We start from the raw sequence: 56959 nt of genomic DNA, 5'->3' as shown, positions 1-56959 counted from the left end.
TAAAGGTGCCGATAGTTTTAATTATAGCGTTATTCAAATTAATTCGTGATGGTACTACATTTAAAAAGTCTTTGCTTTCACACTCAAAACACTATTCTTTATGCTGTTTTTTTAGCATTTCCATCCCGTACATAAATCTCTTAATAGAATCCTCGTTCTTCAATAATTCACTTAAGTACAGTAATAAATCAAACTCTTCAGGATCTGCATCATAATAGATCATTCCTGGATCAATAAAAGGCTCATAAACTATATGACAGATATCTCGTCCTGCTATTGTGACACTAAAACATCTTTCAAATTTGGAAATATACCTATTTACACAAATTAAATTGCCTATCAATGTTTCAAATGAAAGTCCATTATAGAAAAAATATAGTTTGTTATTTTCAACATATATACCAACTACCTGTCCATCTTCACTAAATCCTCCAACACCTTGTCTAACCAACTGTACCTTGTTCTTTTCGACTATTGAATATCCGCTAGTTTCTAACATGATATATGTTCCTACCTCGGGGTAATTATTCATTATTATCATAAATTTCCCCTCCTAATTCTTTAATTCTAATAGTATATGTATTACATCATCTTTTTACATTGATTATTAAACTAATGTGAATTTGTATTAATCTACTATAAGTTTTAATATGCTCAATCCAGTACTAGTACAATCCATTGTACTCAAACTTTCTTCCCTTCATGGATATCCAAATATTTCTTTTCGAAATTAGATTTAGGTATGAGGTTAAATTGTATATTGTCATTCATACGAATTTGTCTCTGAAAGATCCTCATAATTAAAGTCAACTTTAAATTTACCATCTATCATCAACAGGTATCCTATATTGATAAACTCCAACAAATTCTAATTCATTATTTTTAAATTTAACCTTTCTTTCCTTAGCACTGCTTTCCATATTGTAAATTAAAATGGCTGCGTTAAATTTCTTTTCACGGTTTGTATTATTAAATTGTTGAATAAATTGATCAACGTAAGAAAAACCTTTCAATAAATCCTTTATATTATTTTTTGATTGACTAACCCATTCCTTTTCAACTAAATCGCGATCATAATAAATCAAATTAAAGTCCTTTTCGAAATTAGAAGATATACTATCTCCATTTTCTGTATATTCAGTATTTTTATAATTCAAAAATTCATCCTTACTCTCAAAATTCCCAACCCATATGGATACTTTCTCTTTCATAATTCTACTACCTTTCAATTCACATATTCTATTATAGATAAATTACCAAACCATTTATTAAACTCTCTGTTCCCATTAGTAGCAATGAAATTCTCCTAAACCCCTTCAGAATCAAAATCACACGAATCGTCTTTTACAAAATAATTTTTACCTATAGTTAAAAATTTAGTTCTCTAATTGTACATATTTCTTAAAATCCTAATTTGTTTACTCATAAATTATTTGATTAATCCCAGCAACACTTCACTATTTTGATACAGAATTATTATTTATTTCAAACGACTATAAGAACACTATTTCTACCATAACCTTTTAATCAATACTAGATATTTTTAATATATCCCCTAATTCTCCTAACTGGTTTATTTTTTCTAAAGCTAATTCAACAGGGATACCTTCCATTAATACAAATGGTAATTGTTTTGACCCTTTTAATAAATCGAACAATCCCTTTTTTATGATAAATACCTCTTGTATTTTCTTTAAATCCATAGCCCCTCTTATTGGTGGATTAATTAATATAAGATTACAAAACTTTCCCTTACACACTTCCCGCTCTTCATTCATAAATTCAACATCTATCGCACCGTCATTTACCCACTGTACCAAATTCTCACTTACTACAGCAGCATAGTTCAGATCCATTACTTCCTACAGCAACATAACCCTTTGCATACTCACGGACTTCATATGTTTTATTTCTTTCATGTATTACATCAACTCCAAACAGAACAACTCCATTATCATTTACAAATCCATTTGTATGCTTTAGTAATTGCTTATAAGTATTTGGGAATGCTAATCCCATTTCCTCTTCAACTTTTTCAATCTCAGTTTCATCAACTGGAGAATATAATTTATATGTCAACAATTTTTGAACATCTATCATTTGAATCCTCCTAGTTATTTTGTATTAATATTACTAGCTCCGATATTGGTAACTTCACTATGAGAGTTTTAATCGACAAAAATCTTTAATAATGCTACGTTTAACCTTCAGCTTCTTCATAGCGGATATAACTTTCCTTTAATATATCTAAATATTCCTCTGGATTTATCAACCTTAAATATCCGTTTAACATACTTCCAAATCCATATTGTTTCCATAAATCTATTATTTGTTCAGGAACTTTACCTGGATACTTTTCAACAATCTCTTGTGACGGCTTTTCGAAACATATAAAATCACTTATCTTTTCCATAGTATCCCCTTATCACAATTTCTCTAAGATTGAATTTACTTTTTCTAAATATAAATCTGCTTCGTCCTCTCTTATCTCAAGAAGAATCCCTTTAATTATTTGCTTTGTTGAACTATTTATATTTTCTAAAACATTCATATACGATACTACTAAACCTTTTGAATGTAAAAGTGTCCGATGAATTCTTTCCGCCCAGAATTCTGCATGAGGTAACATTTTAGGAATACTAATAGCTAATTTGCATAACCCTTCCTCTACCCCGGAATGTTCAGCAATATAAAAAATCGTTTCAATAAGGTAGTCACCCGCTGATGGCTCAGCAATATCATCCTCAAAAATTATACAAAGATCAGGAATTATATCATTTGTCCCTTTATTCGCTAATTCATTGAGAATACTCTCAAAAACTTCAATATCATCCCCTTCATTCTCTAGAAAACGCATTTTATATAAAATGGATATTCGCTCATTAAAATTCATTGACTTCTCCTCCTTTTTACAACATCGTTATTATAATTTATCACATATTTTCACATCATTATGTTCATAATACGTTCAATTAATCTATTATAATAAATTATTACTTTCTAATAACTGATACCAATCATCCTCTTTACTTCCTACGGTTTCACTAATTCCTCCAAATTGAACAAACTTATTACCTAATTCACAATATCTTTTTCCTACATAATAATGTTGTAAGAAATTATTAAAATCACCATATGACTCAATAATAAAATTTTGATTAATTAAATCTCCATACAAACAAGAAACTTCTCCATTAATCTTATTAATAAACAATGGATATCTTTCAATTTTCCCTATACAAATCCACTTATCAGCACCACCTGGCATGTCCTCCGTATAAAATTGAATACTTTCGCGTTTTAGATGACCATATATAGTAATTACTCCACCGTTCAACATTTCATATTTTTTTATAATAAAATTATAATCTTTCAAGGGACCTTCTTCTAATTTTTCATCAATCTTTTTTTCTACCTCTATAATTTCACCAATAAGCAAACAAAATGGATCATTACCTAAAATCCCCTTAATTAATTCTATTTTTTCTAATACTGATTTCTCCATTTTCTACTCCCACTCATTATCCATTTAACTATGATGTAACTATTACTGTACCCCTTTTAAAGGTTATTATTTTTCACTTCCTCAAACCACTCATCAGCAATATGACTAGCTGTTTTAACATCATCATTCGTATATACTAAATCATACTTATATTGAGCTTTAAACTTGCCACTATGAGCATCATATATCAATTTCATCTCAGTTGGCATGTCGCGCTCATATTCTTTGCATAATGCTTTTACTTTTTCGATATCTTCACATATTATACGCAATACCATAAACTGACGTTCTCTAGACACATCATATCTTTCGTCTCTATCCCCTAATGCATCATTTACTTTATGACATTTCACATGTATATTATTAATCAAATAAAAGAATCTACCTGAAATAATACCTTCTTCACATGAAGCATAAACATATACTTTATCCGCTCTATCTTCAACATATTCCATACATATAGATATCATATCCGATTGCAATTCACTAAACTTTTCCTCAAACTCTTTCATATTACTTTTTCACTCCTTAAATTAAAAGTTAAATGGCAACGTCTTGATACCCCACTTCAGTTACTTTTTCATTTAATAAACGTAGCCCAAGTCCATTCTCTGCATCCCATGTACAATCGAAAGTTATCCCAATATCTCGCTCTTCATTAATATCACCATATGGAACTACAATTCCAACTAAAGTTATCATCTTAAGTAATTGATTAATTGTTCCGATATGCGGATAATTTTCATTAAATTCAATATCATACCCTAGTTGTTGACGCTCTTGCTTGTAATAGTCTAAAATTGCTTGTAAAAAAACTTGCTGCAGTCGTTCCCAATTTTGCAATAATGAATTATAAGCAATATATTGTTCTTCATCAAAATTTCCGTTTTCTTCACCTTTAATCATCAATGCTATTTCAGCTTCTTTTCCACAAAATTCAATGGTAATGTCCTTAACCCATCCATATGTATATTCAATCTCACCAAAAACCACATCATTTATGATCATGTTTAACTCTCCCTGTTTACTCTCTTGGATTAATATCGATTTCTCTAATCGTATGAAAGTTACCCTCTAATATTAACTGTTTTTTCCAGTTGTTTCTATACTCAGTATCGTACTACTAATTGCTAGTTTTTCAATTAATTTTTTCGCCTTACCGTATGGAAATCTCTCTACTAATATATAAGGAGGATTTTTTGAACCCTTTAGCAAATCAATTGCGGAAATCTCAAGCCCTAATACGTTCTTTATTCTTATTAAATCTTTCAAACCTTCACTAGGAGTTTTCACTAACACTATATTACAAATATCAGACGACTTATTTATTGTTTTCTGTTCTATTTCACTTACGCAACCACTATTTATCCATTTTTTAAAATCAGCGGTAATTACAGTAGCATGGCTTGGATTCATATCCCCAGAACCAATTACTAACACCTCTTTTTCCTCTGCATGTTGAGCCATTAAAAATACATTACCCCCACCGTCATCACCAATTGAAACATACCCCCTCGCATACTCATCTACTTCCCATACCTCGTTCCTTTCTGCAATATGCTCCGTACTATAAATAACTAGCCCACCACCGATTGAAAAGCCATTTGTAAATCTCAATAAATCCTTATATACATTAGGTAATGTAACATTCATGCGATTTTCTACTGCTTGAATTTCAATATCACTCGCTGCTGATTTTTCTATCAAATCTGGAATATTAAATAGATTAATCATTTAATATTTCCTCCTAAACTATCAAGATATTTATACGTATCGATAACTTCCTTTCATCTCTCTATAATCCTGTCACTATAGATTTCATTAAATTCATAAAGTATATCGGTATGTAAGCCTTCATTTTTCATTTGGTAAGTAGACAATCATTTCCCCTTTCAGGTACTCACCTTTCCATCCACAAGGCCATCCTCCCATTTTATACACCTCAAATACCTTTTCATAAAAATTATCCACTTTTCCATTTACTAAACGATTTAGTCCACACATCTCAAGGTCTCTTTCTACTTCTTCAAGAATATTTATATGATCAATTGAAATAAATTCCTGATAATAGTTATAGTTATTCGAAAAAACTTCATATAACATATCTTTTTTTGATTCCATATTAGGGTTATAAGTTCCTTCTAATAATTTTGCACTTTCATCCGATTTAATATCATCCCAAACGATTTGGGTAACATCCAAATCTTGAGACCAAGCCAATTCCTGTGCTTTATCAAAATCATGGATAATTTCAATGTCATGTAATAATTCATGTAACTTTATATCATTCCTATCAAATAAGCTTCTTTTTTGTATATACTCGATAACTTCCTCAACTAATTTTGTATTTTCACCGTACTTCATCCCTGTAGCCACCTTTCGCGTCGTCCTTCAGTCCCATTCTCCATGCTGTATTCACTTAGGGATATTCATTTGAATTTCATTGATTTTTTGTAAGTATCTTTGCTCATGCAGAAGCTGCCTCGAAACCCCAATGCACTCGCTTTAAAACAAAAAACAGGTTAATCATAGTGATTATCTAACTATAATTAACTTTTCCTGCGTACATTATTGCATGAAATAGTTTATACAGTCGCTTTGAAATAAAGTTTAAACAAAAACAACTCTCAATCCTAAGTTTTACGATAAATAAAAAGAATCCATTTTGAAAAAGATTGATCAAAATGGATTCTTCTTCAGCAGATTTTTGTTTCGGCTTTATAAAAAGATTCGAGCATTTTCTGCCTGTATTGCTCCATCATCGTGCCTGATTGTTCTCTCAAAAGTGAAGAGTTGCTATTAAACCTTCTTAATATATTCATACACTTCTTTAGGTTTTATATTAAGCAGGTGGGCAATTTCCGTTATTTTCTTTCCTTCTTCCTTCATCTTTTTTACTTTTATCTCCAATGTTTGCTCGTATTCTTCTGCAATATCAAATAATGGACTTAATAAAGAGTGCCATATTTCAAAATCAGCAAATTTATTTCTTTCCAAAAACTCATTTAACAATATTTCCAATTCTTTAGTTTGTATCATTCTTTTACCTTCTAACACTTGTTTCTCAGTAAGAAAATCACCTATATCTTTCATAAAATTAATAAATGAGTCCATTGAATCTGCAAGAAAATCGCCACCACTCCAACTGTCCATTCCATGCATGATTGAAGATATAGGATATCCTTCCTCATTTAAATCAATAATAATTGGATCTCCACACATAGTTTCATATGCAATAACAACCCAATTTGCATCCCAAGTATCTTCCTCATCGGTTACAAGGGGGTTTCCATCGGTGTCAATGCTGTATCCTACTTGAAATTCATCTAATTGCTCAAAAGAAAATACATCAAAATTTACATATTCTCTAATTTTTTTATGTTCTAAGTTAATAAGTTCTAAATTTCTCTTAATCTCTACTTTTTGATGATAAGAATTAAATTGTATCATTGTCATTTTTACTACATCCCTATTCATACTTTATATGTATTCTTTTGTATCTAGTTGTTTACTAACAAACTAAGACAAGAATATTAATAATTGATATTGTTATTTTTTCTTTGCCTCATATAAAGATTCTGTATTGTGAAAATGTTTTTTTAAACACTCTCACAATTTTATTATCATATAAATATATCTTTGCTGTATTCCCTATAGCTATTAGAAAACAAATTACAATGAACTATAACGCCAAAGTCTCTACATGTTTTCAAATGTCTAATAAGATATTCACACCAACATTATTTACTAATAACTCGGTTAGAGATGGTGCAATTTTCACTGCCTCCTCAACATCCAAATCTGCGAATCTGTTATAGTATATTCCAAAACCATCTTTACCTTGTAGATAAATTAATGCACCCCCACCTTCATCATCACCAATTGCGAGTGAATGAAGAAGGTAATTCTGCACTTTATAAGCTTCATTCATTTCTATGCAATCCAAAGCTCCCCATATCCTAATATACATTTGGTCGTTAACATTAATTTCAACATTTGAAGCTAGTTGAATCATTTCTATATATTCTGTAGGTACATCTATTACCGAAAAATGCTGAAGCGCTTTAATTTCTTCTTCTTTCGAAGGAGGTTCTTTATTATCAACTGTATACATATCACTGATGTTATGTAGTATGTTCATTAATAATCGCTCCTTTCATGCTTAGTATATAATTCTCTGAATATGTATTTACAGGGCTACTATGTCGATGGTGTGAATAAGTTATTTATAAGATCTGTGAAACTCTTTGCCATCAGTATAATATACTCTTCTCTTAATTCATTATCTTCTTCAAAATAATCTAAATCACAGAAATACACATAACCTACATCTTCTCCCATGATTGACAAACATATTAGACTATCAGCTGGATCAATTCCTATCGGAACTAAATGATTTGGAACTACCTTTCCTCTATTATATAAAGAGTACATCTTTTCAAGATTATTTTCTGTTTCCTCAAAAAGCGGAAAAAATAGCATAATTGATGAAGTAATGTTAGCCCCCTTACTATTACAAATAGTAAATCTTCTACGATCCGTCTTTCCACCGTTGTTTAGTAACAAAAAGTCTTTATAATCCTCTGGAAGTACAATATTATATTTCATTTCAAACTCTTTAATATTTTGTTTATTTATAGATTCAAAGACATATTCAAATTTAATATCCATATGTTTCCTCCTTTAATATTTTATCTTCCTAATTTAGAAACCCCCGATATCATTTTAAAGTCCTTCAATTTAGTTAATTGAAGATTATTTCATTAACTCTTTAAAAACTTTAAATACTCTCCATCTTCTGTACTAAAACATCTACCTCTAGATTTCTTATTAGCTATCTCTAAATACTCTCTAGCTTTAGAGAAATCCCCTACCTCATAAGCCACCTTACCAGCCCAGAGTTCTCGTTCGCCTGTATCGCCTCTTTCAGGATCTGCGACAAATATTTTATCAACCCATTTTTTCATCCGTTCAACATCATTTAATAAAATTGAGATATCTAAAATACCCCATATTATTAAAAAACTTTCATCATAAATTACTTTATCACTTGGAAGTTCTCCCCATGCTTGCTCCAATAAAAAAACAGATTCTTCTAAATTATACTTATCAAACTCCTCATTACTCTTATCCATTAACTTTTGTATATAGGTACCTTTTTCACCTGTTACATAAGCCATTACTATCTACCTCCTAGATTTCCAATGTAAAAAAGCATCTTTTGTCGTTTAACAAGAAATGCTTTTCTTTACTTTAAAAAATATTTTAATACATTTAGTCAGGTGTAATGAGTATGCCTGGCCATTACATTAAATTTCTAATCTTCATAAATTATCGACCCCATATACTTAAGGTTCCTACCATCCAGTTTTGCTTCTTCAACAAGTTCTTCATATTCAAAATCATATAACCTAATGACAATATTGTATTGTTCTTCTAAATTTTCACCATAAAATTCTTCAAGTTCACTTATCATTGATTCAGAATACGAAGCATTCTTTAGTAATTCAGATAAAGAAGATGTGACATGCTCATTATATGTACATTCTAATAAGTCTTGGTGATACTCAGTGAAATCTATTTGAAAATCATTCATAAAACGCGAAGGAATCCTGTTCCCCTCATTATCATATTTTATTTCTACATACTTTCTTAACACAACTTTGCTACTACAATTTCCAAACCAAAGAGAAACAGCTCCTGGACTTTCCATATTAATCCTCCTTTCCAAATTTTTCAATCCCTACTGGTAATCAACCGGTCCCACTCTTTAACCTATAATGCACTCAGCTTCTTAAATTCCTTTTAAATGTTTCATTTCTTTACCAGTTAAATTATCAACAAATCTTATTTTTCCATTTTCAGAAACTAATTGTAAATCACTACCTATTGGTAACTCGTATATTCCCAGAATGGCCGGTTCAATATTTGCTACAGTATTAAAATCACACACTACTAAATTTTCAGGATTATTAATGTAATCATCATCAATTTCCGAAAAAAATCTCCAACCATTATCTACTACATCTATTGATTTCTCTCTCAATATCCATTTTAATTTTCCTGTTTCATTAATTATATTTTTGGAAATAATACAGGCCCCAGCTTTTTTAATAAATTCAATAGGTGCTTTTTGATTCATATTTTCCCCTCTCTTCAATATCCTGTATTATTATCCAATCAATCCCGTCTTCCAAATCATCTTCAATTTCTTCTAACAGCATAACCCCTTCTTGTTCAATACCAGCATCATATCCATAAACTTCAAAATATCTTTTCTTATATTTTGTATACCAATAATATTTACTGTACAATATGGTAGGTTTACCTTCTTTTTCTGCAAAATCTATTACATTATTAGAAAACAGATTATAATAATTTAGAAACCTCTTTAGTGTTGTATCACTAATATCATTTCTAACAACTAATTTATCTTTTTCTATTTCAATCATTTTTTCCAATTCTATTTCACTCATTACTCTCATAATACTACCCCTTTCTATTCTAGATAATATTTCACTTCTATTATCATGGAGTATGTACTTTTTAACAGCCTATTCTTGTTCTTTCCACTTTAAAAATAAATTCTTTTTCATTTACTTGCCTTATGTGAACTCTTTAATTTCTAACCTTAATTTTCTATACCTTTCAATACAAGTTCACCCTCAAATTATAGATTTTCTACTAACATTAAAAGGGTCCATATTACTTTCCTCTAACAACTCTTCAAATTTTTCCGTACCGTATTTCACAAAATATTCATATTCCGACTGGGAAATATAGAATCCTAACAGAATTTTGCCACCTTGCTCTCCACTTCCAGCACGTACATCACCATATTCTTCTGGAAAAGCAAATGGTGATGTAAAGTAAACTGCACTTTTATTGTATTTTTGAACAAATGAGTCATCAATACTTTCAATACCACTAATTGCTGTTCCACGTTCTCTGTATTCCTTTACTTTCCTCCATTGATTCTACAGAAAGAATAACGTATTTTTTATTTTGAGGGTATTACTTTTTGCTATCAAACTAACTTTTTTATTAAGGCTTTGTTAAAGAACAATGTTGATAGTATGCTATATTAATAACATAAGTTTTCATTAAAATACTTCATACACTCTTTAACATTCTCATGTACACCCATATTTTGATTAATAAATATTACAAATAGTTCTATTCTCTCCTCTATAATGCACTCGATAGCCTGTGGCACATATTTTTGATTTTCCATTTGATAGGCAAGACTACATAATACACACACTATATTCGTTAATAAAGCCCACATATACGATTCTTCCTCGGTTATACCTTTCAAACAACCAAATTCTACTATATCGTATCCATCCTGTGAATCAACAGTTTCGTATATATCATCAGCAGTAATTTCATTATTTGTTATCCATTCTTTACATATACCAATTACCCGTTGTCCTTCTTTATAAAAATCTTTATTCTTTACAATATCCTCATAGGTATTTAAAAGACTTTCTGCATTAATTAATAACGTATCATATTGCTCTACTAAATTCATATTGTTATTCCTCCTCTCTCTATGTATGATGTATTTAATAATAAGATTTCAGGTAGGTTTTAAATATCAACATTTACCCTTAACAGAGCCTTTATTAAAGATTGAATCCATAAAAAAGGAAACCCTCACTAACTTTCTCTGCTCCTTCTGTTGTAATCCCTTCACTCTCTATTAACACTTTTTTCTCCCATGCGCCTTCATGCTCCCAATTGATTACAATTGGATTTTCTTCATGATTTTTATAGTCAAAACAGATCAAATTTCCTGAAGGATCAATTGCAAAAGGAATAACCTGATTAGGAATCGTTCCTTTATAATTTTCATAAACCTTTAATATATTCTCTATGCGTTTTTCATCATAAGAAAGTAACGAGCCAAATCCCCTCTCTACTTCATTTACATCAAAAGCTTCTGGTTCCGCACTTGTACCATTATTTTCAAGTACACATTCAATATAATCTTGTGGAAAATGAACACCCATTTTTCGGGCTACCCCTAGCACATAATGCCGACTAACAAGTTTTTCTTGGTTATCCCATTCTATATGACTCATCTAAGTGGTTCATACCAATTGCACTTTATCTGGAATTTGGTGTTATTTCTATTCTACAAATGAATGTTACAACCTTCATGAGTTATTAATTCAATTTAAATATATCTATTAATTTTGATTTTTTAAAGGTTATTATTTTTCACTTCCTCAAACCACTCATCAGCAAAATCATCAGCCGTTTTCACTTCATCATTTGTATGGATTAAATCATACTCATATTCAGCTTTAAACTTCCCACTCTGGGCATCGTATATTAATTTCAGCTCAGTTGGCATAACTTTTCCGTATTCTTTGCATAATATTTCAATTTCTTCGATATCTTCACTTATAATTTGTAGAACCTGAAACATTCGTTCTGGAGATACATCATATCTTTCTTCTCCATTTTCCAATGCATCATTAACCTTGTGAAACTCTACATATTCATTATTAATTAAATAAAAGACACTACTAGAAATCATATCTTCTTCACATGAAGCGTAAACATATACTTTATCGGCTCTATTTTCAACATATTCCATACATATGGATACCATATCAGCTTGCAATTCATTAAATCTATCTTCGAATTCTTTCATACTACATTACACTCCTTTTATAAATTTTTAACTTTGCATTATCTTGCTTACCATCTATAGTGTAAGTAACTATAAATTTGTATAGACTCATATCATTCCCAAAGTATATTACATCAACCTTAACTGTTATTTCTTTTGGTAGTTGATGCCTTTGATTCAATAATCGTTAACTTTGGCGGCGGCCCTTTCGATAGGAACGCTGCATCTATACCGTTTCTCCCCACTTGAAACAGATCGGAAACATCTTTACCTAAATCACTGTCTCTAGCTACGATTTTTGTCACTTCTTCTCCAAAATCACTTTTATCATGAGAGAAATATTTAGAATTATCGATTTTTCTTTCCTACTCCTTTGCAACCTCCAAGTCATAATGATTACTAATAACATCTTTCGTATCCAACTTGTTGGCCAATTTATTTTTTCTCACGTGAATCTTTTAACTTCTTTGTCATTTCCCTCTATTTTTAATCTATTTATTTCTTTATCTAACTCTTTAATTTCTTTTGAGATATTGTCTGAAATGTTACTGCCAGAACTACCCTTACCCTTAACCCCACCACTCTCCAAATTCGAGATCCTACCATGAATACTCGCCTTTGGGGCATCATGGGCTTCTTTGAATTTCCCACTATAGTTCGTTCCAGATCTAACGACACTTCCATCTGGCAGTATTTCTACACCTTTAACGAATGGGGATACGGTGTCCACATCTTTTGCTAATATATTTTCAATTATATAATATTCACGAATTATTTTATTTCATTAATCAATCCGTATATACAATCTATATTTTATTTGTTTATCAAGTCTTAAGATATCTATGAAAAAAGCACTTTTTGCCATAAATGACAATTAAGTGCTTTAAGCTCATATATTTTTAAGTAGCATAAATTTGTAAGTTTTAAAGTTATAATATGACACCTTTTATGTTTCGAGATAGGTATTATATTATAACTTATGCACTTGTACACATTCGTAAATTCCATGTCCATACCCATTATAAAATATAATCTCACCTAATCTTGTATGTCTGATTTTAACCTGTCGAAATATTGGTGTATACAATAATATATGATGGTAAACCATCATGGACTCCCGGCGTTAGCTCACCAATTTATTCATTTTTAAATGTTTCTTTTATCATAGTTAATTTATTTTCTCGCGTACCTTAATCCCCTTTAACTAAATAGTTTTTATTCTTATCTTCCCAGTATCTATACTCATAGAGTACTTGTTCATCAAATCGCTGTAAATAACCTTCCCAGTTATTCGGAATATATTCTTCAAAAGATATTGATTCCGGGTAATTAGAATAAAAAATTGAACGATCAAAATCTATCAAAAAACATGGATTATAATCATAATAGGTTTCTTCTCTATTAGTTCTTAGTTCCCTTAAAAATTCCAACCTAATATCTTCTGTATATTTTCCGTATTTTTCTATTCTTTCTAAAAGTTTAGCTATTGTAGTCTCATTTAAAATACTAATTCCTTTTCTTTCTTCTGGATATTCACTAGGAGAGTACCCAGCTTGATTATAATCTAAATACCATAAATCGGGTTCAGTTATATACCAATTGAACTTATTTTTATATTTTATACCTACTATAATATTTTCTGCATATAAGGGCTTAATCATTTAATTAGTTCTCCTCTCTTACTTAAATGGTACAACCATCATAAGCTTCCTATTCTTATATAATTAGCTGATGTAATTCCTCTTTAATAAATATCACTCAACATCTGCATTTTTCAGTCCTTCTATTACGTTATTTATTCGTCTCGATAAGTCTTTTATTTCTTCTAATGTTAGTTCGTCTTCTGCTTCTTTTGGGTTAAACATGCTTAAACTCTTTGTTATACCTTCAATATACCCAACGAAAACTTTATCATAAGTGATTAAAATCTCTCCTATAGCAACATCTACAATAATATCCTCTGTTTTACCTAAGTTATTGAAATCGTCTACTATTCTTGCTATTGCATGTCTATGTTCTCTATTTAGAGATAAAAATTCTTTATATACATCTTGAATTGCTTCAAACAACTCGTTGTATGTCCAGTCTTCCATAAAAATGCTCTCCAGTACTTAATAAATTGATTTTAGTTTTTCTCCGTTATTATGTATTACCTCTAATTCAATGTTTTTATATTTTTTCAAACTCTGCTATTACTTGGCTACAACTATCGTATGTATCTAGTTCTGTAAATAACTTAATTCTTCCTGGCGCCTCAGTATTATTTCCAAGCTGATAAGCAACATCATTTAATATTTAAATGTTTTAGAATCACTTACGGTACTGCCTTTAATTGGCAATCAAGTGCTTTAATTTCATATGTTTTATAAGTAACATTAATCCGTCACTATTCTTTTTTATCTTTTAACGCTCTTTTTCTTGCTGCCTGTTGGTATGCATTTCTATTTTTCATACTTAAATTTCAATTGCTGAATGAGGTTTTCTAAGCTATTAGTTATTTGTTTATACTCATTTAATTCAAAATCCTCAACTAAAATTTCACCTGTATTGTTGTCTAGCACTATTAACATGCCATTTGATTCAAAACCAATTGGGATAAATTTAAAAATATCCTCTTTAGATTCTGCATAGTCTTTGACAAGTGAAATAAAATAATTTGGTTCAATCCCCGGAATAACAGGGTGCAAATTAATATTATAAGAAGAAATCCATCCCGTTAATTCTAAAAACCAATACGAATTGAAATACTGCTTCACCGAATCATGTAACTGAACGTTATATTGACTTTCAATTTCATCAAAGGAAAATTCCACTCCCTTCTCTATTGGTTTCCAAGAAATATATCCATATTCATCTTCTTCACCCGAATATATAAATCCACCTACATCTTCATTCCATGCTATTTGCGGTAAGGAATTGTTGTACTCCATCCATTTATCTATAAATTTTTCAAAATAGTCTTTCATAACCTCTTTCATATTAGAAATCACTCCTTAATAAGTTTCTGTAGTAACTCTGAATAAATTTTATCTTTCCACATATTCCTGCTTCTTTTTCCATATTATGAATTCTACCGAAGCCTGGTTGTAGTTTTTGAGGTACTGGAAATACTTGTCCACCTCCACCAATATGATGATGAACTAATTTGTCCCCCCTAACACCTTTAACATCATATTGAGAGAAATATTCCCTAAACACCTTATCATTAACAGAACTATCAGTAAACGGATTCCTACCTTCTATTATTGCTCTATTATTCGGGCTGAACGCTTCTGGATGTCGGTCAAGGAGTTCACTCCAAAAATACTTTAAATCACGTCTCCATCCTTCGCATTAGTGTACTTTTCGCCTTTCCCAACAAAAGGCATCTCAACGACTGTACGTTGAGATGCAATATAAACTAGATCTATATTTTGAAGTTCTACACCACGATATGTTCTAATAGGATTATCAATACCACCCGTACCCTTAACACCACCACTCTCCAAATTCGAGATCCTACTCTGAATACTCGCCTTCGAGGCATCATGGGCTTCTTTTGCTTTTCCGCTGAAGTTTGTTCCGGATCTAACGACACTTCCATCTGGCGATATTTCTACCCCTTTAACGAATGGGGATACGGAGGACACACCTTTTGCTAATATATTTTCAATTATATAATACTAGAAATTTCTGTTAGCCCTAATTCATAAAAATAATTTTTATACATTCAAAGCATACCTATCTATAAAAAAAGCACTTGTTGCCTTTCGTAGACAATCAAGTGCTTGAAACTCATACATTTTTAAGTAGTATTAAATTTATAAGTTTTTTAGTAACAGTTCGACAGCCTTTATATGTTGTGACAAATACTAGGCAAAACTTACAAGTTTATATAAATGCATCCTACTTGTAGTTATTGCTTAATAAATATAGAATTCACTGTTTTATTCTCCTATTAACTTCTTTCTCATTTTATGTGTTTCTAAATCTGCTAATCTAACAGGAATAGGTAAACGACTCTCATTATTAATACCGTTCATAACAATTTCAGTACTTGTATCTAAATCAATCCAGTTCCCACAAGAAACAAAAATAGGTTTAACATTTTTTGTCGTTCTTAAAGTTCGACCATAGAATTCATTATTTATTACAATATCGGTGTAAGAGCCTATTTGATTCCCTGGCATAATAAAATCTACATCTCGAATTTTAAGATAACTTTTTGCTACACCAATGGTTGGTTTATATGGAGGAAGGTTACAATCTCATCACGGTTTACAAGGGAAATGGGCGGAAGCAAATTTAAGTCAATATGGATATGATCCAAAACTTGCACCAACAGTGACGGTTGAAACAAGAAAGGAGTTACCACATACTATTATTACTAATGCGCAGAACTTGAGACGTGATGAACGTGTAGCCTTAGGAAATGGAAAATGGAGCTCTTCTTTACAAGAGGAATTAAAGAATATAGTTTCTGATTTTGAAAAAGCGGGATTTTCTAAAGAAACTATTAGAGGAACTTTAGAACAACAATATAGAATGCTTGATAAATTAAAAGTAAAATATGAAAGGATTGAGTATTAATGAGTATACTTGAGAACTTAAATGCAGTTTTCACTTTAGAAACACAAGAACCTCCAGCAACTAAAGAAACGATTCAAGAATTAAAAGGTTTTTCATCAATAGATGTTCCTTCAGATTATCTAGAGATAATTCAACATTGTACAGATGCAGAGATTAATGTAAATAATGAAATATATATCCGTATTTGGAGTCCAGCGGGTTGTATAGAGATAAATGAAGCTCATAATATCCAAAAATATATACCTAACTCACTTGCAATTGGTGATGATGAAGGTGGGAAAGTGCTATTATATGCAAATGGAAAAGAAGGATTTGGATTGTATATGGTAGATTTTGAAGATTTACATATCGAAGAAGCAATTAAAATATCACCTTCTTTGAAACTGTTATTAATAGATGGCGTAGGTGTTGAAAAGTTATTGTTATAATTTTAGGGACATATAAAAACCACTGTATTCTGAAAAGGTATGGAAGAGACCGTGTGAGCTACGACAAGTTTTCAATTTTACTACCTACTAAATTAATCGCATGTTGCGCTCGCTCTCTAAGAAAACTATCAACCTGCTTCAAACGAGATCCGCCTTCTTCCACCCCAACTTTGGAAGCACTTTTAATTGTAGTAGTACTATTACCTGATTTTAAACCTGTTGTGACATTTCCAAATGCATGCAATCCTTTAAATCCTTTAGCTACAGGTGCTACATCTACGCCCCCCAACACATCGCTTAACCAACGTTCATTTGTGTCAAGTTTCTGTTGTGTCAACAATCTTTTCCCATTACTGCACCGGAAACTTCCATTACACCAACACTCGCTGTAAAGGCAAATAATGCTGCACCAGCTAGTGGAAAGAACACTGTAGACCCAGCTAACAATAGCGTCGTGCCCAGTATCCCCTCATCACGCCAAACTTCCTTATGTTCATGTTGATCTTTGATTGAGTCATAGTTAAATGCACAGCTATCTAATCTTCTCTTTTGATAGGTCTCATAGGACATGTTACTTTCCCGATTCTCTTTCTTATACGCCTCAAATTGAAATTATAATCTAATAACCTTTGGCTTGCACTCCTTAATAGCATAAATATAAAAAATGACTTTGGATTAATATCCCAAAGTCATTTTTAGTTCATATTCTCAAATTTTTTTATTAAACTGGCCATTTTATAGAGTACAATTCATAATAAACTTAAGTATTTTTTTTAACTAATGCCCATATACCATATTTATTATAAAATACATGATCTTCTGGAAAATGCCTACACTCAGCATACCTTAAAATAAAATTCGGACTGTTCTCATCTATACTAAACGTAGAACCATTTTCTAATTTAGGCTGCTCAATAAGATTGTATAAGCAAAAAATCCGCATCAAATCTTGAGCATATTGTGTTGTTACTTGATTTTTAAAAGCAATAACATCTGGTAATCCAAAACAATGCATTCCACATGTGTAGTAAAAATCTGTTTCTTCTACTACTGTTACAAAAGCCTGAAATAAATCTACTGTATCATTTGTATTATATATATTAGCCCACTCTTCAATTGTATTTGCAGTACCTGATGATTCAACTTTAACACCAAGTCCACCAGCCTTTAAAAGTACATTCGCAACTTCAAGTATCTTTACTACTTTATCAATAGATCCGCCTTCTCCAACTAAATATACAGTTAAGAAATGGTTTTTAATACAATCAAGTTGCTCTTCTGTAAATTTACCATTCCCTGCAATCTCGAAAGCTTCCGCCAAATGTTCATCATACCCATAAATCTCGGCTTCAAAAAATCCTATTGGTTCACCAAGCTTACCAATACTATTTCCTGCAAAAATATATCCTTCACTTTGTCTTGCCACTGATTCAACAATTTCACTTCTGTTTTTCCATAACCCTGGTATACATAAAATTATTTTTGAACTTTCCATAGTAACCTTTCCTCATCATTAGTTATTTTCTATCAACTTCTTTTAGCTCGCTAAGAATTTCATTAGCAACGGCCTCGAATCTTTTAGGATCGTCAGAAATAATTTCATTAAGCAAATTGATTACTGTTAGTTTTATATCATTATTCATTCCTACAAGAATTTTAGCATACTCACTTCTATATAAATCATTATTTAAAATTCTTATGTTTAGTAGCATTGCCCACTCTTTTGCACTCTCAAGCATTTTTGGTAAAGCTTTAGGCATCTCTGTTAGATATTTTTCCATTTCAAAATCTTCAATAAAATGAACTAGACCAAACATAACTTCTTCCTCTTGTGTTTCATCCTCAAATACTATACACAACTCTTTAATAAGCTTCTCATCATCACAATCTGCTAAGTTTTCTAATACACTGTCAAACTCTTCACATTCCGATTGATTTTTTAAAAATCTACAACTATATAATCTCTTGATCTCAGATTTGCTGTCCATATAAACTTCTCCTTTTAAAAGAATTAGTCAACTACTCCCACTGAGATAAAACGTTTCAGTGGGGGCTTGAGTTTGAATGCTAGGTCTTTTCGTCTATCACTAGACTTTTTCTTTCAATAGTCCAACTAAAGCTAGTTAATTTGGATATTTTACATATTTACTAGCTAATAATGCAATTCTATTTTTCAGAAAGTTCATTAACAAATTCTGTGAAACTAGAAGCTATTTTTCTAATAAATTTTGGTTCTAATTCTCCTTCATCATCTATATGGTATGTATGACAGTGATAAACACTACCTATATCGCTACCATGGATTGATATGCATATAATGTTATCAGCCGGGTCTTTCCCTATCGGAATAAATTTAGAGGGTAATTTATTCCCCTCGATATAATAATTTAAAGAATTTTGCAGATTATTTTCTGTTTCCTCTGATAGTGGAAAGAACATCATAATTGATGACGTAACCACATCATCTTTCGTACTAAATCTCCTTCTATTAGATTTACCACCATTATCCTTTAATAAAAAACTCTTATAATCATCTGGTAATTTTAATCCATTATTTTTTTCAAAGCTCTCTATATCTTCTATTTTAATTTGTTTGAAAGTATATTCAAAACTAAGATTCATAATTCATTAACCTCCAACTGATTCATTTTCACTAAAATTCAACGAATTTAGTTTGTACGAGTTCATTAGTTTCATATACATTCCATGTGTTTATATTCATCGCCCAGTAAAATGTCATCTCGCCTATGCTCGCACTTCTGTTTCTATTCTATCATTGCACATTGTACTCCATGATAGTACAACCATCATGAAGTACGTATTTTCAAACACCCTATTATTTTTCCTGTCTACTTCACATATACTTTGTTTTTTATTCATGTATGTAGTTATAATACTTACAAAATCATCATTATGTTTTTTATATTAAGACCGCTCTTCTTCATACTTTTTCATTCTTGCCATCAGTTCTTTGTCTATTTCATCTGTTAGTTCTCTATTTAAATATTTATACTCAAAATATTCAATTCTATCTGAAGGTCCAAATTCTGAATCATTCCAGTTAACATAACTAAACCGAACTGTTAATTCCCCTTCACCATTCACAATCATTGTAACTGAAAACCACGCCTCTTGTTGATTATCAATAAATACTTGTTGTAATTGAACTGTCAAATCAAATAATTCGTGCAGAAATTGATTATAAATTCTTCTATCAACATTATACATTCTAGGTATATAGTGTGAATATTTATATTCTTGTTTTTCATCTACAGTTGTATAGAAAAAATAAACTCCTCCTTCCCTATCTTTCACCTCACCATTGAAGTAAAACTCTTCCCATTCAACAGGTATCATATCGTTTATCTTTTCAGCAATTTTACGATAAATTTTATTTAATTCATTTTCAAATGACATATTATTAACCTCCTGCCTTATTTAAAATTTCACGTATAACTGGTTTCTTCCCTTGAATTTGATATTCTACCATGAACGAATTTGGTCTCTATATACTGGTTCAATCTTTACTGACACTTTTTTAGGAGGCTTTCCACCTAGTGCATTAGCCCACTCTTGCTCCATATTATACCACTCTCCACCAGAGCGATTAATTTGTCTATTTTGAGCAATCAAATTATCAATATCTCCAGAACCATGGAATTGAGTTCCTATCAAGTGCCCACCATCATCAGGTAACCTATCTTCGCGTCCTGCTGCCACTTGCATTCCTTTTCTTCGTTTTCCTTTTTGAAGTATTAATTCTCCTGCCTCAACATCTACTATTCTACCAAGCTCATCTGTTGTATATTTATAACCATCCTCAGTAATCTAACGCTCGTTTGGTGCAAGTTCTTTCCTTCCATTTTTCCCTTTAATAATTTGCTTCCCAAGGTCCCCCTCATGTATTTCCGTTATCTTAGGAGGATTACCCGTACCCTTATTTAAAACCGAAAGCGATAATTGGGTTACCAATTATCGCTTACTAAGTCAAACCATTTGATGTACTATAAAGTAACAATTATTTTATTATCTATGATAGTTCTAAAATTGGTGTAATTTCTCATCATGTTATTACCATATGCACTAACTGCTTCATTACCACACACCATACTTTCATAGTTATCTTTAAATTCTTTTTTTATTGACTCTTCCAAACTGTCATAGTATCTTTTGATAGCTTCCTCTGCCAATTCACGCGACCCGTGCGTTAATATAAAATTAATATCTACCATATAACCCTTTTGAGGATAAAAACCCCTTTCAACAACCTCTTTTACAAAGTTGTTCAAATCATTCGCGCACCTTTCTACAATTGGCATAAATACACTATTTAACCAATTAGTGAATTCGTTAACTGTCCGCTCCCACTCTTCCTCATTTGCTATGTTCCAATATAACTGACCGCTTGGTACATTGCACTGACGTGTATTAATATGAAATATTTTATCTTTAGATTTTAAAGGAAGAATTGCGCATTCACCATAAAATACTACATTTTTATCAGATATATTATTCCAACTTGTATAAAAGAGTACCTTATAAATGAAATTTTTATCTTTTTTACTCATCCAATGACCAGACTTAGAATATTTCCAGCCATTATCTAAATACTTTTCAGATATTAGATTACATACGCGCTCAAATGCTTTATTTGCTTTCATATTACATCTCCAATTCAAACTACCTAAGATTCATATATTTTAAACTCAATCCTCAAATCTTGAGTATTCTTCCTAAAAACCTCCAATAATTTATTACAATTTTCAGTTGGTTTATATTTAAATCTTAAATCGAATATAAAGCCATCTACTAACTTAGCATCCGGATAAACACTATAGATTTGCCCACTTTCAATAAAAGATACATAGGCATTAATTTTATCTTGTAACAATGTTAAGTGCTGAAGTTCATTTTCCCAATCTAAATGATCTGCAATCATTAATGCTAACTTATTTTCACCCATACTCTTGCCAATTCCATCTATTTTATTTTTGTCTAATATCGACACTTGTCTCTCACCTCATTTATTCATCAAAATAAGTTGCCCCTTCAGGACGAACAATTTGCGGTCGTGTTCCACTAGGCACTTCGTATCCCCCTGAAAAATCTCCCTTTCCTTCACCTACGACCACTCCACCAGAATTCTTCAATTCAGGGAATCCCTTTTCTTGATTAGTAGTATATGGAGCAGTAGCGGAACTTTTATATTCTTGTATAATAACATTCCCATATTCATCAGATGCAATTGCATCAACTCTTACCTTAGTCCCTTCATGCGTAACAATGGTTATTTCTCGTTGAGCGTTTTCATACTGCTGTGAAAATAGATTAAAACTTTCATCAGAAAATTCTTGCCCCTGCTCTTTAAGTGATGCCCATTTTTCACTTGATTCTTTCCACTCCAGTGGCTCTTTAGGCGCTTCACTATTCTTATATTTCCTTTCACAATATACATCATACTTAGATTGCAACTCAGCATCTTTAACTCTACCGGTATTATCAAGTAAATCAGAATTCCCTTTTCCAACTTCACCCGTACCCTTACTAGCAAGAGAAGCCTCTACACCCTTAATCTTATCATCTATAATCTTATTACTTTCTGTATGATGCTTATTCACCCAGCTTTGTTTAGACGTTATTAAACCTTAGTCGTCACTTTCAAAACTTTTCGATTTGGCTGTCATATCATCTATGCTTTTTGCTGTTTTTTTCCAAGCTTATCCCCTTATGAATTCTGGATTTCTCTATACTTAGCAAATTTGCAATAGCATAGGTAGTAGTTTGTTGAACCTCTCTGTTAAATAACCGTTCTATTCTAAAATAAAAAGGGGTATCTCATAAGCAAGTGAAACCCGCCACTTATAAGATAGCCCTTTAATTTTAACGCTCTATTAATCATGTAATTTACTTAAGAACTCTGTGAACGTATTAGCAACAAAAAATACATTTTCTCTTGCGATTTTCTCTGCTTCTTCTGCCGTAATCCCTTCACTTTCCATCAGCGCTTCCTTTTCCCATGCATCTTCATGTTCCCAAAAAACAACAATTGGATTTTCTTCATGATTTTTATAATCAAAGCAAATTAAATTTCCTGCTGGATCAATTCCAAAAGGAATTACATCTCTAGGTAAGGTAGCACGGTAGTTATTATAATCTCTTACAATATAATCACTACTCTCCTCATCAAAAGAAAGTAATGCACCAAAAACTCTTTCTATTCCTTCAACATCAAAACAATATGGTATTACATTAGCCCCATGATTTACCTTTGCACACTCGATATAATCTTTTGGAAACTCAACTCCCAGTGATTGACCTATTTTCTCCACAAATTCTTCCGTAACCGAATCATCCGCATACTTCCATTCTAAATTCTTCATCTAATTCCGCCTCCCCATAATCTATTTCCACCTAAATGATTCACACTATGAACTTCTTTTATTACTAATTGCATTTTCCCCGGTATTTGATGATGATGCCATATTAATCCATCTATTCTAGGCAAACCATCATTTATTTGAGCTAACTGCTTTTTAGTGAATAATTCTTTTGAGATTTCGCCTTTCTCAATTGCTTCTTTTACCAATTTAGTACATTCCCTAAATTGATCTGTATCTTTCATAACATAGAAATCTTTCTCTAACTTTAAAGAAAACTTAACATCATCCCCTTTAAATATTGGGAATCCTAAAATATCAAAATCTACTCCTTTTTTCACATGTGTTCCTCCTGCTAAAGGCTTATTTAATATATTATTTTTCGTTTTAGTATTCAAATATGTTTCTGTTAGTCCCACGACTTCTTTAAACTCTTCAACACTATCATACCCAAATTCTTTGATAGTAGTATCATCTACTTGTTTTAAGAAATCTTCAACACTATCATATCCCTTAGGCACAATTGATCTATTAATCAAATTTCCGTCTTTATCGTAATTATTTTTAATTACTTCGTCAATTTCAGATCTATGAACAGGATTACCCGTACCCTTAGCAAGTTGATAAGCGTCGTCCTTAGCTGCCGTACTTGCCTTTGAAAACTTTCCAGCTACTTCTCCAACAGTTGAAGATTCTATATAAGGAAGCCTCATTCCTATTCCAGTATCCACCATCCTAACTGCTACTGGAATAGGAGTATTTTTCATCGCATCTAGTGCATTCTTTAAAGTCTTATTTTCCTTAAGCGATTGTACCACATTATTTCTACGCTAAAATGCAAAAAAGCACTTGTTGCCATAATTGACAATCAAGTGCTTTAAGTTCATCTGTTTTTAAGTAGCGTAAATTTGTAAGTTTTGTAGTAACAGTATGACACCCTTTACATGTCATGACAACTACTACGTTAAAACTTACGAGTTTGTACGAGTTCGTTAGTTTAATATACATTCCATGTGTTTATATTCATCGCCATGTAAAATGTCATCTCACCTAAGCTCGTACTTCGTTTTCTATTCTATCATTGCACACAGTACTCCATGATGGTACAACCATCATGGAGTATCTATTTTCAAACACCCTATTATTTTTTCTATCCACTTCACATAAAATTTATTTTTCATTCATCAATATATTTTTTAATCGTGTAATTTACTTAAAAAATCAGTAAATGTATCTGCAATGTAAAATACATTTTCTCTTGCGATTTTCTCTGCTTCTTCTGCCGTAATCCCTTCACTTTCCATCAGCGCTTCCTTTTCCCATGCATCTTCATGTTCCCAAAAAACAACAATTGGATTTTCTTCATGATTTTTATAATCAAAGCAAATTAAATTTCCTGCTGGGTCAAATGCAAATGGAATTAATTCTTTAGGTAATGTATCACTAAAATCATTATATACTTCAACTATATATTCGTCACTATTTTCATCAAAAGATAATAAAGTCCCAAAAACTCTTTCATGATTATTCACATTAAATATTTCTGGTTCCACATTAGCACCATTATTCACAGCTACACATTTTATATAATCGTTTGGAAATTTAACACCTATTTCATTACCAATTTCCCCTACAAAATCTTCACTTACAGTTGCATCAGCAAATTGCCACTCTACTTTTCTCATCTAATTCCATCTCCCCATAATTTATTTCCACCTAAGTGATTTACTTTATGTACTTTTGAAATAACTAATTGCATCTTGCCAGGGACTTGATGGTGATGCCAAGTTAATCCTTTTATTCTTGCCTTACCAGCATTTATTTGAGCTAATTGATCTGGAGAAAACAATTCTTTTGGAATCTTGCCTGAATCAATCGCTTCTTTTAATTTCCTTGTACATTCCTTAAACTGTGCCTCATCTGGACTAATATGTAAATTCTTATCTAGTCTCATTGTAAATTTAACATCGTCCCCTTTAAATATTGGGAATCCTAAAATATCAAAATCTACTCCTTTTTTCACATGTGTTCCTCCTGCTAAAGGCTTATTTAATATATTATTTTTCGTTTTAGTATTCAAATATGTTTCTGTTAGTCCCACGACTTCTTTAAACTCTTCAACACTATCATACCCAAATTCTTTGATAGTAGTATCATCTACTTGTTTTAAGAAATCTTCAACACTATCATATCCCTTAGGCACAATTGATCTATTAATCAAATTTCCGTCTTTATCGTAATTATTTTTAATTACTTCGTCAATTTCAGATCTATGAACAGGATTACCCGTACCCTATGTTGTAATCTTAAACCCTCACAATAAAAAAGCAAACCATGTAAACCTTATTAAACTACTTCTTTTTCTTCTACTACCGGCAATTCATAAGCTGTTTTATATTTCATCATGCCATATACAATGTTTACAAGCCTTCTCATAATACATACCAATGCTTGTCCTTTTGTTTTTCCCTCTTTAAGTTTCTTTTGATAATACGCATGAAACACTGGGTTTCTGGGTAACTTACTTCCTTTTACTACTTGCACTTGCTGTACAGCTAAATTATAAAATAAAGCGTGTAGCGCCCTGTTTCCTTGTTTGCTTTTGTGTGTCTTACCTTTCCCACCAGAACCAAAGTAAACAGGCGCAATCCCCGCGAATCGTGCTAATTTGTTGGCATTTGGAAATCGCCTTACATCCCCAATTTCTGCAATTAATGCTGATGCCGTCACAAGTTCTATTCCCGGCATCGTCTCTAATTGATAATCTAGTAGATTTAATAACCGTTTTAATTCTCTTTCGATGTATTTCATTTCCCTCTTTTTAAACTCAATATCCCGTACAATACTTCTTACTAAAAAATCTCGCGTTTCTTGATACTCTTTCATTGTTTGTCCATCTTCTTTTACAAGTTTTAATATGTCGCTTGCTTTCTTTACTGAACATGTATTGTTGCTAACGTCTAATAAAAAAGTCGTTAATTTTTTTACACTAACACCCTCTAAACAAGACGGTGACGAATATTTCTCCCAAAACGCTAATGCTGTTTTCCCATCTAATTCTGAGAAAAACTTTTTATAGCTTGGATAATGATGGTTTAATTGAATATGTAGTTGGTTCTTTAATGCACTTTGTGCTTTTACTAATGCATTCCTTCTTGAAACCAATTGTTGTATCGACCAAAATAAATCGTTTGGATTTACATTTGGTAGTTGCTCAAATTTGTTTACCAATATACGTGCCACACATTCCGCATCCCAACTATCATTTTTTTGTATCATCACTTGGCTTTTTCGTTCTAAAAATGATAAAGCTGGATTTACTTCTTTCACTATTCGTTCATGATCTACTAAATATTTCGCTAACGCTCTTCCGTAACCACCAACATCCTCTAAACCAAATACAACTGATAAACCATCACTCACATATGTCTCTACTTCTAATAAAAACTTCGAAAATGCCGATGGTTTATTATCAAATTGTATTTCTCCTAATTTCTCTTGCCAACAATTAATCATAACAGCCGTATGCTGCTCTTTATGTAAATCTACTCCTACATACAAATAGTTCTGCCTATGATGCATAACTCATCCCTCTATTCAATTATTTAGTCATATATAAAAATGTCGGCAACCTTAGTTCGAGCGTTCATCTTTCGATGCGCATAGGTACGCAAGCCTATCCATTTTCATAATTTCATAAGTACATATAGTAAAATGAGCGATTTTTTTAAGTACGACTGTTATATAATTGCTGGATGTTTCCCATTTGTTTGTATTTGCCCGTATGTATACACCCCTCGATAAAAGTTCTCTCGGTCTAACATACGTTTCACTTGTACTTTCGTAAACAGCTTTCCTTTCTCTGTACGATAGCCCTCTACATTAAGTCGTTCCGCTAATTGAGCAAGTGACCAATGCCTAAAAAAGTGTCGTAACTCAAATAGCCTACGTACAATCATTGCTTTTTCCGCATCTACTTCTAGTACTTTTTGACCTTTCTTTGCCGTGTAACCAAACATCACATCGCCACCTGCATATCCACCTTGTTCCGCTTTCTTCTTTCTGCCTCTACTTAGCTTCAATGCAATCTCGAGACGTTGATATTGGTCTAATAGCTCTAACATGCCATTTACTAAAAAGTCATTGGGATCATGTGTATATATACTGTAATTCGGTTGTTCAATTGCTTTCACATCAACCTCATGTTTCTTTAGTTCTCGTTGTATTAACACTTTTGCCATATCAGAGCGCCATAACCGAGATGTATTGAGCACAATAACTTTGCTTACTTGATGATACGTCATATCTGACAGTAATTCTTGTAAGCCTTCACGTTCAACTGTTAATCCATCTTCATCTACTGTCGCTCCGCTAATTCCTTTATCTTCGTATATGTGAAGCAGCTGTAGTTTATTTTCAATGCAGTACCGTTCAATTTCTTCTACTTGATACGTTAGGCTGTATCCTTCACGTACTTGTCCTTCTGTTGAAACTCGTACATAGCCAACTACTTTCTCTTCCATATCAAACTCCCTCCCGTTACAGCGATTACACTCCCTGTAACGTTTACCCGTTTTTTGCGGATAACGTGTGCATAACGTCCACCCGTTAAAACGTACTTTACGATGATTTCAAAAAATAATACAACCCTTTATTTTTTCCTCTACTATCGTCGTACGCTATACATAGCCATTACAATCTATAAAACAACAATAAAAATTTAACACTTAATGCACTTATAAAATTATAGTGCTCTTTTAAATTTCTACGCTAAAACGCAAAAAAAAACACTTGTTGCCTCTAGTTGACAATCAAGTGCTTTAAGTTCATATGTTTTTAAGTAGCATTAAATTTGTAAGTTTTATGGCAACAGTATGACACCTTTTATATGTCGTGACAACTACTACGTTAAAACTTACGAGTTTGTACGAATTCGTTAGTTTTATGTCCATTCCATGTCTTTATATTCGTCGCACAATAAAATGTCTTCTCGCCTAAGCTCGTACTTCATTTTCTATTCTATCATTGCACATAATACTCTATGATGGTACAACCATCATGAGGTCTTTACTTTTTAACAGCCTATTCTTTTTCGTTCTCATGCCTTACCTGGCTGTGTATACAATTTTAGTACCACATGCTTTATCACTCTAGTATATAACCTATAAATCCAGTAATAAATACTTAGACAGTTACTGTAGCTAATCGTGTTAGTTTCCTTCACTAAATCACAAACTATTCATCCCATTCCTCATATACAACTGACCCCATATAAATTAAATTTCCACTTTTAAATTTAACTTCATCTATATCTCCATCGTACTCAAAATCATATAATCTAATAACAGAATCATAGATTTCTGGAAATTCTTCCCCGTAATGTTCCACAAATTGTGATAAAATTTCCGTTTCGTAAGAGGAACCACTTAAAAGGGTAGTCAACGATGTAGTGGAGTCCCCTATCAAGGTGCTCTCTAATAAATCTTGGTTATAATCAATAAAATCAAGATTAAAGTCTCTCATGAATTTAGATTGAGTTCTATCCCCAACTTCATCAAACTTAATCTCAACATATTCTTTTAGGCTTTGCTTAGTTCTAAAATTACCTATCCATAAAGACATTACGCCTGGATTTTCCATAATGAATCCCCCTATATACAAATTATAGTAACATCAATTATCTTAAGCCTTCCGGTAATGAATTTATTCCATCTTCCAATCTATAATGTGCTCAATTTTTTAATCTTCTTTTAAATGTACTATAATCTAGAGAACTATCAATAATTTTTAACAACTCATTATGTGCTGTAGTAGAACCTATATCACCATGTTTACCTATTGGATTAACAAAATGAACTTTTTTCACCCTTAATAAAACGATTAAATGGACAAAAAAATCCACAGTGTAAAAGTTTATCACTGTGGATTCTTACATTTATTTTTCTTGGTAATGCACCATATCATAAGGGTAGTACGAAGTATCTTTCAAAGTTGAGTCATCTAATTTTAAAATTTTTACGATTGCTCCACTTTCAAAACTCCAGTAACCACTATAAATGTCATTTTTATTTTCATGTGCATCGTACCCTGTTTCCGAATAAGTTCTCAAGAAACTTTCACTATAATAATTGGCTTTGAATTATCTCGACCGCTTTCTAGTTTAACATGCCCATCACTTGCTTTAGCCATTTCACTTTATTCTTTAAAAATCTTTCTCCTTCGCTCATAGAATCTAGTGAAATAGCACATACTATCTTAATTCTAATTTAAGTTGCTGTTTTAACAACTTCAATAATATCATGAAAATCTCGTGATAATTCTTCATTTCTACCATCTTTATACATGAAATATCCTTCCAATCCTCTATGAATAATAGCAAACATAGTAGGATGGAAATTTTTATCTGTGGAATTAATAAGAAACTGGCTAAATTGAACAGCAGACTCTAAAGAATAATTTAGTTTTTCGTTTAAAATCTGAATCATAGCACCTTGTATGTCAACAGGTTTAATATTTTTTTCGTGTCCTAATCCATTAAACATTCCAAAAAGGTATGCACCTAAGATTTGCTTTTCTTGTTCATCATTGATGTCTATTTTAAAAACCTTATATATGGTAGTATTTATAATATTCATACATTCATTAAGGAAATCTTTATTTTTTTCCAAAAAACTTCACTCCTTATCATATAACTTTTATATTTCCTTTAGGATATTCTCCAGTCCACCCACATGGAATATAACCATTTATATATATTTCGTATAAACAATTATAAAATTCAGACTCGCATACTAAAGAATAACTTTTATATAGTGCGATATTCATTATATCAAATAAAATTTGACTTTTCATGTTTTCTAAAAGTTGTCCTTCACTAATCAGAACAGACAATTTTTCATCAACAATAGGAATAATTTCCTTCTTTATATCCATCGCTAAATTATTCCAATTTTTATTATACATTTCTTTATAATTCTTTGATAAATGTGAAGTAACATCTCCTATTTTATCTAAACAAAGGTTCTCCCACTTTAATTGATTAATACTTTTACTAGCCAATTTTAAAGTTGGTACTATCTCAAAATCAATTTCTAATTTTCTAGTGTGTGATAAAAAATCAATTCTACATAAAGACTTCACGACTTCATTTTCTAATCTCACTTTACTTCCTCCATCAAGGTTTTGGTTTTGGTTTTGGTTTTGGTAAATTAATTCTCCCCGGTATTCTAGGTACGAAATCATCAGCCAAAAGACCAGCATTTATTTGTTGCTTGATTGCTTCTGAAACTGCTTTGTTTACTTGTGCTTCTGATAACCCTGCATTAATTAAAGAATCTCTCAATGCATTGTTATAGTCTGTTAAATTAGGCTTAAGCCCTGCTAGATCTCCATTTTTCCTGTAAATATTCCAAAAATCTTCTAAACTTTTATGAGCATTGTAATGGGGGCTATCTATATCTTTAAATATATTTCCTTCCAATTTTACAGAAAGTCCGTCATTTGTTGGAATATAGTCTCTAAAAGCAGCATCTTGATTCAAATGATGTGCTTGACCTGAAATTTCTTTATTTTTCCTCAGATTTTTGTATGAATCAATTAAGATATCATCGAATTCATTAGCCCCACTGGCTCCCTTACCAATATTACCCGTACCCTTACTAGCAAGAGAAGCCTCTACACCCTTAATCTTATCATCTATAATCTTATTACTTTCTGTATGATGCTTATTCACCCAGCTTTGGAAATCTGTACCACCTTGTTTAGATAATAGTAAGCCATTTCCGTCAACTTCAAAACTTGCCGATTTGGCTGTCCTATCATCTATGCTTTTGGCTATTTTTTCGCCAAGTTGATACATCTTTTCATTTCCGGATTTCTCCATTTTAAGGCTTGCTAGTTTCAAACGGTCAAGCATAGTAGCTTTATTATCACGCAATGATTGTACCACATTTTTACCCAAATTTGGATTAAAACCAGGCATTCCTTCTTTGAATTTTAATAATTTCGCTAAATCAGCTAATTCACTCGTGCCTTTGAATGCTTTTACTCCTTTTCCTAATAGCCCTACAACTGGGATTGCATCTAATCCACCAAAAATGATGTTTCCTACCCGCTCTTCTTGGCTCAATTTCCGGTGTGTTCCCCAGTCTTCTCCGTCGATACCGCTTTTTATTTGTACAGCGCCATATACAACTGCGGCAGCGGTCCCAAGTGGTGGGCAAAGGATTGTTGTGATGATGATTCCTAAGCCTATTCCTATGTCTCGCACCATTTCTAGTTTTTTCTGTTCATCTTCTATCGATTTGTATTCAAATCCTCGTGTGGATGGGACTACTTTCTTGTATTCTTCATAATTTAGTTTTGCATCTGGATTTTGTTTTTTTAGTTCTTTGTACTCCCCTCTCAGTACGTTATCAAATGCAGGTGAATCTTTAAAAATATCTTCTACTGTTATTTTATCTTTCTTCTTCTGTATTGTTTGTGGTACACTTCCGTACCCTGCGTGCGCATCTGGTAATACTGTCGTTGTTGTAGAGCCAATTCGGTTATTTGTTTCAAAACTAAGAATAGATGTATCTCTCATTTTTTGAGCGAATTTATCCATTTCTACTAAAAAAGGTTTATCTATATGTTCAGAGACCAATCGCCCTGCTTCTCCGCAATATTTTTGTAATGTCGTATAGCTTTCAAGTAATTCCCCGATTTTTTGCGATTGATCTTTTGGGTTAAAATGTATACTACCATCTGAGTCTAAATCTCGTATTCTTCCATCAATTTTTTTCAATAATTCATTTGCATGCCGTAATTTTATGAGTGCATCTTTTGTAATTCGATTCATACCATCTCCCATGTTTTGCCATGGTTCAGGTCTATATTTCACATCCATTTCGTTTTCATCCCCCAGCCGTATGGTGATTTCTACAACTTACTTAATATTTCACGTAATTGTTCGTCCTTTTCAAACATTTCTACACATGCGTCCCTTACAACTGTCGCCGACCTATAATAGTGTTCAGCCAATTCAAGTGTTTTGTGTAATATATCAGGATATTTTTCAATTACTCTCATCGCTTCACCTTTTTGATAAAAATCACAGCTTAATAAACTCTCAATATTCGTTCCAATGACGTCTACATGGATTTTATATATATTTTCTAACTTCATTACTATATCAAGTAGTTCTTGAAAATTAACTAATACTTCTTCTCCACCACCAGAACCACTATCTCCCATTGATACTTGCATTATTGAATACCTCCTAACGAGAATTGTCTCGGATCAATTATTTTTTTATACGGCATTTTTAACACGTCATACAATTTCTTATTAACCGCATAGAGGCTCGCCCAGTCATATCGATTACGATCTACATCTATTTGAACGAAATCTTCTCCTTCAGTGAAATATAAGAAACATTCCCATTTTCCTCCTCTATTACTCCGAGGCCTCGTATACGTTTCTATCGCTATAACATCTTTATTTGATAAATCTTTTTCCTCAAATGTTTGTTGTTCTTCTTCTGTCATTCTCTTTGAGAAAAATGTATCTTCTATTTCCCTCGGTTCTCTCAATAAGAAAGGGATGCGTGTTAATAAGGAAAAATATACGTCTGGCTTTGGTATGTAGTCGATCTCGTATTTTTTATTTGGTTCTATTTCTGTTAATACAGCCACTCGGTCTTTATCCTCTTTCAAAAAGCCAATTAATACATTATTCATTCTCGTGTATTCATGACAATTTTCATATTCTTTTAATAGTTCAATCATTTGAAAAGCTGCAGGGGTAATTCCATTTTCACTTGTAAGTAAGCCTTTTTCTTTTAAACTCGCAGTTGCTTTCGTGACACATTCTTCATCAAGTAAAATAATTACGTCACGGTTTGGCAATCCAAATATATCCGTAACCCCAGCTGCACCTGCGAGAACATATAATTCAGCAGGTGCAAAACTCATTTCTTTCCCCATTCTTTTATCCCTCGTTTCTCCATCACAATTGTTTTATCGCCCTTACTTTCGGTATATCGCCGTACGTTTGAATACTTTTATCTAACTCTTTCAAAGCTTTCGTATGTCCTTCAAATGCCTCTACCATTTCTGAATTATATTGAATGATTAAATCTAGATAACTTAAAAAGGCATCTCTCGTTTTTCCATTCCATTTCGCACATGTAACGTATGCTTTTAAGTTTTTCGCTTGGTTTAAAGAATCCTTCATACCGTTCTCTATGTTTTGCGCGTAAGAAATGGCGCTTGCAGTGTTACTTCCTATAATTTCAACCTCTTTACCACTCATGTTGATTCCCCCATTCTTTGTATGCTTAATGGATAAGATTTTCAATTTCCTTTTTCTTTTCTTCAAAAGCCTTGGTCGCTGCAGCGTATGCTGACGCTTTTTCCGCTTCTGCTTTCGCTTTATATTCCAAATACTTTGCATAAGCTGTACTTATCGCAGATCCAACATCGCTTAATGCACTTTTAAAATAGGATAATACTGTATTTAAGTCTTCATCCTTTTCATGACGTTTTTGTTCAAATTCAACTGCTGGAATTTTATTAGCTTCTAAACCATTACTTTTACTCTCATAATCTCTCTTCGCTGATTCAGCCTCTTGAATGAATCGTTTTAACTCTCTTTCTTGATCTTTTAAATAATCATGTAAATCATCATACCGATCTCGTTTCCTCGCACTTTCTGTAAAACCAGACGCATTTAAAAAAGCATTGTACAATTCATCTAACATATTTCTCCCCCTTTAGCACAATAACTACGTAGTTAAATTCGTATATTTAAACATGAATATTCATTACATTGAGAATTTATAAATAATTATTTTTGCATATTGCTATTTTATCAAAGGGGTTTTAACATTTCCATATTTTATAAAAAGCTTTCGCATTTTTCTTCAATTAAATAGCAATGAATATTTATCATCTAAAAATTATAGTTTTATATAGGTCATTGGAATTTTATCCACATTAAGTGAATTAATGACAAATAATCATCATTTACATGTTATAATTACGATGTATACATTTAGCTGTATTAGATGTATATGTGTAATACGTATATTTAATAAAGTTAAATTAAACTGGGGAGGCTTTCTCAAATGGGCAAGAAAACAAGCAAAGCTAAAAAAATTTTCGGATTCGTAATCACCACAGCACTAGCAACTACAATGCTGGTAGGCACAGCAAACGCACAAACAACTACGAATAACTATAAAGTAGCTGGCAATGCGAACACTGTATTTACAGATGTACCAAAGGACCACTGGTCAAAAACTGCTATTGATTACTTAGCGTCAGCAGGACTTTTTAACGGATATGGAAATGGAAAATTTGGTTTTGGGGATAATATTACTAGAGGCCAGGTAACTTCCTTAATCGCTCGTCATTTAGGTTTAACAGCAAACAATGAACAGAGCAATATGTTTAACGATATTAAAAATCATATGTTTGAAAAGGATATTAAAGCTATTGTACAGGCTGGAATTATGACAGGTGATGGAACAGGTGCTTTTCGTCCAGATGATGCATTAACTCGGTATGAAATGGCAGTAGTATTACAAAAAGCATTTCAATTACAATCAAAAGGACAAAGTAACTTTAAAGATGTACCTCAAGATCATTGGGCCTATAAATTTGTAAATACACTACGTAGTAACCGAATATCCTACGGTGATGAGGCAGGTAATTACAATGGCAACATGCTTGTGAAACGTGAGGAGTATGCACAATTTTTCTATAATGCAATAGCAAAAAACAGAGATTATAATTTCAACATCAATACAAAAGAAGAAATGAAACAAATGTTAACAACAGCTTTACAAGATGGGACGTTTGGTCCATTTAAATTAAATGCATTGGGTAAAGATATATCTGAGGTGAAAAAAGAATTTGGAGTACCTGATGTTTGGAAGCAAGCACCATGTACAGAATGTGATGCACCTAATACAGCGGTATACGGAGATTATAATATTGACATGTACCCTTCGGACGCTAGATATATATGGGTAAAAATGGATATACCTATCAATGAATTAAAAGAGTGGTTTGGTGAACCAGATGGAATCGGAGAGGATATGACTAGTGAAGGCTTTATATATAATCGAGGAAGCTATTCTCTTTATTTCAGCTTCTCTGATGGTTATATTCAACGCGCTGAAATATCTAAAAGTGAACATCATTAATACGTTACAAGCAATATAAAATATATAAAGCATAAAAAAATCCTTCAAGAACGTGCCTTTTCTTGAGGGATTTTATTTTGTTCCTACCTATTTAACATAATACAAAGCTGTAAAACTACTACTGATTAAAGTTCCACTTTATTTTCCTTAGTGCTCCGCATCCCATTCACTTAAATACGTTGCGTATTCTAATTCATCTGGATTATCATGTAATATAGAAATAAATTCCAATTTATTTCCATCACAATCTAGAAAATATACGCTTGCAGCTGGCATCCACCTTTGAACAATCGGCTCTTCATTTCCTTTCCCCTGACTTCCTATCACCTCTATTCCACGCTCCTCTAACCACAATTTAGAATTCTTTAAAAACTCTAAATCCACACGAAAAGCGAAGTGTTTCATCACAAAATCTTCATTAGCATGTACTTCCCATAATCCAAGCATTTGTTTTTTATTTTCTCCTACCCAAAAGAATGCAACTCGTCTTTTCGATAGTCTTTTTGCTAATGTTAAACCTAACTTATTTGATAGAAATCTATCGCCTTTTCTAAATTTCTTACATGTAAATGAGTTTCATATATGCTTTGTATCATTATGTATTCCCCCCTCCCGTACATTACGATTTTTTCAAATATATTTTGTTTTTATAATACAAACAAATACATTTGAAATCATCCTACTTTTGTATAATTGTTCTTTCCTACAAAGGTATACATAGTCCAGCTTTCTCATTCTTGTTCCAACGCTAAAATTCTATAAATAAAGCATCCTTCAATTTACTTTTACATTTTTATGTAGTTAATTCCTCTCCATACTACCTTTACAAATGAAGATCGTTTAGCCTAGTCTTTCATTGGTCAGTAAAAAAAACCACCCAATTCAAATGAATTGGATGGCTCTATACCACAAAAAGAATTTGCTATTCGGATTACTTCAATTTCCCCTCAAAAACAATCTTTCTACCGCACGGTTCCACTTCTGTTTTGCCGTCTTTCTTCACTTCATGAAAGATTGGTTCTTCCATGCGACGTGACGGTGCGTAGCCTTCTTGTTCCATACGTGCTAAGCAGTCTGTAATTGTTTCGTTTTCGAGTACTTCAAATTTCTTTTTATTAGGTTGTTTTGTCATGACCTAACCTACTTTCTATTTTTCTTGATGCGAATTGATTCTTCATGTAGATCATATATACCATTGCGAGAATTCCCATTATAATCATAACCGCAATAAAAAAGCTTGTATACTGTATTTTTTCTATAAATACGCCTCCTAATACAGGTCCCATAATACTTCCTAAACTGAAGGCGATTCCAGATAATATATTACCTGCTGGTAGTAAGTGTCTTGGTAATAAATCAGTCATAAATCCAAGTCCTAAAGAGAAGCAAGATCCAATGACCATACCAGCTAAAAGCATACAGGCAAAGACGATCCAGTAATATTGATCAAATACTGCCGCAAGCAAGAAAATACCCGTACTTATGCTGAACGTCCACGTTAATATACGGTCTCTCCCATATTTATCACTCAATATACCGAGCGGGATTTGTGTAATAATACCTCCAATCGCGAATGCTGGTATTAAGAAAGAAACATCTGATACAGACCACCCTTGGCGAAGTGCGTATACTGGTAAGTTACTATTTAACATTGCTTCAAGCACACCATATGCAAGTGGGCCAATAAGTGCAATCCCAGCTAATCCAACGACTTGTTTATAACGAGAAAATGATGATTCACTTTCCGTATTCGTTTCATCTTGTGCTGGGAATGCGTTTTTCGTTGGTAATAGTAAAATCCACCCTATTAAGCAAAGTATAGTAGATACGATAAATGGCGTTGCTAGACCGTACTGAACTGTACTTGCCAGATAAGGGCCAATTGCAAAACCAATTCCGCAGAATACGCCGTATATCGATACTTGTCTGCCTATTTTACTAGGGTCTGTCGTTGTTGTAATCCACGTTTGTGTTCCGACATGAAGCATATGATCTCCAACGCCAACTAGGAATCTAAGAATAAACCATACCCAAAATGAAAATATTTTTGTAAAAAAGAATAATGAAATAATAACGAGAAAAACACCAATTACGATAATTGGTTTCATTCCAAACCTTTGCATCGGTTTTTCAAGAAACGGTGAAATAAATAATATCCCGATGTATAATGCCGTCGCATGAATACCGTTAATACTTGAACTAACTCCTTCTTGTTCAAAAATCATGGCGATTGTAGGTAGTAACATTCCTTGCGATAAACCAGAAATTGCCGCGATCCCAACCATAATCCAAAATGTAAAACGCATTGACATCCTCTTCCCTCACCTTCTTCCGCTTTCCACTTTTCATTATAAACTGTTTCTGCAAGTGCGTGTACGAAATATTCGTAATAATAAAAAAGAAACTAAAAGAATGAACCTTTTAGCTTCTTACCCTTCCCAAACTTGTGCTTTCACATTGTAATGAAAGTGCTTAAAATATGGATTTTCATAAAATGATGGTCCATATAAGTAATGATGAGCATGAGCTATTAGTGGCTGCTGCATTTGCATAGGAACTACAGCTGGTGAAACTTGCATATACATCGGATTAATCATTATTTTTGTATATAAATGATGATTATATGGTGACTGTGCAATTAAGACTGGGTGGTGCATTGATGTTCTCCCCTTTTACCTACAAATGTTATAGTATATGCAATACTTTTCATTTCGGGGATTATTCCTGTTCTAACCAATTCTCTACATGCTTTATAAACACATCTAAACAATCAATAAACGGTGAATGACCACAGTCTTCTAATACCTTCAACTCCGCATTTGGCAATTGTTGTGCTAACTCTTCACCGACTACTTGCGGTACGACGTAATCTCTGTCACCTTGTATGACGAGTGTAGGAGCTTTAATGCGATGAATTTGTTTATTTCCCTCTACAACTCCATTATGTTCATCTGAAATATTAAATGTAATGAGCGCATAATTCACATCTACGAAATTACGCTGCGTTAACATATCGTCTAAATACTTTTCATAACGATCTGGTTCAGGTTGATTATGTGTATATATTAATAGATTCCATACTGTACGGTAATATAATTTATTCATATTTTTTATCGCGTCTAGTACTGGAGCAATTTGTACTGGATCTTGCGCAATCTCTTCTTTCGTTTTTAATAAACTCGTGACGATCGGTTGCCCGTTAATATCTTTTTTAAAAATTGGGTACCCTTTCATCCCTACTGATTCTACTAAAATTAACTTTTCTACAAAATTCGGGTGATTTGCTGTAAATTGCATCGCAACACCACCGCCCATTGACCATCCCATTAATGAAAATTTCTCTAGCTTTAATTGATCAATAAAGAGTTTTACATCTTCTGCAAAATCTTGTAATGAATCTATCAACTTATTATACGTCGATTGTCCAAACCCTCTTAAATCAAGAGCGTAAATATGGTATTGATCTTGCAGCTTTTCAATAACTAAATCCCAGTGTTGTGACGATGTCATATTCCCGTGAATGAGTACAAGAATTTCTGTATTTTGCCTTCCAACTTCCTGATACGCAATCGTTTCTCCGTTCGATAGTGAAACAAACTCCATTGTTGCAGGCTTAATCATCACAAGCTCCCCCATTCTTTTAATAGAAAGAAAATTCTTTACTTAATTAAAGAATACCATGTAGAATGTACGTTCTCAACATAAAACCTATACGAAAATTTTACATAAATCAACATGTCTATTACTAGACAATTACTATAAAAAAGTATATAGTTAGCTAGGTAACTAATTTGAAAGGATCCAAATACATGGACGAAAAACAACATTTTTTCCACATTGTCAGTCAAACTTCTCGTAAGTTTACGAAGAAATTTAATGAACGCGTATCTCCAACAGGATTATTTAGTGCGCAATGGGCTGTTATTTTCCGCATTAATCAAAGTGGATCTTGTACCCAAACAGAATTATGTCAGTATTTAAATGTTGAATCACCAACTATGACTCGTACGTTAACACGTATGGAAACGATGGGCTGGATTATACGTACTGAAGGAAAAGATCGCCGTGAAAAGTTGATCTCATTATCTGATACTGCACTAGAAATGATTCCCGTATGGCAAGAAGAAGTTGATTCCTTTGAAGAAAAGACGCTAGAAGGTATTAAAGAAGAAGACTTACATCAAGCTTTTCAAGTGTTACAACAAATTATTAAAAATTTAGATTAAATTGGAGGGATGACGATGCAAAGTGAAAAACTTTGGACGAAGGATTTCCTCGGAACTTGTTTTAGTAGTCTATTTCTCTTTTTAACATTTTACATGCTTATGACTACTCTGCCCGTCTACGTTATAGACGGTCTAAAAGGAAAACCTGAGGAAATTGGTTTAGTTGCCACTGTTTTTCTTATTTCATCTGTTTTATGTAGACCATTTACAGGAAAATGGCTCGATGATTTAGGAAGAAAGAAAATATTATTCATTTCACTTTCACTATTTTTAGCCGCTACTGTTATGTATTTCGGTGCGCAAAGTTTATTTTTATTACTTGCCCTTCGCTTCTTACATGGTATTGGATTCGGAATGGCAACGACAGCAACTGGTACGATTGTAACTGATGTAGCACCAGCTCATAAACGTGGTGAAGCACTTGCTTATTACGGCGTATTTATGAGTCTACCGATGGTAATTGGTCCTTTTTTAGGTTTAACAATTATTTCTCATTTTTCATTTACTGTACTATTTATCGTTTGTTCGGTATTTTCATTACTCGCATTTTTATTAGGATTAGTAGTGAATATTCCACATGAAGCACCAGTAAGTAGACAAAAGCGAGAAAAAATGAAATGGAAAGACTTAATTGAACCATCCTCTATTCCAATCGCTCTGACAGGATTTGTGTTAGCCTTTTCTTACAGCGGTATTTTATCCTTTATTCCTATTTATGCAAAAGAGCTCGGTTTAGGAGAGGTTGCTAGTTACTTCTTTATTGTATATGCACTTGTTGTTGTAATTTCTCGTCCATTTACAGGAAAAATCTTTGATCGTTTCGGTGAAAATGTACTTATTTATCCAGCTATCATTATTTTCACAATTGGGATGTTCGCTTTAAGTCAAGCGCAAACTCCGTTTTGGTTCCTAAGCGCGGGCGTATTAATCGGTTTAGGCTACGGAACATTAATTCCTAGCTTCCAAACGATTGCAATTTCTGCCGCTCCAAACCATCGACGTGGTTCTGCGACAGCTACTTACTACTCGTTCTTTGATAGCGGCATTGGCTTTGGTTCTTTCATTTTAGGTATCGTTGCTGCGAAATCAAGTTATCATAATATGTATTTTATCGCAGCTATTATCGTTGCGTTCACTTTACTTCTATATTATGGATTACACGGACGAAAACAAAAATTCAAAAAGCAACGTACAGACGGACAAGTATCCGCTTAACGTTCATAAGGAAAGTAAACTTACCCGTTTACTTTCCTTATTTTGTATTTCTTTCAATAGGAGCGTATACTTATTATAGAAACAACAAGGAGGGACCTATATGAAACTAAAAAAATCTCCCCTACTCTTACTCACATTTATATTTGTAATTACAGGGCTTGGTTTTACTTACTTCAAACATAATAAAATGACTCCATCTAAAGATAATGTCACTAAGAAAAATTGGTTAGACGATCCGTACTTACGTTGGTCGTACACGCATATGAAAGAATTCACTTTAATTAACGAGGTAAATAATAACCCTAATCAAATTTCTCCCTTCCCTACTACATTACAAAACTTAGACGATTTTGCTGTGGAGCGTGGATTTGGAAAGACAACTCCCCTAAAAAAACTTTTAGACGAAAACAAAACAGATGCTTTTGTCGTTGTACATAATGGACAACTTGTTTATGAACGATATTTCAATGGATATAACGAGAATGTTCCTCATGGAATGGCATCAATAGCAAAAGTATTTACCGGGGCAATTATACAATCTCTCGCTGAAGAAAACCTGATTGATGTAGAAAAAACAGCTGACACGTACGTAAAAGAATTAAAAAATACACCGTTCGGGAAAGCGACACTTCAGCAATTAATGGACATGCAAGTTTCTGCAGAGTACCCGACTCACGGATATGTGCAGCCTGGACTAGAGAATCAAGATGCACAACTATATTTAGCTAGTAATATTTTACCCCGCGGCAAAAATTACGATGGTCCGATGAACATTTATGATATGTTGCGAGAAGCGGAAGAAACTGCACCACCTGGTTCTGCCTTTTCTTACAATAACGGATCAGCTGAAACGCTCGCTTGGGTTATTCGAACAATCACTGGTAAATCATTAGCTGAAAATGTAAGCGAACGAATTTGGTCTCAAATTGGTGTGGAAGAAAATGCGTATTACGTTACAGATGAAACAAAAGTAGAACAAGCAAGCGCTGGTTTAAATGCAACTGCTAGAGATATGGCAAGATTCGGGCAATTGCTATTAAATAACGGTCAATATAATGGAAAGCAAATCCTCCCTTCCTCTATTACTGAAAGTGTGAAAAATGTACAAGAAGGTGAACTCGCAATCGGCAACGGTGCATCTATTTCTTATCATAATCAATGGTGGATTCCGCATAACGAGCAAGGTGCCTTTGAAGTGTTAGGCAGTTACGGACAAACGCTTTACATCGATCCGAAAGCAAACATGGTAATCGTCCACTTCTCTTCTAATGCTGCGCCAAGTAATGAAATACATTCGATTTATTCCGATATGTATGTTGATATTGCCCATCATTTGGAGAAGCTTCCACAGTAGTGGAAGCTTTTTTTATTGGAGTGTTTTATTTACAGCAACCTAATTTATTTATTAGAAGATGCTAAAACAAAAACTATGCCAAAAACAGGTTTATCTAGAGCTACCGAATACATACCAGTATCTCAAGATACTAATACTGCTCAAAAAGAATGAATGATTTAGCATTTGCAATATTTATATTAATAAAAACCCTCTATTTCCATAAAAATGAAATCGGAGGAAGATACCTTAGGGTGTCTTTTCTTTATTTTCAAAAGGACCTGCTCAATTCATGCGTAAAAACATAAAGTAATTTGAATCCGTTAAAATACATGAGTGCACCCTTGTTTTCCCCTCTTATTAAAGGAGGAGCTATTATGGGATTTGGTGGTAGTTGCGGCGAAGGCTGCGGTTTTGCTGGAGGATTTGCTTTAATAGTTGTATTATTTATTTTATTAATCATTGTAGGAGCTGCTTGCTTCTGCTAAAAAAACTATCAGAAAAGACACTGTTATAGAAGTGTCTTTTCTATTCTTTTTAAAGAACTTATATCGACCTCATATTTATTCCCATATGGTCTAAGCGATGGAATTTCTTCCTTTGGCCCATAAAATAGCAGTTTCAAGTCATCATCTATATAAAATGGCGAATTTTATTAAATAATCAAAATAAAGATAATACTCCATTAAAAGCTCGTTTATTTAGGGAACGCGTCTTTTTTTATATTGGCTTTTAAATAAGGTCAACGTCAAGTAACATTAGAAAAAGCAGGACAATAATATTAAATTAGCTTCCATTCGCAGGAGTTTAAGCCTTGCATTTATGACTATTTGGTTGAGCAATCAATATGTTGTGCTGGAACATCAATATATCTAAAAAAGGAGCTCTCTTTATCAAAAGAGCTCCTTTTCTTATTTCTTCTTCTTTTCTGTCGGTTGGCTTTGTTTAGCGAAATTAGATGAATCATCAAAATTTGGTTGCTTTTTACCAGCATTATTACTTCTACCTTTTCCCATATGTAATGCACCTCCCCTCCTCCTTACTATTCCCAATAAAAAAATCCTCTTGCATCTAAGAGGATTTTTTTATTGGCTCTTATTAATAATACCCAACTGTTCTCGTAGTACTTCCAACACTTCCAGTTCTGCCATACCATATTGGATACTTTTAACCATGATGTTGATGGTGGCCATCATGCTGAGCTTGATAAAGAATCGCTTGCGAATGAATTTGATATTGGTCATGAATTAGTCATGTATAATATGTATCATCCCTTACTTTTCATGACTTTTTACGATTTAGGGCTTGATAACGTACGAAACTCGCGTTTTGTTAGTGCTACCCCATCGCCATCATGCTAAGGTTTTAAAGTACCCCCTAAATGGAGATTTTGTGTTTTTATGGTACCGAAGTTTATTTTTATCGTTTTGGGAAACAACAGATTTTCAACTTGATAGCGATGTGGGGCGGAACCCCTATTAAAGGCATTTCCCGTACTAAAATAGAAGGTACTTGCAATTTTAGTACGAATTCCAGTTGAACTCATGTTACTTAATCGTTCCCATTGCACCAACTTTCACATTTACCTTAACGTTTACATCTCCCTTTGCTAATTCATTATTCCATTTATTTTGGACTTTTTTCCATTCTGGATATGTGTAAGTTCTTGCATATCTTCCAAGACCAATAGGGTCGATTTGTGCAGTTTGTATTTTTTTTATTAATTGCTTGAAATCAGCTTCCAGCTTAGTTTCAATCGCCTTTTGTAATTTTTCTGCGTCCTTTCTTGTATTAAACGAAAAAAGTCGTTCTGTAATACCGATTCTCATCTTTACATCTACATCAAATATAAAATGATCATCATATCTTGCTTTTGTCTTTACTTTAATACCATAGGCAGTAAAACTTATCCAATCTTTATCTTGGCTGTCCGCCTTTATTTTAATTGGCATTGTAAATGAAAACTCACCTGTAGTTCCTTGTTGCAAAATACGTAATAGTTTGTTTTCATCAGGTTTTAGCGTTAATTTATACCTTCCTTTTTCATCCAATAAAGCTGTACCTGTCACCCATATTTTATTCTTTTTTTTCACCTCAGTAATATTTGCTGTTACCCCTTTGTCTGCTCTTTGTTCATGTAATTCTTGAAGCGTTGTTTTTACTGTGATGTTTCTTAAAGCAGCGGTATCAACTAGTTTCGTTAAATATATAGGCAGCCGCGGCTTTTCTTTTGGGCTATGGAAGATGACGTCTGAAACAGGTCCATCTACAGCGACAACCCTTGCGGTAACTGTATTTTTGGGATCTCGATAAAATGGATCGAGGTAATTTTCCCAGTCTTTTCGTTTCAGTAGCCTTTTTCCAATTAAAAAAATCTGTGTTTTACTTCCCGAGGTAAGCGCCATAACAGTAGCATCAAATTGGTCTCTAGATTTTCGAACCGTAGCAGATTTTACACCAGTGGTTTCTTCTTTTATTTTTGCTTCTTTATTGAAAACAGGGCTTGACATATACACTAATAAATTATCATTACGATCTAAATCGATACCAAGAATAAGAGTAAGAGAAACATCTTCAACATTTGTTTGATCAAAGCATCCAGTCATCATGAACACCGATAACAAAATTAAACATAGTACTTTTCTTTTCAATGTCAATGTATCCTCCCCTGGCGAAACTTCTCATATAGACAGCAATACAGCCATAAAACGATAGGTGATATATAGGTTAATCCAAAACCAGCATTCGATAATGTCTGTTGCCAAGTCTCGGCTTCATTCCAACTAGGATGAGTCCAAAATATGAGGCCGATAATGAACAATAAGAGAACAACTACATGCGAGCTGTGATCTTGTTTTCTAATTAATTGGCTTGAACAAAATACAGCGCAATATATAGCGGGAATCCATGCTGTGGATACAACGGGTAAGTAAAGCGCCAATAAAATCATGTCAAAACGTTCTAAAAAACGAAATTCAATTACTTTCAGTAAATTTAGTACCGGTTGATTATATTGCGTAATGCTCTCAGGGCTAAAATAGGCAAAGCAAACAATAGTAGCAAATAAATAAAATAACATCGTTAAAGTGTTTGCAATAACCATTCCATGGACTGCATACTGTTTTTTTTGTAAAAAGGGATATAAAAAGAAGGCAATATCAAACCCTAAATAAGCAAAAATAGTGGTCGGTACAGCCATGAATACAGGTTTCCACCCTTCTTTTAAAAGTGGGAAAAATGGCATCCAACTTCCGTTCCCTTTAAGAGGGATCAAAAAAAATAACGGAATCCAAAGAAACATATAAAAAATAAGTTCGGAGTATCGCCCTAAAATACGTGGACCGTTACGTGCAACAAGGAAGGTAGGAATCGAAAATAAAAAGATAACGACATAGTCAGGTGTTTTTGGAAGAAGCCATCCTTTAAGATAGAGCATAGCGTTCACAAGAACGCTACAAGAATAAAAAGCGAAGTACATCATGTAAATAACAACGAATGCTTTGCCTACTATTTTTCCAAATAATCGTATAAGAATGTCATAAATCGTGTCCTCGGGATATCTAGCAGCAGTTTTCACCATAAAAACACCTGATATTGTGGAGAATATCCAGCCAATCATTATAGCTATCCATCCATCCGTTCCAGCTTTTTCTGCAAGCAAGCGTGGAAGCGATAAAACGCCAGTGCCTACCTGCATTCCATTAATTAAAAGAATGTACTGTATAAGCGTAATGTCATTATAGGCATACTTTTTCATAGTTTCACCTTTTATTTTGATTCTTTCCTTGTCGAATAGATTGAATGGCTCTGGTACCTTTAGAACGCTTTCTTAATGCCCATAAAGGTAGGCGTATGAAAGTATCTTTCATATCCGCAAAGCGAAATGGTGCTAATGGCGTTCCGTAAGGAGTACCTAGTGATTCAAGACTGATTAGATGTCCAATTAAAGTCATCCACCCGATAACAAGTCCAACAATTCCAAATAAGGCAGCTGCAAGCATCATCGGAAAGCGTAAAAGTCTTACTGCCGCTCCCATATCATAATTAGGGATAACAAAGGAAGAGATGGCGGTAACAGCAACAACAATAATCATAATGTTGCTTACAATTCCCGCTTGAACAGCCGCCTGTCCAATAACAATACCACCTACAATTCCAACTGTCTGACCGATTGGAGTAGGTATCCGTAAAGCCCCTTCTCTCATCGTTTCCAATGTTATTTCCATAAGTAATGCTTCCATAACTGGAGAAAAGGGTACGCGCGTTCTTGATTCTGCAATAGATAAATACAGCTCTACAGGAATAACTTCAAAATTAAAGGAAATAAACGCAACATAACTCGCAGGCAAAAATAAAGCAATCATAAAGGAGATAAAACGAAGCATCCGAATAGACGAAGCAACTAACCACCTTGTACCGTAATCATCCAAGCCTTGAAAAAAGGAAATAAAATTTGTTGGAGTAATTAACACATTGGGCGAATGATCCATTACAGTTACAAATCTGCCCTGTAGAATGTGAGATACTGCCAAATCAGGTCTTTCAGTTAATATAAATTGTGGAAACGGTGAGTACGGGTTATCTTCAATGAATTCTATAAGTTCGCCATTACTAGCAACAGCGTCGACTGTAATATTTTGAATCCGTGTTTCTAATTCCTTTAGCACATCTTCAGAAGCTACATCTTTCAAATATAAAATAGAAATCCTCGTTTTGCTTCGTACACCAATTATTATTTCTTTTACTGTTAATTCACGATGGGGAATATATCTTCGAATCATTGCGATATTTTGACTTGCAGTTTCTGTGAACCCTTGATGCGCACCTTTTAGAGCTATTTCGTTATGAGCGTCTTCAACATTTCTTTGTGGCCATCCTTTCGTATCCAATTGGTGTGCTGTTGTTCGACTGTGGATTAATAAAACACTATCTCCTCCAAAAATAGCATTTTCAATCTGACTCCACGTATCAATAATTTTAATTTGTCCTAATGGAATTGGAAGTTCTTTATTGGTATCAAAATCACTATTCATCAAAGGACTTAGAACATGATTTTGAATCAATTCTTTATCTGTTAATCCAGACAAATATACTAAAACTGCTTCTAATCCATCTACTTTCATTTGAAACCGACGAATTACTAAATCAGGTGTTTGACGGAATATATTCTGAATATCAGCTATGTTTTTCGATAAATCAGCGCCTAAGAGGGAGTCCTCAATATTTTTTTTCTGAAAATGAGTATTGTCTCGTATTGAAAATGACTTAGTATTGTCTCTATATTTTAAACGCTTCAAAAATTTAGCCATGATTCCCTCACTTTCTATGTACCTTTTATGATATGTTTAGTATGCATATATTAAGAAAAAGTATCCTACTAACTAGAGAGGTAACATGCGAATTATTACTATAAAGTTTTTGGTACATATTTCATAAAAATCACGTTGCTATTCTCAATAACATGAGAAAATAGCAACTTGATTTCAACTTCAAGAATAGTCTTTTAAGTTGATGGATGTAGGGCTCCGTCACATCGCTATAAATTTAAAAATATGGTTAGAAGATTTGCGAATTAATTATGATATACTTTCAACTCAGTAAAAAAAAGCGCCCTGTAAACAGGGCGCTTCGCTCCAACCTAATGACTAATATTAGCAGTTGGGTATAATGTTGTTCCTCCAATTGAAACCTTTATTTCATTTGTTAATGGAACATTTTGTTCATTAATTATTGTTCTCCACCATTCCCATGCAAGACCTGTACATTCTCTCGCTACGACTTTTACATTTTTTGAATTCGGTGGAAGTGGTATAACTGTAGAGAAATGAGCAGTTTTGTCTCTGCCGCTTCCTTCCCAAGTTTTATGTGTTAGTACTTCTTTTCCATTTTGATCATATGAGAATTCATCCCAAGATACATCAAATTGGGCAACATATGCTCCGTAATGATCAAGCGTCATTTTAGCACTTGAATATTCTGTAGTTGTAGTCTCAATATAATCTGTATTGTTATGAACAGCAGCAGTTGAATTATCTTTTAAGAAAGTGCTTGTATATGAAATTGGGTATGCTGGATTTTCAAGACTTAATTCTGCATTATCTTTAATGATATTTCGTATTTCATTAAAATCTTTTGTAACAACCTTGTTATGCTCTTTTGCATCTCCGCCTAATACTACAGCGGTAAAGGTACTTTCTTCAAAAATATCTTTGTACTGTCCACTCGTTTCGACGCTGTTATTCTTAAGTAAGGCTTTAAAGGCAGCTTGTACATCTTTGCTCTTAGATGTTGTTTCTAATTTCACATAAATTGTTCTGCCATACGCTACATTTGACACCATAACAGGCGGAGCTACATTACTTACCCCTTTACGAGTTAACTCACCAAAAGTAACACTATTATCAAAAAGATCTGATGGATTGTTAGGGAGTTCAGCACTTACGGTATAAAATATTTGCTTATATGCCGCAACCATCACTTTTTTCTCTCCATTTGCAACCGCATTAAAATCAATGTTCAATCCGTTATCAAGGTATTTAGCGTTAACATTAAGAGCACTTGCTATTTGTGATTTACTATAAACCATAGATTCTGTATACTGCATTCTTGCAGGTAACGTATGTGTTGTTGAATACTTTTCATTCCAAGTAGATACTAAATCGTCTACTGCTCCAGACACATTACCATATGTCGGATTTGGGACAGTTATTGTATTTTCTTTTCTCATGCCAGGTAAGTCTATACTAATATTCAAAGGTTTTCTCTTAGCCACTAATAAACTAGGTTGATTATCTGCAAAAGCTTTATTTGCAAGTTGTACTGCTCCTGGATAAGTACGATTTGCCACAGAATCAATAATCGAAATATCGACTGGTGACGTTGTAAGTGATTTTTTCTCACGCTCAACTACTACAAATTTACCATTTGAATTGATACTTTCTTTCGGAACAAAACTCTCTACTTTATCACCATTTACTGCTAAAATACCTCTACTATCATACTTTAAATTTGCTATGCCAGTATTAATGTCACTAGCATTTTTTGTTGCATCAGTTACATTGCCTGTTTGTGTTTCTGCGAAGGAAATAGATGAATAATTAATAGTGCATAAACTAACTAATAAACATGCTAGGAATTTTATTCTTTTATTACTTTTCTTAATTTTCAGAATAATCATCTCGTTCTTTTTTTAATATGATAATGATTTATAAATAATTGCTAATTAATAAACTTACATAAATGCTTTTAAAAGTTCTTGAACTAATGGAATTACTCCACCTAAAAATTTCAAAACTGCCATTGCGATTTCCATATTACTTCCTCCTCTTTGCTGTATTAAGATGTGTTGCATATTTATGCTTTCATTATAATAAGTTTTTGCATTTGCATCAATTCATTTTCATATGCAATATTACATATTGAGTGGATGAGCAACTTTTTCTGTTAGGTTGATAATGGGGCTACCCTTCTTTGAAATATTTCAACTCAAAATAAAATAACATTTCGACATAGAATTTCAATATATCAATAAAGTGAAACTTTAATCAGTGGGGGTTTTATCCATCCCCCACTGATTATTAGCCTTAACCCATCAGGCGTTTACGGACAGTTAATCTCTCGCGTAACTTCTTTGCTCCAACTGAATTTTGAGGTGGAAGTCTTACTGCCCACAAATAGCTAGATAAATTACGACAACCACCTTTAATATCTGAATTTTCTATACATTAAAGGTTTTCACCTAAACAACCTCGAATATTGTAATAAACATACATAAGGAGGTTGATCTATTTTGTTTCGTTCATTTACAAATGGTTGCGTCGCCTTAGTGCAACGCTTCTTGCCAGAACCGTTTATTTTATCATGTTTATTAACTGTTTTCGTTATCTTCTTCGGCATGTTTGCAACTCACCAAACACCGGTCGAGATGATCAATCATTGGGGGAATGGAATTTGGGGACTTCTCGCCTTTTCTATGCAAATGGCTCTTGTACTCGTGACAGGATCTGCATTGGCAAACGCCCCTCTTATTAAAAAAGGATTAACGAAAGCAGCAAAACTACCGAAAACGAATGGCCAAGGTATTATTGCCATTTCAATTGTAAGTTTACTAGGCGCATACATAAACTGGGGCTTTGGAATTGTTGTATCTGTTTTATATGCAAAAGAAGTGGCAAGGCAGCTTGAAGGATTAGATTATAGACTAGCAATTGCTTCTTCTTACTCTGGATTTCTCATTTGGCATGCAGGGCTTTCTGCTTCTATCCCTCTTACGTTAGCAACAGGCGGCGAAACATTAATTAAAACGACAGCTGGAAGTATTAAAGAAGCGATTCCAATAACAGAAACGTTATTCTCACCATACGCTCTCGTTCCAGTTATTATCTTTTTAGTTACGATGCCTCTCATAAATAAGGCAATGCATCCAGATGAAAAACATACGATTACGGTAGATCCTAGCGTGTTTCATGAAGAGGCTGCCGCTCAGGAAATAGAGAAAAATACGTTCGCTGAAAAGATGGAAAATAGCATCATTATTACACTTTGCGTTGGATTATTAGGTCTTATTTATATTTTTAACTACTTTTATACGAAAGGCTTTAACCTTACACTAGATATCGTTATTTTTATGTTATTGATTGCCGGTCTTATTTTCCACCGGACTCCGATTCAATACATTCTCGCTTTTTCAGATTCTACGAAAAGTGCTTCTGGCATTTTACTTCAGTTTCCGTTTTACGCAGGAATTATGGGTATGATGATTGGAGCAAATAGTGAAGGACTTTCACTTGGAGGAGCTATTTCTAATTTCTTTATTAGCATTTCAAACGAAACAACTTTCCCGCTCTTTACTTTTTTAAGTGCTGGTATTGTTAATATTTTCGTTCCATCTGGTGGTGGTCAATGGGCTGTGCAAGCACCAATTATGATTCCAGCTGGCGCTGAACTTGGTGTACCTGCTGCAAAAACAGCAATGGCAATTGCCTGGGGCGATGCTTGGACGAATTTAATTCAACCTTTCTGGGCATTACCAGCATTAGCGATAGCTGGCTTAGGCGCTCGTGATATTATGGGATTTTGCGTTATTAACTTACTATATGCAGGTTTTATCATTAGTCTATGCTTCTTATTTATTTAAACGAAAAGCTAGTTTTATACTAGCTTTTTTATATAATAAATCATTTATTTCCCATGCAATTTATAATCGTTTCCCACTCTATCTCCATAAGATTTAATGCCTCAAATGCAAAAAAATCTTCACATACTTTTTCAATCAGATGTGGATTTTCCCTCAAGAAATTCCACCGTAACGCTTTAGGAAGAAAATGTATTTCATATTCTTTACTTCCCCGTACTATCTCATCCACTTCTCTTTCACAAATCCCTCGTATTAAATAATCATTTCTTAATTGTATTTGAATTTGTTGAAACGTTTCGCTACATTTCTTCAATTGAAGTAAACACGTAATATACGTCCGAAAAAGTTCATTATCATACTGAGAACACTTTATAATACGATCAATTTCATTCATAATGTACGAGCCTTTTCTTTCATAGTTACAGTTTCCCCTTCTTTAACATCTTCTCTACAATTTGCACATTTTTCGAACTTTGCAACAAGCGATTTAATACTGTAAGTAACTCTTCTTTTTCTAAACCTTGCAGTTTCGCTTTAACCGTACTCTCACCAGCATTTTGAATATCATAAACAACCGCCGCCATATGCTTACAAAAATTCTCATACGGACACTCGCAGCTACTTTCTGTAAAATCTTCAAGATCAATAACCACTTCATAGTTTCCTGCATTTCCAGTAACAAAAGCAAATACTTTCTTGTCGTGTATTTCAACATCTTCTACATGCCCATCTTCGTAATATTCATATCCTCTATCAACAATATATTTCGGAATATACCTATGTAGTTCTTTTAATAAATATGCGTACATAACAGCACCTCCCTCTTCCTTTAATTCCCTTTTGACTTCCAAAACCCTGCATGTTATTCTAATAACTGTCAACTAGCGAGTCTATATGACAAAACAACTGACACCTATTCGGCGGAGGTGTCTCTTTTCATTTGCAGCCGATATGAAGTGCCTCTTTCAGGCACATTCAATTTTTGATACTACACACTCAACACCATTCCTTGTATCAGGCTGCTTTAGCAGTCTTTTACTCTACATACTTCAAAAAAAGAGAGCTTAGCTCCCTTTTCTCGCTTTATAAAATACCCCTTTTTCAGTATAGAGATATTCATCATCAGCTAAAGTAATTTTCCCATCCAGTTTCAGTTCGTCTAATAGTCTCGATAAATAAAATTGATGTAACATTTTTTTCGTGAATTTTCCTTCATGATGCGAAACGATATGTTCTTGAATATCTAACAATGATATCGGCTTATCTTGCTCTATCATATATTCATAAACTGTACTACGCAGTTTTACGTATTTTTCGAGTGTCACAGTACTTCGCAACCCCTTTCTTCTTATTAAATGTTTTTCGTAATCGGTTTTTTTGCAACAAAAAAACCTCTCCGATAAGAAGAAGTTACGTATATCTTCGTCTTATCTCCCAGAACAAAAATGTTCTGCTGGAATTAGCACCTGCATCGCGGTTGCTGGGTTTCATCGGGCCAGTCCCTCCACCTCTCTGGATAAGAAAATATTCACTTTAAAGTTAACTATACGTAATTTCGTTTTAATTGTCAAATAAATATAAAAAATATAACAAATTATATTTTTCTCCTTACTGTTCATACTATACATATATGAACATTCAAGGAGGATTATGAAATGCATGAAAATGCTCGCGGATATGTACAAGATTCTTTTCAATCATTACAAGAAGCAAAACATTGTTTAGAAGAAGCACTTCAGACCGTTGAAAAAGATTTTAATCGCGCTCGTATTGAACAATCCCTTTATGCTGTCGAACAAGCTATTCAACGCTGCGATTACACGGTTCACATTTTAGAACAAGATTGAAAAAACTTCCCGTCAATTGATGGGAAGTTTTTTCAAATGGCATACTTCATTATTATTTCCGTTATAATTAAAAAATATACAGAAAAATGCTCCCTACAATATGTAAGAAGCATGAAAGAGGCAAACGAATATGTAAGTCGCGACCCTACCTTATATGAGTATGCTTATCTATGTCATATTATGCTCATCTAATATGCCGTATTTCTTTTTAAATCTTGTAAGAATCGTAATCCAAGATGTACTAAATAGTAGTAGGAAAATAACATTCGATATCGCGTGACTAAGATCGAAATAAAAACTTGCAGCATAGTAAGCAATAACTGTTTCCCACGTTGCTTCCTGTATAAACCCAAGAAGACCCCAAAAATTCATAATCCAGCCAAATAGAAATCCAACGGCAAATCCATATATGAGTCGTCCCCATAGTTTTTTCATCAAAAATGTATTTCGGAGTAATCCTGCTATAAAGCCAATCATACCCCACGAAAACATTTGCCACGGCGTCCACGGACCTTGCCCTAAAAAGATGTTGGACACAATCGCCGCTGTTGCACCAATCATAAAACCAGTCTCACTCCCAAACACAATTGCTGAAACGATAATGACAAAAGAAGTTGGTTGTACACTTGGTAAAATAGAAAATGGTACCCTGCTTACTGCTGCAATTGCTGCTAACACGGCAACGAGAACAATTTCACGTGAAACAAATGCTTTCCTTTCAAATCGGACATAGAAAGGTAATATAATAACAGCTAATACAAACAAACTACTTACCATGTAATAACCGTCCATAATAAGTGTCGTAAAGAGTAATGTACCTATTAGTAGTGCAAAAATACATATTATGAAGGCAACATATCGTTTGGACACGCTTCGTACACATCCTCCCACGTTAATGCATATGGCAACTCGTTTCGAATGAATCGGTTAATAGATGTCGTATAAAAGAAATTACCGCTAAAAAACTCTTTCGGTGCATCATTCATAATAACTGTTCCATCAAATAACATCATGCATTGATCCACGTATTTCGCCGCAAATTCAATATCATGCGTTGCCATTACAATTGTTGTACCTTCTTTTTGCAACTTCTTAAATAGCTCTCCTACTCTCTCTTTCTTCCATGGATCCAATCCCTTTGTCGGTTCATCAAGTAATAATAACGTTGGCTTTGACAATAACGTTGTACATAACGCGAGTAATTGTTGCTCTCCCCCGCTACAATCATGCGGATGGCGTTCTTTAAGCGAATGTAACCAAAACTGTTTTAACATATCTTCTGCTATTTCTCTTCCTTGTTCTCCGTATAATTCACGTGCACGTTCATACACTTCATCCCACACTGTATCAAATGTAAAATGATAATACGGATGTTGCGACACATACCCGATCCTTTTAAATCGTTCTTTCGAATCAATTTTATGTATCACTTTACCATTCCATTTTACTTTCCCTCTTCTCGCTTTTTGTAATCCTGCTACAATCGTTAACAGTGTAGACTTACCCGTACCATTTTTCCCAACGAGAGCTACCCATTTCCCTCTTTCAATCGCAACTGTTAAATCTCGTAAAATAAGCGGACTATTTTTTTCATATTGAAAAGAAATATGGTCTGCACTTAAAATGACTTCTTGTTTTTCACGCTGTTCCACTCGCTGATTCGCATATGATATTGCTGAAAAATCATTCATTTTCATTTGCGCCTCTCGCACTGTAAACGGAATATCTCTCGCATTCCACTCTAAAAACAATCTTGGAATTTGCGGAATGAATGGACGGAAGTTTTCTACTTCCCACATTTTCGCTATAACCGTTTTAGGACTACCATCATACAGGATTCGGCCGTTATCCATACAAATAACACGTGTTGCGAGTGGTATAACTTCATCTAAACGATGTTCACTTAATATAATCGTAATTCCAAGCTCTTCATTAATACGCTTTAACAATCCTAAAAACTCTTTTGCAGCAATCGGATCTAACTGCGCTGTCGGTTCATCTAATAATAGTAGTTTCGGCTGCATAACTAATACCGCAGCTAAATTGACAAGTTGCTTTTGCCCACCAGATAACGTATGAACAGATTGGTGCAATAAATCTTGAAATCCTAAAAAACTAATAAGCTCTGCGATTCTTTTTTGAATAATATGTGATGGTAACCCGATATTTTCTAAAGAAAATGCTAATTCTTGAATCACTGTATCCATTACGAGTTGATTTTCTGGATTTTGAAATACCATGCCAATTTCTTGTGCAGATAATAAATCAGGTACTTCCTCTAATAAAACACCTTCATAAAACATCTCTCCCGAACGCGTACCAATTGGAAGTAACTCCTTTTTAAAATGTTTTAATAAAGTCGTCTTCCCAGAGCCCGATCCGCCCACAAGTGTAATGAACTCACCTTTTTGAACAGAAAGAGAAATATGCTGTAACGCTTTTTCGCTTTCATCAGCATATACAAATGATAAATTGTTTATTTCTGCATGCGCCACCATATCCATTCCGATACGATAAACTTAACTAAATCTATACAATTTAATCAAATTTATACAAGTTAGTGCTTCATCGTGTTCTCGCAGCCCCAAAGGGACGAGGGGTATAACACTCCACACGAGGCAGTATCGTTACCTCCTATTATCAAGCATTTATTTTACCCATCTTGATAAATTTATCGAAGCATTTACATCCCTATCGTGATGACTATTGCATGGAACACAACGCCACTCACGTATTTTTAAACTCCACTGTCCTTCTGGTTGAACTGAATGGTCGTATTTTACTCCGCAACATGAGCAAATCTTGCTTGAGGCGAACCATTTACCAGCTTTTACATACTCAATGCCATACTTCTCGCACTTATATGATAAACATTGAAAGAAGAAGTTTAATTTTTGAAATGAAAATGCTTTCGATAGTTTTTTGTTTTTTAACAGGTTTGAGATAGGTAAGTCTTCCACAACAATCCTCATTGGTTTGGTTTTCACCAATTTAGCTGTTGCTTGATGGATATGGTTATTTCGGATATTCTTAATTTTCCTAGATAACCGCAGGTGCTCAGTTTTAGCTTTTTCATATCCGGCAGATTGAATTTTCACACCTTTTTTAAATCTCCTAGACATATCTCTTTGTGCTGACTTTTTCCTTTTCAAAAGTTTTTTAACCTTAGCATCTTTGTTTATATTTCGTTCTTTCATACCATTAGAAGCTACAAACAGCTCTTTTAAACCAACATCCACACCAATCGACTCATTGGTTAGTTCTTGTGATTCAAAGTCTTCTTGGAACCCTACACTAATCCACCAGTGACGACCATCAAATGTAACTCTTGGGTTTGATGGTTTTTTGTTTCTTGGTAGTTGTTGGCTTGTTTTCACTTCTCCAATGGACTGAATATCAACTACTTTCTTTCCTATAATCAGTCTTTCATAATTGGCATAAAATCCTTGGATTAAATCTTTTTTGGATTTATAAGAAGTGTGATAACCA

70 protein-coding genes, 11 pseudogenes and 1 riboswitch are annotated in these 56959 nt (G+C 33.2%); of the genes and pseudogenes, 10 read left to right on the top strand and 71 right to left on the bottom strand.

What is annotated here, in order from left to right:
• Positions 1–91 precede the first annotated feature (91 nt).
• From MR065_RS14400 to MR065_RS14260, 30 genes and pseudogenes are all read right to left on the bottom strand, one after another.
• A complete protein-coding gene (locus tag MR065_RS14400; RefSeq protein ID WP_242214130.1) occupies positions 92–541 on the bottom strand; it encodes a hypothetical protein in 450 nt (149 codons plus the stop codon).
• A 277-nt stretch (positions 542–818) separates the two neighbouring features.
• The gene (locus MR065_RS14395) at positions 819–1211 is read right to left on the bottom strand and encodes an immunity 22 family protein (protein WP_242214129.1); all 393 of its coding nucleotides are present in this window, start codon (positions 1209–1211) and stop codon (positions 819–821) included.
• A 312-nt stretch (positions 1212–1523) separates the two neighbouring features.
• On the bottom strand, positions 1524–1856 hold the full coding sequence (locus MR065_RS14390; RefSeq protein WP_242214128.1) for a hypothetical protein: 333 nt from the start codon (positions 1854–1856) through the stop codon (positions 1524–1526).
• The gene (locus tag MR065_RS14385; RefSeq protein ID WP_242214127.1) at positions 1825–2100 is read right to left on the bottom strand and encodes an SMI1/KNR4 family protein; all 276 of its coding nucleotides are present in this window, start codon (positions 2098–2100) and stop codon (positions 1825–1827) included. The genes MR065_RS14390 and MR065_RS14385 overlap by 32 nt, the downstream gene beginning before the upstream one ends.
• Before the next feature lie 109 nt (positions 2101–2209).
• Positions 2210–2413 (bottom strand): annotated as a pseudogene (locus MR065_RS14380) (GAD-like domain-containing protein); the annotation flags it as partial.
• A 12-nt stretch (positions 2414–2425) separates the two neighbouring features.
• Complete coding sequence (locus MR065_RS14375; RefSeq protein ID WP_242214126.1) at positions 2426–2893, bottom strand: Imm30 family immunity protein; 468 nt, start codon at positions 2891–2893, stop codon at positions 2426–2428.
• Between the two features lie 87 nt (positions 2894–2980).
• Positions 2981–3505 carry a hypothetical protein gene (locus MR065_RS14370; protein WP_242214125.1) on the bottom strand — a complete coding sequence of 175 codons (525 nt, stop codon included), beginning with the start codon at positions 3503–3505 and terminating at the stop codon, positions 2981–2983.
• Between the two features lie 56 nt (positions 3506–3561).
• Complete coding sequence (locus tag MR065_RS14365; RefSeq protein WP_242214124.1) at positions 3562–4017, bottom strand: immunity protein YezG family protein; 456 nt, start codon at positions 4015–4017, stop codon at positions 3562–3564.
• Between the two features lie 28 nt (positions 4018–4045).
• Positions 4046–4513 (bottom strand): DUF2004 domain-containing protein, encoded by a 468-nt coding sequence (locus MR065_RS14360; RefSeq protein WP_242214123.1) that lies wholly within the window; start codon positions 4511–4513, stop codon positions 4046–4048.
• Between the two features lie 72 nt (positions 4514–4585).
• Entirely contained in the window at positions 4586–5239 is a 654-nt protein-coding gene (locus MR065_RS14355) for an SMI1/KNR4 family protein (protein WP_242214122.1), read from the bottom strand.
• A gap of 120 nt (positions 5240–5359) precedes the next feature.
• Positions 5360–5869 carry a cytoplasmic protein gene (locus MR065_RS14350; RefSeq protein ID WP_242214121.1) on the bottom strand — a complete coding sequence of 170 codons (510 nt, stop codon included), beginning with the start codon at positions 5867–5869 and terminating at the stop codon, positions 5360–5362.
• Positions 5870–6304: 435 nt separating this feature from the next.
• Positions 6305–6961 (bottom strand): SMI1/KNR4 family protein, encoded by a 657-nt coding sequence (locus MR065_RS14345; RefSeq protein WP_242214120.1) that lies wholly within the window; start codon positions 6959–6961, stop codon positions 6305–6307.
• Positions 6962–7057: 96 nt separating this feature from the next.
• Positions 7058–7184 (bottom strand): annotated as a pseudogene (locus MR065_RS27745) (aminoglycoside phosphotransferase); the annotation flags it as partial.
• Between the two features lie 30 nt (positions 7185–7214).
• On the bottom strand, positions 7215–7646 hold the full coding sequence (locus MR065_RS14340; protein ID WP_242214119.1) for an SMI1/KNR4 family protein: 432 nt from the start codon (positions 7644–7646) through the stop codon (positions 7215–7217).
• Between the two features lie 59 nt (positions 7647–7705).
• The gene (locus tag MR065_RS14335; protein WP_242214118.1) at positions 7706–8176 is read right to left on the bottom strand and encodes an SMI1/KNR4 family protein; all 471 of its coding nucleotides are present in this window, start codon (positions 8174–8176) and stop codon (positions 7706–7708) included.
• A gap of 92 nt (positions 8177–8268) precedes the next feature.
• Positions 8269–8685 (bottom strand): hypothetical protein, encoded by a 417-nt coding sequence (locus tag MR065_RS14330; protein WP_242214117.1) that lies wholly within the window; start codon positions 8683–8685, stop codon positions 8269–8271.
• A 137-nt stretch (positions 8686–8822) separates the two neighbouring features.
• Positions 8823–9218, bottom strand: coding sequence for an immunity 22 family protein (locus MR065_RS14325; RefSeq protein WP_242214116.1), 396 nt, complete (start codon positions 9216–9218; stop codon positions 8823–8825).
• A gap of 81 nt (positions 9219–9299) precedes the next feature.
• A complete protein-coding gene (locus MR065_RS14320; protein ID WP_242214115.1) occupies positions 9300–9647 on the bottom strand; it encodes a DUF2185 domain-containing protein in 348 nt (115 codons plus the stop codon).
• Positions 9625–9990 (bottom strand): hypothetical protein, encoded by a 366-nt coding sequence (locus MR065_RS14315; protein ID WP_242214114.1) that lies wholly within the window; start codon positions 9988–9990, stop codon positions 9625–9627. Before MR065_RS14315 ends, MR065_RS14320 begins: the two co-directional genes overlap by 23 nt.
• 599 nt (positions 9991–10589) lie before the next feature.
• Positions 10590–11039: an Imm6 family immunity protein gene (locus tag MR065_RS14310; RefSeq protein WP_242214113.1), complete on the bottom strand. Its 450-nt coding sequence runs from the start codon at positions 11037–11039 to the stop codon at positions 10590–10592.
• Positions 11040–11133: 94 nt separating this feature from the next.
• On the bottom strand, positions 11134–11592 hold the full coding sequence (locus MR065_RS14305) for an SMI1/KNR4 family protein (RefSeq protein WP_396022374.1): 459 nt from the start codon (positions 11590–11592) through the stop codon (positions 11134–11136).
• A gap of 122 nt (positions 11593–11714) precedes the next feature.
• Entirely contained in the window at positions 11715–12170 is a 456-nt protein-coding gene (locus MR065_RS14300; protein ID WP_242214111.1) for an immunity protein YezG family protein, read from the bottom strand.
• A 119-nt stretch (positions 12171–12289) separates the two neighbouring features.
• Positions 12290–12454 (bottom strand): hypothetical protein, encoded by a 165-nt coding sequence (locus MR065_RS14295; protein ID WP_242214110.1) that lies wholly within the window; start codon positions 12452–12454, stop codon positions 12290–12292.
• Between the two features lie 248 nt (positions 12455–12702).
• Positions 12703–12879, bottom strand: a pseudogene (locus tag MR065_RS14290) (hypothetical protein); the annotation flags it as partial.
• 460 nt (positions 12880–13339) lie between these two features.
• Positions 13340–13810, bottom strand: a complete 471-nt coding sequence (locus MR065_RS14285) for a hypothetical protein (protein WP_242214109.1) — start codon at positions 13808–13810, stop codon at positions 13340–13342.
• Between the two features lie 93 nt (positions 13811–13903).
• Positions 13904–14242 carry an Imm3 family immunity protein gene (locus MR065_RS14280; protein ID WP_242214108.1) on the bottom strand — a complete coding sequence of 113 codons (339 nt, stop codon included), beginning with the start codon at positions 14240–14242 and terminating at the stop codon, positions 13904–13906.
• A 76-nt stretch (positions 14243–14318) separates the two neighbouring features.
• Complete coding sequence (locus MR065_RS27470; protein WP_313895162.1) at positions 14319–14390, bottom strand: hypothetical protein; 72 nt, start codon at positions 14388–14390, stop codon at positions 14319–14321.
• A 200-nt stretch (positions 14391–14590) separates the two neighbouring features.
• Positions 14591–15127, bottom strand: coding sequence for a SecY-interacting protein Syd (locus MR065_RS14270; RefSeq protein WP_242214107.1), 537 nt, complete (start codon positions 15125–15127; stop codon positions 14591–14593).
• 8 nt (positions 15128–15135) lie between these two features.
• Positions 15136–15778, bottom strand: a pseudogene (locus MR065_RS14265) (hypothetical protein).
• Between the two features lie 297 nt (positions 15779–16075).
• Positions 16076–16375: pseudogene (locus MR065_RS14260) on the bottom strand (endonuclease V); the annotation flags it as partial.
• On the opposite strand from MR065_RS14260, the gene MR065_RS14255 reads away from it, so the two are divergent.
• Both MR065_RS14255 and MR065_RS14250 read left to right on the top strand, forming a co-directional pair.
• The gene (locus tag MR065_RS14255) at positions 16365–16718 is read left to right on the top strand and encodes a hypothetical protein (protein WP_242214106.1); all 354 of its coding nucleotides are present in this window, start codon (positions 16365–16367) and stop codon (positions 16716–16718) included. The pseudogene MR065_RS14260 and the gene MR065_RS14255 sit on opposite strands and share 11 nt — an antisense overlap.
• Complete coding sequence (locus MR065_RS14250; RefSeq protein ID WP_242214105.1) at positions 16718–17146, top strand: SMI1/KNR4 family protein; 429 nt, start codon at positions 16718–16720, stop codon at positions 17144–17146. The genes MR065_RS14255 and MR065_RS14250 overlap by 1 nt, the downstream gene beginning before the upstream one ends.
• Positions 17147–17204: 58 nt before the next feature.
• Here MR065_RS14250 and MR065_RS14245 read toward each other — a convergent pair whose 3' ends face one another.
• From MR065_RS14245 to MR065_RS14125, 25 genes and pseudogenes are all read right to left on the bottom strand, one after another.
• Positions 17205–17483 (bottom strand): hypothetical protein, encoded by a 279-nt coding sequence (locus MR065_RS14245; protein ID WP_242214104.1) that lies wholly within the window; start codon positions 17481–17483, stop codon positions 17205–17207.
• Complete coding sequence (locus MR065_RS14240) at positions 17480–17716, bottom strand: hypothetical protein (RefSeq protein ID WP_242214103.1); 237 nt, start codon at positions 17714–17716, stop codon at positions 17480–17482. The genes MR065_RS14245 and MR065_RS14240 overlap by 4 nt, the downstream gene beginning before the upstream one ends.
• A 190-nt stretch (positions 17717–17906) precedes the next feature.
• Positions 17907–18641, bottom strand: a complete 735-nt coding sequence (locus tag MR065_RS14235; protein WP_242214102.1) for a DUF4261 domain-containing protein — start codon at positions 18639–18641, stop codon at positions 17907–17909.
• Positions 18642–18663: 22 nt separating this feature from the next.
• The gene (locus MR065_RS14230) at positions 18664–19134 is read right to left on the bottom strand and encodes an Imm30 family immunity protein (protein ID WP_242214101.1); all 471 of its coding nucleotides are present in this window, start codon (positions 19132–19134) and stop codon (positions 18664–18666) included.
• A 178-nt stretch (positions 19135–19312) separates the two neighbouring features.
• A complete protein-coding gene (locus tag MR065_RS14225) occupies positions 19313–19768 on the bottom strand; it encodes an SMI1/KNR4 family protein (protein WP_242214100.1) in 456 nt (151 codons plus the stop codon).
• A gap of 303 nt (positions 19769–20071) precedes the next feature.
• The gene (locus MR065_RS14220) at positions 20072–20563 is read right to left on the bottom strand and encodes an immunity protein YezG family protein (RefSeq protein ID WP_242214099.1); all 492 of its coding nucleotides are present in this window, start codon (positions 20561–20563) and stop codon (positions 20072–20074) included.
• A 4-nt stretch (positions 20564–20567) separates the two neighbouring features.
• Positions 20568–21118: pseudogene (locus MR065_RS14215) on the bottom strand (DNA/RNA non-specific endonuclease).
• 32 nt (positions 21119–21150) lie between these two features.
• Positions 21151–21807 (bottom strand): hypothetical protein, encoded by a 657-nt coding sequence (locus MR065_RS14210; protein WP_242214098.1) that lies wholly within the window; start codon positions 21805–21807, stop codon positions 21151–21153.
• Positions 21808–21830: 23 nt separating this feature from the next.
• The gene (locus MR065_RS14205) at positions 21831–22154 is read right to left on the bottom strand and encodes a DUF6572 domain-containing protein (RefSeq protein WP_000025256.1); all 324 of its coding nucleotides are present in this window, start codon (positions 22152–22154) and stop codon (positions 21831–21833) included.
• A gap of 16 nt (positions 22155–22170) precedes the next feature.
• Positions 22171–22719 carry a toxin gene (locus MR065_RS14200; protein ID WP_313895161.1) on the bottom strand — a complete coding sequence of 183 codons (549 nt, stop codon included), beginning with the start codon at positions 22717–22719 and terminating at the stop codon, positions 22171–22173.
• Positions 22720–23037: 318 nt separating this feature from the next.
• A complete protein-coding gene (locus tag MR065_RS14195; RefSeq protein WP_000792753.1) occupies positions 23038–23526 on the bottom strand; it encodes an SMI1/KNR4 family protein in 489 nt (162 codons plus the stop codon).
• Positions 23523–24344 (bottom strand): annotated as a pseudogene (locus tag MR065_RS14190) (HNH endonuclease); the annotation flags it as partial. The pseudogene MR065_RS14190 and the gene MR065_RS14195, both read right to left, overlap by 4 nt.
• Positions 24345–24719: 375 nt before the next feature.
• Positions 24720–25208, bottom strand: coding sequence for an SMI1/KNR4 family protein (locus MR065_RS14185; RefSeq protein ID WP_001233226.1), 489 nt, complete (start codon positions 25206–25208; stop codon positions 24720–24722).
• Positions 25205–25744: an HNH endonuclease gene (locus MR065_RS14180; protein WP_242214095.1), complete on the bottom strand. Its 540-nt coding sequence runs from the start codon at positions 25742–25744 to the stop codon at positions 25205–25207. The genes MR065_RS14185 and MR065_RS14180 overlap by 4 nt, the downstream gene beginning before the upstream one ends.
• Before the next feature lie 125 nt (positions 25745–25869).
• Entirely contained in the window at positions 25870–27105 is a 1236-nt protein-coding gene (locus MR065_RS14175) for an IS110 family RNA-guided transposase (RefSeq protein WP_242214094.1), read from the bottom strand.
• Positions 27106–27263: 158 nt separating this feature from the next.
• Positions 27264–28046 carry a recombinase family protein gene (locus MR065_RS14170; protein ID WP_242214093.1) on the bottom strand — a complete coding sequence of 261 codons (783 nt, stop codon included), beginning with the start codon at positions 28044–28046 and terminating at the stop codon, positions 27264–27266.
• Positions 28047–28758: 712 nt separating this feature from the next.
• Entirely contained in the window at positions 28759–29163 is a 405-nt protein-coding gene (locus MR065_RS14165) for an immunity 22 family protein (protein ID WP_242214092.1), read from the bottom strand.
• A gap of 295 nt (positions 29164–29458) precedes the next feature.
• A pseudogene (locus MR065_RS14160) lies at positions 29459–29659 on the bottom strand (PoNe immunity protein domain-containing protein); the annotation flags it as partial.
• Positions 29660–29789: 130 nt separating this feature from the next.
• Complete coding sequence (gene imm48 / locus MR065_RS14155) at positions 29790–30191, bottom strand: Imm48 family immunity protein (protein ID WP_242214091.1); 402 nt, start codon at positions 30189–30191, stop codon at positions 29790–29792.
• A 16-nt stretch (positions 30192–30207) separates the two neighbouring features.
• The gene (locus MR065_RS14150; protein WP_016134982.1) at positions 30208–30684 is read right to left on the bottom strand and encodes a hypothetical protein; all 477 of its coding nucleotides are present in this window, start codon (positions 30682–30684) and stop codon (positions 30208–30210) included.
• A gap of 13 nt (positions 30685–30697) precedes the next feature.
• Positions 30698–32410: a hypothetical protein gene (locus MR065_RS14145; protein WP_242214090.1), complete on the bottom strand. Its 1713-nt coding sequence runs from the start codon at positions 32408–32410 to the stop codon at positions 30698–30700.
• Positions 32411–32442: 32 nt separating this feature from the next.
• A complete protein-coding gene (locus MR065_RS14140; RefSeq protein WP_001198202.1) occupies positions 32443–32769 on the bottom strand; it encodes a hypothetical protein in 327 nt (108 codons plus the stop codon).
• The gene (locus MR065_RS14135; RefSeq protein ID WP_242214089.1) at positions 32769–33488 is read right to left on the bottom strand and encodes a DUF5081 family protein; all 720 of its coding nucleotides are present in this window, start codon (positions 33486–33488) and stop codon (positions 32769–32771) included. The genes MR065_RS14140 and MR065_RS14135 overlap by 1 nt, the downstream gene beginning before the upstream one ends.
• A gap of 22 nt (positions 33489–33510) precedes the next feature.
• Entirely contained in the window at positions 33511–33816 is a 306-nt protein-coding gene (locus tag MR065_RS14130; protein WP_242214088.1) for a WXG100 family type VII secretion target, read from the bottom strand.
• A 25-nt stretch (positions 33817–33841) separates the two neighbouring features.
• The gene (locus tag MR065_RS14125) at positions 33842–34264 is read right to left on the bottom strand and encodes a hypothetical protein (RefSeq protein WP_242214087.1); all 423 of its coding nucleotides are present in this window, start codon (positions 34262–34264) and stop codon (positions 33842–33844) included.
• 366 nt (positions 34265–34630) lie between these two features.
• Between MR065_RS14125 and MR065_RS14120 the strand changes: the two genes are divergently transcribed.
• A complete protein-coding gene (locus MR065_RS14120) occupies positions 34631–35713 on the top strand; it encodes an S-layer homology domain-containing protein (RefSeq protein ID WP_242214086.1) in 1083 nt (360 codons plus the stop codon).
• Between the two features lie 147 nt (positions 35714–35860).
• Here MR065_RS14120 and MR065_RS14115 read toward each other — a convergent pair.
• The 5 genes and pseudogenes from MR065_RS14115 to phaZ form a co-directional block, all read right to left on the bottom strand.
• Positions 35861–36309 (bottom strand): annotated as a pseudogene (locus MR065_RS14115) (VOC family protein).
• Positions 36310–36644: 335 nt separating this feature from the next.
• On the bottom strand, positions 36645–36845 hold the full coding sequence (locus MR065_RS14110) for an NETI motif-containing protein (protein ID WP_000166302.1): 201 nt from the start codon (positions 36843–36845) through the stop codon (positions 36645–36647).
• Entirely contained in the window at positions 36829–38025 is a 1197-nt protein-coding gene (locus MR065_RS14105; RefSeq protein WP_242214085.1) for an MFS transporter, read from the bottom strand. The genes MR065_RS14110 and MR065_RS14105 overlap by 17 nt, the downstream gene beginning before the upstream one ends.
• Positions 38026–38142: 117 nt before the next feature.
• Positions 38143–38370 (bottom strand): hypothetical protein, encoded by a 228-nt coding sequence (locus tag MR065_RS14100; RefSeq protein ID WP_242214084.1) that lies wholly within the window; start codon positions 38368–38370, stop codon positions 38143–38145.
• A gap of 61 nt (positions 38371–38431) precedes the next feature.
• Positions 38432–39349 carry an intracellular short-chain-length polyhydroxyalkanoate depolymerase gene (gene phaZ, locus MR065_RS14095; RefSeq protein WP_242214083.1) on the bottom strand — a complete coding sequence of 306 codons (918 nt, stop codon included), beginning with the start codon at positions 39347–39349 and terminating at the stop codon, positions 38432–38434.
• 173 nt (positions 39350–39522) lie between these two features.
• On the opposite strand from phaZ, the gene MR065_RS14090 reads away from it, so the two are divergent.
• The 5 genes and pseudogenes from MR065_RS14090 to MR065_RS14070 all read left to right on the top strand — a co-directional run bounded on the left by MR065_RS14090 (position 39523) and on the right by MR065_RS14070 (position 42975).
• Positions 39523–39939 (top strand): MarR family winged helix-turn-helix transcriptional regulator, encoded by a 417-nt coding sequence (locus tag MR065_RS14090; protein ID WP_141436489.1) that lies wholly within the window; start codon positions 39523–39525, stop codon positions 39937–39939.
• A gap of 15 nt (positions 39940–39954) precedes the next feature.
• Positions 39955–41154: an MFS transporter gene (locus MR065_RS14085; protein ID WP_242214082.1), complete on the top strand. Its 1200-nt coding sequence runs from the start codon at positions 39955–39957 to the stop codon at positions 41152–41154.
• 100 nt (positions 41155–41254) lie between these two features.
• Positions 41255–42508 carry a serine hydrolase domain-containing protein gene (locus MR065_RS14080; RefSeq protein WP_242214081.1) on the top strand — a complete coding sequence of 418 codons (1254 nt, stop codon included), beginning with the start codon at positions 41255–41257 and terminating at the stop codon, positions 42506–42508.
• Positions 42509–42583: 75 nt separating this feature from the next.
• A pseudogene (locus tag MR065_RS14075) lies at positions 42584–42661 on the top strand (DUF4188 domain-containing protein); the annotation flags it as partial.
• Positions 42662–42864: 203 nt separating this feature from the next.
• Positions 42865–42975: a YjcZ family sporulation protein gene (locus MR065_RS14070; protein WP_242214080.1), complete on the top strand. Its 111-nt coding sequence runs from the start codon at positions 42865–42867 to the stop codon at positions 42973–42975.
• A 23-nt stretch (positions 42976–42998) separates the two neighbouring features.
• Here MR065_RS14070 and MR065_RS27895 read toward each other — a convergent pair.
• The 5 genes and pseudogenes from MR065_RS27895 to alo form a co-directional block, all read right to left on the bottom strand.
• Positions 42999–43127: pseudogene (locus tag MR065_RS27895) on the bottom strand (DUF7225 domain-containing protein); the annotation flags it as partial.
• Between the two features lie 907 nt (positions 43128–44034).
• Entirely contained in the window at positions 44035–45138 is a 1104-nt protein-coding gene (locus tag MR065_RS14065; RefSeq protein WP_242214178.1) for a Ger(x)C family spore germination protein, read from the bottom strand.
• A gap of 2 nt (positions 45139–45140) precedes the next feature.
• Entirely contained in the window at positions 45141–46244 is a 1104-nt protein-coding gene (locus tag MR065_RS14060; RefSeq protein WP_098990955.1) for a GerAB/ArcD/ProY family transporter, read from the bottom strand.
• A gap of 4 nt (positions 46245–46248) precedes the next feature.
• Positions 46249–47796: a spore germination protein gene (locus tag MR065_RS14055; protein ID WP_242214079.1), complete on the bottom strand. Its 1548-nt coding sequence runs from the start codon at positions 47794–47796 to the stop codon at positions 46249–46251.
• A 329-nt stretch (positions 47797–48125) separates the two neighbouring features.
• The gene (gene alo, locus MR065_RS14050; RefSeq protein WP_242214078.1) at positions 48126–49664 is read right to left on the bottom strand and encodes an anthrolysin O/cereolysin O family cholesterol-dependent cytolysin Alo; all 1539 of its coding nucleotides are present in this window, start codon (positions 49662–49664) and stop codon (positions 48126–48128) included.
• 612 nt (positions 49665–50276) lie between these two features.
• Here alo and MR065_RS14045 point away from each other — a divergent pair.
• Complete coding sequence (locus MR065_RS14045) at positions 50277–51623, top strand: short-chain fatty acid transporter (RefSeq protein WP_242214077.1); 1347 nt, start codon at positions 50277–50279, stop codon at positions 51621–51623.
• A gap of 40 nt (positions 51624–51663) precedes the next feature.
• Here MR065_RS14045 and MR065_RS14040 read toward each other — a convergent pair whose 3' ends face one another.
• From MR065_RS14040 to MR065_RS14030, 3 genes are all read right to left on the bottom strand, one after another.
• A complete protein-coding gene (locus MR065_RS14040) occupies positions 51664–52017 on the bottom strand; it encodes a group-specific protein (protein ID WP_242214076.1) in 354 nt (117 codons plus the stop codon).
• Between the two features lie 25 nt (positions 52018–52042).
• Positions 52043–52432, bottom strand: coding sequence for an SWIM zinc finger family protein (locus MR065_RS14035; protein ID WP_098991671.1), 390 nt, complete (start codon positions 52430–52432; stop codon positions 52043–52045).
• Positions 52433–52687: 255 nt separating this feature from the next.
• Positions 52688–52948 (bottom strand): hypothetical protein, encoded by a 261-nt coding sequence (locus MR065_RS14030; RefSeq protein WP_000171473.1) that lies wholly within the window; start codon positions 52946–52948, stop codon positions 52688–52690.
• A gap of 99 nt (positions 52949–53047) precedes the next feature.
• Positions 53048–53146, bottom strand: a riboswitch (SAM riboswitch).
• 132 nt (positions 53147–53278) lie between these two features.
• Between MR065_RS14030 and MR065_RS14025 the strand changes: the two genes are divergently transcribed.
• Positions 53279–53470 carry a hypothetical protein gene (locus tag MR065_RS14025; protein WP_097905386.1) on the top strand — a complete coding sequence of 64 codons (192 nt, stop codon included), beginning with the start codon at positions 53279–53281 and terminating at the stop codon, positions 53468–53470.
• A 168-nt stretch (positions 53471–53638) separates the two neighbouring features.
• Here the strand turns inward: MR065_RS14025 and MR065_RS14020 are convergent, their stop codons facing one another.
• From MR065_RS14020 to MR065_RS14010, 3 genes are all read right to left on the bottom strand, one after another.
• Positions 53639–54340 carry an ECF transporter S component gene (locus MR065_RS14020; protein WP_242214075.1) on the bottom strand — a complete coding sequence of 234 codons (702 nt, stop codon included), beginning with the start codon at positions 54338–54340 and terminating at the stop codon, positions 53639–53641.
• Positions 54313–55974: an ABC transporter ATP-binding protein gene (locus MR065_RS14015; RefSeq protein ID WP_242214074.1), complete on the bottom strand. Its 1662-nt coding sequence runs from the start codon at positions 55972–55974 to the stop codon at positions 54313–54315. Before MR065_RS14015 ends, MR065_RS14020 begins: the two co-directional genes overlap by 28 nt.
• Before the next feature lie 144 nt (positions 55975–56118).
• Positions 56119–56959: RNA-guided endonuclease InsQ/TnpB family protein (locus tag MR065_RS14010; RefSeq protein ID WP_242214073.1), on the bottom strand; the 841-nt coding region annotated here is incomplete at its 5' end.

The sequence above is a fragment of the Bacillus cereus group sp. BfR-BA-01383 genome (assembly GCF_022663495.1).
Classification (GTDB): domain Bacteria; phylum Bacillota; class Bacilli; order Bacillales; family Bacillaceae_G; genus Bacillus_A; species Bacillus_A cereus_AU.
Note: the sequence above shows the minus strand (reverse complement) of the source record. Positions and strands in the feature narration are given on the sequence as shown.

Excerpts from the sequence above, each read along its gene's own strand:
- MR065_RS14400 (WP_242214130.1), bottom strand. The coding sequence starts at position 541 with ATGATAATAATGAATAATTACCCCGAGGTAGGAACATATATCATGTTA.
- MR065_RS14395 (WP_242214129.1), bottom strand. The coding sequence starts at position 1,211 with ATGAAAGAGAAAGTATCCATATGGGTTGGGAATTTTGAGAGTAAGGAT.
- MR065_RS14390 (WP_242214128.1), bottom strand. The coding sequence starts at position 1,856 with ATGGATCTGAACTATGCTGCTGTAGTAAGTGAGAATTTGGTACAGTGG.
- MR065_RS14385 (WP_242214127.1), bottom strand. The coding sequence starts at position 2,100 with ATGATAGATGTTCAAAAATTGTTGACATATAAATTATATTCTCCAGTT.
- MR065_RS14375 (WP_242214126.1), bottom strand. The coding sequence starts at position 2,893 with ATGAATTTTAATGAGCGAATATCCATTTTATATAAAATGCGTTTTCTA.
- MR065_RS14370 (WP_242214125.1), bottom strand. The coding sequence starts at position 3,505 with ATGGAGAAATCAGTATTAGAAAAAATAGAATTAATTAAGGGGATTTTA.
- MR065_RS14365 (WP_242214124.1), bottom strand. The coding sequence starts at position 4,017 with ATGAAAGAGTTTGAGGAAAAGTTTAGTGAATTGCAATCGGATATGATA.
- MR065_RS14360 (WP_242214123.1), bottom strand. The coding sequence starts at position 4,513 with ATGATCATAAATGATGTGGTTTTTGGTGAGATTGAATATACATATGGA.
- MR065_RS14355 (WP_242214122.1), bottom strand. The coding sequence starts at position 5,239 with ATGATTAATCTATTTAATATTCCAGATTTGATAGAAAAATCAGCAGCG.
- MR065_RS14350 (WP_242214121.1), bottom strand. The coding sequence starts at position 5,869 with ATGAAGTACGGTGAAAATACAAAATTAGTTGAGGAAGTTATCGAGTAT.
- MR065_RS14345 (WP_242214120.1), bottom strand. The coding sequence starts at position 6,961 with ATGACAATGATACAATTTAATTCTTATCATCAAAAAGTAGAGATTAAG.
- MR065_RS14340 (WP_242214119.1), bottom strand. The coding sequence starts at position 7,646 with ATGAACATACTACATAACATCAGTGATATGTATACAGTTGATAATAAA.
- MR065_RS14335 (WP_242214118.1), bottom strand. The coding sequence starts at position 8,176 with ATGGATATTAAATTTGAATATGTCTTTGAATCTATAAATAAACAAAAT.
- MR065_RS14330 (WP_242214117.1), bottom strand. The coding sequence starts at position 8,685 with ATGGCTTATGTAACAGGTGAAAAAGGTACCTATATACAAAAGTTAATG.
- MR065_RS14325 (WP_242214116.1), bottom strand. The coding sequence starts at position 9,218 with ATGGAAAGTCCAGGAGCTGTTTCTCTTTGGTTTGGAAATTGTAGTAGC.
- MR065_RS14320 (WP_242214115.1), bottom strand. The coding sequence starts at position 9,647 with ATGAATCAAAAAGCACCTATTGAATTTATTAAAAAAGCTGGGGCCTGT.
- MR065_RS14315 (WP_242214114.1), bottom strand. The coding sequence starts at position 9,990 with ATGAGAGTAATGAGTGAAATAGAATTGGAAAAAATGATTGAAATAGAA.
- MR065_RS14310 (WP_242214113.1), bottom strand. The coding sequence starts at position 11,039 with ATGAATTTAGTAGAGCAATATGATACGTTATTAATTAATGCAGAAAGT.
- MR065_RS14305 (WP_396022374.1), bottom strand. The coding sequence starts at position 11,592 with ATGAGTCATATAGAATGGGATAACCAAGAAAAACTTGTTAGTCGGCAT.
- MR065_RS14300 (WP_242214111.1), bottom strand. The coding sequence starts at position 12,170 with ATGAAAGAATTCGAAGATAGATTTAATGAATTGCAAGCTGATATGGTA.
- MR065_RS14285 (WP_242214109.1), bottom strand. The coding sequence starts at position 13,810 with ATGATTAAGCCCTTATATGCAGAAAATATTATAGTAGGTATAAAATAT.
- MR065_RS14280 (WP_242214108.1), bottom strand. The coding sequence starts at position 14,242 with ATGGAAGACTGGACATACAACGAGTTGTTTGAAGCAATTCAAGATGTA.
- MR065_RS14270 (WP_242214107.1), bottom strand. The coding sequence starts at position 15,127 with ATGAAAGAGGTTATGAAAGACTATTTTGAAAAATTTATAGATAAATGG.
- MR065_RS14255 (WP_242214106.1), top strand. The coding sequence starts at position 16,365 with ATGGTTGGTTTATATGGAGGAAGGTTACAATCTCATCACGGTTTACAA.
- MR065_RS14250 (WP_242214105.1), top strand. The coding sequence starts at position 16,718 with ATGAGTATACTTGAGAACTTAAATGCAGTTTTCACTTTAGAAACACAA.
- MR065_RS14240 (WP_242214103.1), bottom strand. The coding sequence starts at position 17,716 with ATGTCCTATGAGACCTATCAAAAGAGAAGATTAGATAGCTGTGCATTT.
- MR065_RS14235 (WP_242214102.1), bottom strand. The coding sequence starts at position 18,641 with ATGGAAAGTTCAAAAATAATTTTATGTATACCAGGGTTATGGAAAAAC.
- MR065_RS14230 (WP_242214101.1), bottom strand. The coding sequence starts at position 19,134 with ATGGACAGCAAATCTGAGATCAAGAGATTATATAGTTGTAGATTTTTA.
- MR065_RS14225 (WP_242214100.1), bottom strand. The coding sequence starts at position 19,768 with ATGAATCTTAGTTTTGAATATACTTTCAAACAAATTAAAATAGAAGAT.
- MR065_RS14220 (WP_242214099.1), bottom strand. The coding sequence starts at position 20,563 with ATGTCATTTGAAAATGAATTAAATAAAATTTATCGTAAAATTGCTGAA.
- MR065_RS14210 (WP_242214098.1), bottom strand. The coding sequence starts at position 21,807 with ATGAAAGCAAATAAAGCATTTGAGCGCGTATGTAATCTAATATCTGAA.
- MR065_RS14195 (WP_000792753.1), bottom strand. The coding sequence starts at position 23,526 with ATGAAGAATTTAGAATGGAAGTATGCGGATGATTCGGTTACGGAAGAA.
- MR065_RS14185 (WP_001233226.1), bottom strand. The coding sequence starts at position 25,208 with ATGAGAAAAGTAGAGTGGCAATTTGCTGATGCAACTGTAAGTGAAGAT.
- MR065_RS14175 (WP_242214094.1), bottom strand. The coding sequence starts at position 27,105 with ATGCATCATAGGCAGAACTATTTGTATGTAGGAGTAGATTTACATAAA.
- MR065_RS14170 (WP_242214093.1), bottom strand. The coding sequence starts at position 28,046 with ATGGAAGAGAAAGTAGTTGGCTATGTACGAGTTTCAACAGAAGGACAA.
- MR065_RS14165 (WP_242214092.1), bottom strand. The coding sequence starts at position 29,163 with ATGGAAAATCCAGGCGTAATGTCTTTATGGATAGGTAATTTTAGAACT.
- MR065_RS14145 (WP_242214090.1), bottom strand. The coding sequence starts at position 32,410 with ATGGATGTGAAATATAGACCTGAACCATGGCAAAACATGGGAGATGGT.
- MR065_RS14140 (WP_001198202.1), bottom strand. The coding sequence starts at position 32,769 with ATGCAAGTATCAATGGGAGATAGTGGTTCTGGTGGTGGAGAAGAAGTA.
- MR065_RS14135 (WP_242214089.1), bottom strand. The coding sequence starts at position 33,488 with ATGGGGAAAGAAATGAGTTTTGCACCTGCTGAATTATATGTTCTCGCA.
- MR065_RS14130 (WP_242214088.1), bottom strand. The coding sequence starts at position 33,816 with ATGAGTGGTAAAGAGGTTGAAATTATAGGAAGTAACACTGCAAGCGCC.
- MR065_RS14125 (WP_242214087.1), bottom strand. The coding sequence starts at position 34,264 with ATGTTAGATGAATTGTACAATGCTTTTTTAAATGCGTCTGGTTTTACA.
- MR065_RS14120 (WP_242214086.1), top strand. The coding sequence starts at position 34,631 with ATGGGCAAGAAAACAAGCAAAGCTAAAAAAATTTTCGGATTCGTAATC.
- MR065_RS14110 (WP_000166302.1), bottom strand. The coding sequence starts at position 36,845 with ATGACAAAACAACCTAATAAAAAGAAATTTGAAGTACTCGAAAACGAA.
- MR065_RS14105 (WP_242214085.1), bottom strand. The coding sequence starts at position 38,025 with ATGTCAATGCGTTTTACATTTTGGATTATGGTTGGGATCGCGGCAATT.
- MR065_RS14100 (WP_242214084.1), bottom strand. The coding sequence starts at position 38,370 with ATGCACCACCCAGTCTTAATTGCACAGTCACCATATAATCATCATTTA.
- phaZ (WP_242214083.1), bottom strand. The coding sequence starts at position 39,349 with ATGGGGGAGCTTGTGATGATTAAGCCTGCAACAATGGAGTTTGTTTCA.
- MR065_RS14090 (WP_141436489.1), top strand. The coding sequence starts at position 39,523 with ATGGACGAAAAACAACATTTTTTCCACATTGTCAGTCAAACTTCTCGT.
- MR065_RS14085 (WP_242214082.1), top strand. The coding sequence starts at position 39,955 with ATGCAAAGTGAAAAACTTTGGACGAAGGATTTCCTCGGAACTTGTTTT.
- MR065_RS14080 (WP_242214081.1), top strand. The coding sequence starts at position 41,255 with ATGAAACTAAAAAAATCTCCCCTACTCTTACTCACATTTATATTTGTA.
- MR065_RS14070 (WP_242214080.1), top strand. The coding sequence starts at position 42,865 with ATGGGATTTGGTGGTAGTTGCGGCGAAGGCTGCGGTTTTGCTGGAGGA.
- MR065_RS14060 (WP_098990955.1), bottom strand. The coding sequence starts at position 46,244 with ATGAAAAAGTATGCCTATAATGACATTACGCTTATACAGTACATTCTT.
- MR065_RS14055 (WP_242214079.1), bottom strand. The coding sequence starts at position 47,796 with ATGGCTAAATTTTTGAAGCGTTTAAAATATAGAGACAATACTAAGTCA.
- alo (WP_242214078.1), bottom strand. The coding sequence starts at position 49,664 with ATGATTATTCTGAAAATTAAGAAAAGTAATAAAAGAATAAAATTCCTA.
- MR065_RS14040 (WP_242214076.1), bottom strand. The coding sequence starts at position 52,017 with ATGAATGAAATTGATCGTATTATAAAGTGTTCTCAGTATGATAATGAA.
- MR065_RS14035 (WP_098991671.1), bottom strand. The coding sequence starts at position 52,432 with ATGTACGCATATTTATTAAAAGAACTACATAGGTATATTCCGAAATAT.
- MR065_RS14025 (WP_097905386.1), top strand. The coding sequence starts at position 53,279 with ATGCATGAAAATGCTCGCGGATATGTACAAGATTCTTTTCAATCATTA.
- MR065_RS14015 (WP_242214074.1), bottom strand. The coding sequence starts at position 55,974 with ATGGATATGGTGGCGCATGCAGAAATAAACAATTTATCATTTGTATAT.